At 63.4% G+C, this 56629-nt stretch carries 54 protein-coding genes (1 of these 54 cut by a window edge); 22 read left to right on the top strand and 32 right to left on the bottom strand.

The window, feature by feature from the left end:
• The 4 genes from EBBID32_RS02575 to EBBID32_RS02560 form a co-directional block, all read right to left on the bottom strand.
• Positions 1-376, bottom strand: the 5' portion of a protein-coding gene (locus EBBID32_RS02575) for a GAF domain-containing protein (RefSeq protein WP_006950080.1). Its footprint begins 110 nt before the window's first position; only the first 376 of its 486 coding nucleotides appear in the window; its start codon is at positions 374-376; its stop codon lies beyond the left edge, outside the window.
• Positions 377-422: 46 nt separating this feature from the next.
• A complete protein-coding gene (locus EBBID32_RS02570) occupies positions 423-1646 on the bottom strand; it encodes a glycosyltransferase family 87 protein (protein WP_156022445.1) in 1224 nt (407 codons plus the stop codon).
• Positions 1647-1748: 102 nt separating this feature from the next.
• A complete protein-coding gene (gene arfB / locus EBBID32_RS02565; protein WP_006950075.1) occupies positions 1749-2174 on the bottom strand; it encodes an alternative ribosome rescue aminoacyl-tRNA hydrolase ArfB in 426 nt (141 codons plus the stop codon).
• Between the two features lie 30 nt (positions 2175-2204).
• Positions 2205-2882, bottom strand: coding sequence for an RluA family pseudouridine synthase (locus tag EBBID32_RS02560; protein WP_006950073.1), 678 nt, complete (start codon positions 2880-2882; stop codon positions 2205-2207).
• A 74-nt stretch (positions 2883-2956) separates the two neighbouring features.
• On the opposite strand from EBBID32_RS02560, the gene EBBID32_RS02555 reads away from it, so the two are divergent.
• Positions 2957-3928 (top strand): acyltransferase family protein, encoded by a 972-nt coding sequence (locus EBBID32_RS02555; protein WP_006950071.1) that lies wholly within the window; start codon positions 2957-2959, stop codon positions 3926-3928.
• 2 nt (positions 3929-3930) lie between these two features.
• Here the strand turns inward: EBBID32_RS02555 and aguB are convergent, their stop codons facing one another.
• The 3 genes from aguB to EBBID32_RS02545 are packed head-to-tail and all read right to left on the bottom strand — an operon-like array spanning position 3931 to position 6097.
• Positions 3931-4779 (bottom strand): N-carbamoylputrescine amidase, encoded by an 849-nt coding sequence (gene aguB / locus EBBID32_RS02550; protein WP_006950069.1) that lies wholly within the window; start codon positions 4777-4779, stop codon positions 3931-3933.
• The gene (locus EBBID32_RS23400) at positions 4776-5108 is read right to left on the bottom strand and encodes an energy transducer TonB (RefSeq protein WP_081628014.1); all 333 of its coding nucleotides are present in this window, start codon (positions 5106-5108) and stop codon (positions 4776-4778) included. The genes aguB and EBBID32_RS23400 overlap by 4 nt, the downstream gene beginning before the upstream one ends.
• A complete protein-coding gene (locus tag EBBID32_RS02545; protein WP_006950066.1) occupies positions 5105-6097 on the bottom strand; it encodes an agmatine deiminase family protein in 993 nt (330 codons plus the stop codon). The genes EBBID32_RS23400 and EBBID32_RS02545 overlap by 4 nt, the downstream gene beginning before the upstream one ends.
• A gap of 97 nt (positions 6098-6194) precedes the next feature.
• Here EBBID32_RS02545 and EBBID32_RS02540 point away from each other — a divergent pair, with 97 nt between their 5' ends.
• Positions 6195-6638, top strand: coding sequence for a DUF6265 family protein (locus EBBID32_RS02540; RefSeq protein ID WP_006950064.1), 444 nt, complete (start codon positions 6195-6197; stop codon positions 6636-6638).
• A gap of 99 nt (positions 6639-6737) precedes the next feature.
• Here the strand turns inward: EBBID32_RS02540 and EBBID32_RS02535 are convergent, their stop codons facing one another.
• On the bottom strand, positions 6738-8429 hold the full coding sequence (locus EBBID32_RS02535) for a M28 family peptidase (RefSeq protein ID WP_006950062.1): 1692 nt from the start codon (positions 8427-8429) through the stop codon (positions 6738-6740).
• Positions 8430-8600: 171 nt separating this feature from the next.
• On the opposite strand from EBBID32_RS02535, the gene EBBID32_RS02530 reads away from it, so the two are divergent.
• Complete coding sequence (locus tag EBBID32_RS02530) at positions 8601-10559, top strand: alpha/beta hydrolase family protein (RefSeq protein WP_037488355.1); 1959 nt, start codon at positions 8601-8603, stop codon at positions 10557-10559.
• A 126-nt stretch (positions 10560-10685) separates the two neighbouring features.
• On the opposite strand, the gene wrbA is transcribed toward EBBID32_RS02530, so the two are convergent.
• Both wrbA and EBBID32_RS02520 read right to left on the bottom strand, forming a co-directional pair.
• The gene (gene wrbA / locus EBBID32_RS02525) at positions 10686-11285 is read right to left on the bottom strand and encodes an NAD(P)H:quinone oxidoreductase (RefSeq protein WP_006950058.1); all 600 of its coding nucleotides are present in this window, start codon (positions 11283-11285) and stop codon (positions 10686-10688) included.
• Positions 11286-11395: 110 nt separating this feature from the next.
• On the bottom strand, positions 11396-12115 hold the full coding sequence (locus tag EBBID32_RS02520; RefSeq protein WP_037488352.1) for a pirin family protein: 720 nt from the start codon (positions 12113-12115) through the stop codon (positions 11396-11398).
• Between the two features lie 106 nt (positions 12116-12221).
• Here EBBID32_RS02520 and EBBID32_RS02515 point away from each other — a divergent pair, with 106 nt between their 5' ends.
• The 3 genes from EBBID32_RS02515 to EBBID32_RS02505 all read left to right on the top strand — a co-directional run bounded on the left by EBBID32_RS02515 (position 12222) and on the right by EBBID32_RS02505 (position 15117).
• A complete protein-coding gene (locus tag EBBID32_RS02515) occupies positions 12222-13115 on the top strand; it encodes a LysR family transcriptional regulator (protein ID WP_006950053.1) in 894 nt (297 codons plus the stop codon).
• 208 nt (positions 13116-13323) lie between these two features.
• Positions 13324-14031: a response regulator transcription factor CtrA gene (gene ctrA, locus EBBID32_RS02510; RefSeq protein ID WP_037488316.1), complete on the top strand. Its 708-nt coding sequence runs from the start codon at positions 13324-13326 to the stop codon at positions 14029-14031.
• Positions 14032-14169: 138 nt separating this feature from the next.
• Complete coding sequence (locus EBBID32_RS02505; protein ID WP_006950049.1) at positions 14170-15117, top strand: alpha/beta hydrolase; 948 nt, start codon at positions 14170-14172, stop codon at positions 15115-15117.
• 105 nt (positions 15118-15222) lie between these two features.
• Here the strand turns inward: EBBID32_RS02505 and EBBID32_RS02500 are convergent, their stop codons facing one another.
• Positions 15223-15852 (bottom strand): hypothetical protein, encoded by a 630-nt coding sequence (locus tag EBBID32_RS02500; RefSeq protein WP_006950047.1) that lies wholly within the window; start codon positions 15850-15852, stop codon positions 15223-15225.
• Positions 15853-15952: 100 nt separating this feature from the next.
• Positions 15953-17230, bottom strand: a complete 1278-nt coding sequence (locus EBBID32_RS02495; protein ID WP_006950046.1) for a S8 family serine peptidase — start codon at positions 17228-17230, stop codon at positions 15953-15955.
• A gap of 89 nt (positions 17231-17319) precedes the next feature.
• Here EBBID32_RS02495 and EBBID32_RS02490 point away from each other — a divergent pair, with 89 nt between their 5' ends.
• A complete protein-coding gene (locus EBBID32_RS02490) occupies positions 17320-17808 on the top strand; it encodes a sigma-70 family RNA polymerase sigma factor (protein WP_006950045.1) in 489 nt (162 codons plus the stop codon).
• On the top strand, positions 17805-18494 hold the full coding sequence (locus EBBID32_RS02485) for an anti-sigma factor family protein (protein ID WP_006950044.1): 690 nt from the start codon (positions 17805-17807) through the stop codon (positions 18492-18494). Before EBBID32_RS02490 ends, EBBID32_RS02485 begins: the two co-directional genes overlap by 4 nt.
• 105 nt (positions 18495-18599) lie before the next feature.
• Here the strand turns inward: EBBID32_RS02485 and EBBID32_RS02480 are convergent, their stop codons facing one another.
• The 7 genes from EBBID32_RS02480 to EBBID32_RS02450 form a co-directional block, all read right to left on the bottom strand.
• A complete protein-coding gene (locus EBBID32_RS02480) occupies positions 18600-21743 on the bottom strand; it encodes an amidohydrolase family protein (protein ID WP_006950043.1) in 3144 nt (1047 codons plus the stop codon).
• A gap of 2 nt (positions 21744-21745) precedes the next feature.
• Entirely contained in the window at positions 21746-24502 is a 2757-nt protein-coding gene (locus tag EBBID32_RS02475) for a TonB-dependent receptor plug domain-containing protein (RefSeq protein WP_037488314.1), read from the bottom strand.
• A gap of 263 nt (positions 24503-24765) precedes the next feature.
• Complete coding sequence (locus EBBID32_RS02470) at positions 24766-25536, bottom strand: metallophosphoesterase (RefSeq protein WP_006950041.1); 771 nt, start codon at positions 25534-25536, stop codon at positions 24766-24768.
• Between the two features lie 21 nt (positions 25537-25557).
• On the bottom strand, positions 25558-26112 hold the full coding sequence (gene dcd, locus EBBID32_RS02465; protein ID WP_006950040.1) for a dCTP deaminase: 555 nt from the start codon (positions 26110-26112) through the stop codon (positions 25558-25560).
• A gap of 7 nt (positions 26113-26119) precedes the next feature.
• Entirely contained in the window at positions 26120-26578 is a 459-nt protein-coding gene (locus EBBID32_RS02460) for a cytidine deaminase (RefSeq protein WP_006950039.1), read from the bottom strand.
• A complete protein-coding gene (locus EBBID32_RS02455; protein ID WP_006950037.1) occupies positions 26575-27243 on the bottom strand; it encodes a GH25 family lysozyme in 669 nt (222 codons plus the stop codon). Before EBBID32_RS02455 ends, EBBID32_RS02460 begins: the two co-directional genes overlap by 4 nt.
• Positions 27244-27272: 29 nt before the next feature.
• Positions 27273-27755, bottom strand: a complete 483-nt coding sequence (locus tag EBBID32_RS02450; protein WP_037488349.1) for a UPF0262 family protein — start codon at positions 27753-27755, stop codon at positions 27273-27275.
• A 122-nt stretch (positions 27756-27877) separates the two neighbouring features.
• On the opposite strand from EBBID32_RS02450, the gene EBBID32_RS02445 reads away from it, so the two are divergent.
• Positions 27878-29365, top strand: a complete 1488-nt coding sequence (locus EBBID32_RS02445; protein WP_006950029.1) for a replicative DNA helicase — start codon at positions 27878-27880, stop codon at positions 29363-29365.
• Between the two features lie 130 nt (positions 29366-29495).
• On the opposite strand, the gene EBBID32_RS02440 is transcribed toward EBBID32_RS02445, so the two are convergent.
• The 9 genes from EBBID32_RS02440 to EBBID32_RS02400 all read right to left on the bottom strand — a co-directional run bounded on the left by EBBID32_RS02440 (position 29496) and on the right by EBBID32_RS02400 (position 39518).
• Positions 29496-31295 carry a DUF885 domain-containing protein gene (locus EBBID32_RS02440; RefSeq protein ID WP_006950027.1) on the bottom strand — a complete coding sequence of 600 codons (1800 nt, stop codon included), beginning with the start codon at positions 31293-31295 and terminating at the stop codon, positions 29496-29498.
• Positions 31296-31331: 36 nt separating this feature from the next.
• Positions 31332-32243 (bottom strand): beta-1,6-N-acetylglucosaminyltransferase, encoded by a 912-nt coding sequence (locus tag EBBID32_RS02435; RefSeq protein ID WP_006950024.1) that lies wholly within the window; start codon positions 32241-32243, stop codon positions 31332-31334.
• Positions 32244-32485: 242 nt separating this feature from the next.
• Positions 32486-33271 carry a phosphoadenylyl-sulfate reductase gene (locus EBBID32_RS02430; RefSeq protein WP_006950023.1) on the bottom strand — a complete coding sequence of 262 codons (786 nt, stop codon included), beginning with the start codon at positions 33269-33271 and terminating at the stop codon, positions 32486-32488.
• The gene (locus EBBID32_RS02425; protein WP_006950022.1) at positions 33264-33704 is read right to left on the bottom strand and encodes a DUF934 domain-containing protein; all 441 of its coding nucleotides are present in this window, start codon (positions 33702-33704) and stop codon (positions 33264-33266) included. The genes EBBID32_RS02430 and EBBID32_RS02425 overlap by 8 nt, the downstream gene beginning before the upstream one ends.
• Positions 33697-35328: a nitrite/sulfite reductase gene (locus EBBID32_RS02420; protein WP_006950020.1), complete on the bottom strand. Its 1632-nt coding sequence runs from the start codon at positions 35326-35328 to the stop codon at positions 33697-33699. The genes EBBID32_RS02425 and EBBID32_RS02420 overlap by 8 nt, the downstream gene beginning before the upstream one ends.
• A gap of 3 nt (positions 35329-35331) precedes the next feature.
• A complete protein-coding gene (locus EBBID32_RS02415) occupies positions 35332-35628 on the bottom strand; it encodes a DUF2849 domain-containing protein (protein ID WP_006950018.1) in 297 nt (98 codons plus the stop codon).
• Complete coding sequence (cobA, locus tag EBBID32_RS02410; protein WP_440590953.1) at positions 35625-36437, bottom strand: uroporphyrinogen-III C-methyltransferase; 813 nt, start codon at positions 36435-36437, stop codon at positions 35625-35627. The genes EBBID32_RS02415 and cobA overlap by 4 nt, the downstream gene beginning before the upstream one ends.
• Before the next feature lie 75 nt (positions 36438-36512).
• Positions 36513-37946 (bottom strand): succinylglutamate-semialdehyde dehydrogenase, encoded by a 1434-nt coding sequence (gene astD, locus EBBID32_RS02405; RefSeq protein WP_006950016.1) that lies wholly within the window; start codon positions 37944-37946, stop codon positions 36513-36515.
• Between the two features lie 180 nt (positions 37947-38126).
• Positions 38127-39518: a protein adenylyltransferase SelO family protein gene (locus EBBID32_RS02400; RefSeq protein WP_006950013.1), complete on the bottom strand. Its 1392-nt coding sequence runs from the start codon at positions 39516-39518 to the stop codon at positions 38127-38129.
• A gap of 37 nt (positions 39519-39555) precedes the next feature.
• On the opposite strand from EBBID32_RS02400, the gene EBBID32_RS02395 reads away from it, so the two are divergent.
• The 6 genes from EBBID32_RS02395 to EBBID32_RS24395 all read left to right on the top strand — a co-directional run bounded on the left by EBBID32_RS02395 (position 39556) and on the right by EBBID32_RS24395 (position 44360).
• Positions 39556-40425 carry an alpha/beta fold hydrolase gene (locus EBBID32_RS02395; RefSeq protein ID WP_006950008.1) on the top strand — a complete coding sequence of 290 codons (870 nt, stop codon included), beginning with the start codon at positions 39556-39558 and terminating at the stop codon, positions 40423-40425.
• Positions 40418-41548: a glycosyltransferase gene (locus EBBID32_RS02390; protein ID WP_006950007.1), complete on the top strand. Its 1131-nt coding sequence runs from the start codon at positions 40418-40420 to the stop codon at positions 41546-41548. The genes EBBID32_RS02395 and EBBID32_RS02390 overlap by 8 nt, the downstream gene beginning before the upstream one ends.
• 93 nt (positions 41549-41641) lie before the next feature.
• Positions 41642-43045, top strand: a complete 1404-nt coding sequence (locus tag EBBID32_RS02385; protein WP_006950005.1) for an NAD(P)H-dependent flavin oxidoreductase — start codon at positions 41642-41644, stop codon at positions 43043-43045.
• A complete protein-coding gene (locus EBBID32_RS02380; RefSeq protein WP_006949998.1) occupies positions 43045-43257 on the top strand; it encodes a DUF2093 domain-containing protein in 213 nt (70 codons plus the stop codon). Before EBBID32_RS02385 ends, EBBID32_RS02380 begins: the two co-directional genes overlap by 1 nt.
• Positions 43258-43620: 363 nt before the next feature.
• A complete protein-coding gene (locus tag EBBID32_RS02375; RefSeq protein ID WP_037488343.1) occupies positions 43621-44001 on the top strand; it encodes a VOC family protein in 381 nt (126 codons plus the stop codon).
• Between the two features lie 203 nt (positions 44002-44204).
• Positions 44205-44360 carry a hypothetical protein gene (locus EBBID32_RS24395; protein WP_006949994.1) on the top strand — a complete coding sequence of 52 codons (156 nt, stop codon included), beginning with the start codon at positions 44205-44207 and terminating at the stop codon, positions 44358-44360.
• A 7-nt stretch (positions 44361-44367) separates the two neighbouring features.
• Here EBBID32_RS24395 and astD (EBBID32_RS02370) read toward each other — a convergent pair whose 3' ends face one another.
• Entirely contained in the window at positions 44368-45768 is a 1401-nt protein-coding gene (gene astD / locus EBBID32_RS02370; protein ID WP_006949993.1) for a succinylglutamate-semialdehyde dehydrogenase, read from the bottom strand.
• A gap of 2 nt (positions 45769-45770) precedes the next feature.
• Positions 45771-46787 carry a 2-oxoadipate dioxygenase/decarboxylase family protein gene (locus EBBID32_RS02365; RefSeq protein WP_006949991.1) on the bottom strand — a complete coding sequence of 339 codons (1017 nt, stop codon included), beginning with the start codon at positions 46785-46787 and terminating at the stop codon, positions 45771-45773.
• Positions 46788-46873: 86 nt separating this feature from the next.
• Between EBBID32_RS02365 and EBBID32_RS02360 the strand changes: the two genes are divergently transcribed.
• Complete coding sequence (locus tag EBBID32_RS02360; RefSeq protein ID WP_006949989.1) at positions 46874-47773, top strand: LysR substrate-binding domain-containing protein; 900 nt, start codon at positions 46874-46876, stop codon at positions 47771-47773.
• Between the two features lie 3 nt (positions 47774-47776).
• Here EBBID32_RS02360 and EBBID32_RS02355 read toward each other — a convergent pair whose 3' ends face one another.
• Positions 47777-48802 (bottom strand): SPOR domain-containing protein, encoded by a 1026-nt coding sequence (locus EBBID32_RS02355; protein ID WP_006949986.1) that lies wholly within the window; start codon positions 48800-48802, stop codon positions 47777-47779.
• Between the two features lie 199 nt (positions 48803-49001).
• Here EBBID32_RS02355 and EBBID32_RS02350 point away from each other — a divergent pair, with 199 nt between their 5' ends.
• The 4 genes from EBBID32_RS02350 (at position 49002) to EBBID32_RS02335 (ending at position 52813) form a co-directional block, all read left to right on the top strand.
• Positions 49002-49721 carry a ParA family protein gene (locus tag EBBID32_RS02350; RefSeq protein WP_006949984.1) on the top strand — a complete coding sequence of 240 codons (720 nt, stop codon included), beginning with the start codon at positions 49002-49004 and terminating at the stop codon, positions 49719-49721.
• Between the two features lie 15 nt (positions 49722-49736).
• On the top strand, positions 49737-50252 hold the full coding sequence (locus tag EBBID32_RS02345) for a hypothetical protein (RefSeq protein WP_006949982.1): 516 nt from the start codon (positions 49737-49739) through the stop codon (positions 50250-50252).
• Positions 50253-50271: 19 nt separating this feature from the next.
• Entirely contained in the window at positions 50272-51627 is a 1356-nt protein-coding gene (locus EBBID32_RS02340; protein WP_006949980.1) for an SPOR domain-containing protein, read from the top strand.
• Between the two features lie 154 nt (positions 51628-51781).
• Positions 51782-52813: an NADP-dependent oxidoreductase gene (locus EBBID32_RS02335; RefSeq protein WP_006949978.1), complete on the top strand. Its 1032-nt coding sequence runs from the start codon at positions 51782-51784 to the stop codon at positions 52811-52813.
• Between the two features lie 27 nt (positions 52814-52840).
• Here EBBID32_RS02335 and EBBID32_RS02330 read toward each other — a convergent pair whose 3' ends face one another.
• Positions 52841-54019 (bottom strand): aromatic ring-hydroxylating oxygenase subunit alpha, encoded by a 1179-nt coding sequence (locus EBBID32_RS02330; protein WP_006949977.1) that lies wholly within the window; start codon positions 54017-54019, stop codon positions 52841-52843.
• Between the two features lie 189 nt (positions 54020-54208).
• Between EBBID32_RS02330 and EBBID32_RS02325 the strand changes: the two genes are divergently transcribed.
• Positions 54209-54976: an SDR family NAD(P)-dependent oxidoreductase gene (locus EBBID32_RS02325; RefSeq protein WP_006949975.1), complete on the top strand. Its 768-nt coding sequence runs from the start codon at positions 54209-54211 to the stop codon at positions 54974-54976.
• Positions 54977-55066: 90 nt separating this feature from the next.
• Positions 55067-56485: an aromatic ring-hydroxylating oxygenase subunit alpha gene (locus tag EBBID32_RS02320; RefSeq protein ID WP_006949973.1), complete on the top strand. Its 1419-nt coding sequence runs from the start codon at positions 55067-55069 to the stop codon at positions 56483-56485.
• The last annotated feature ends 144 nt before the right edge of the window (positions 56486-56629 follow it).

The raw sequence follows: 56629 nt of genomic DNA, 5'->3' as shown, positions 1-56629 counted from the left end.
GGCCATCGACAACGACCGGCACGACGATTTCCGACGCGCTGGCGGCGTCACAGGCGATGTGCCCCGGAAAGGCGTGGACGTCGGCAACCAGTTGCGTCTCGCCTGTCTCCGCCGCCGTGCCGCATACCCCGCGTCCAAGTGGGATGCGGATGCAGGCAGGCTTGCCCTGAAATGGCCCCAGCACCAGTTCGCCGCCCACCATGCGATAGAAGCCCGCCCAGTTGAGGTCGGGCAGATATTGCCAGATCAGCGCGGCGATATTGGCCATGTTGGCGACATGATCCGGCTCATCGCGCGTCAGCGCATCGGCGGCAAAGACCATGTCCGCGTAGAGCGTTGCCTTGTCGGCTGTGTTGGTGGGTGCGAAGTCGAACATGGGGCGGATATAGTGATGGGGACCGGGCGGGGCCAGAGGGTGATAGTCAGGTGGATGCATGTCCTCGCCACTTTTGCCAACCGAACATCGGCGGAGTCGCTTCGCCGTTCCGACCTGTCGCGTGGCTTGCCTGGACGAATAGTCCGGCCAGCAGCGACAATGGCCCGATCGGGTTGAACACCATGACCAGCAACGGCGCGGCAAAGGCGAACCAGAGCGCAGCCCTTTCCCAGGTCGTGAGCGTCTCCCACCGCCCGAACAGCAGGATGGCAAAGCCAAGGCTGCATACGGTGAGGTCATAGTTGAAAATATAGGGCATGATCACGGCTGTGGCCGAAGCGCTGACGAACGCCAGATCCTGCGCCCGTGCATCCCGCGCCTTCCAGAACAGGGCCAGCGCGGCGATAGCGAAGCCAGTCTGGGCCATGAAAGCAAGCGAGGCGGGGGCTTCGCGCAGCGCGATATAGGCGGACGGCATCATGAAATAATAGAATTTTGGACCAGGCGCAGTCATGATCCGGGTCTGAAGTGCTGAGGTTTCGACCAACCATGTCCGCCACAGATCGCCGCCGAACATCAGGATGCTAAGGCCAATCAGGCTTAACGCTACTACGCACGCGATCAGGATCGGACGTATCTTTTTGCGAAGCAGCATCGTCAGCGCGATCAGCAGTCCGAGATGGGGCTTGAGCGTCAACAGTCCCGCCACCGCGCCGCTGCGGCCGGGAAAGCGATCCAAATAGTGAAAATAGAGCAGCCACAGGCCGCCAATAAGGAAACCATAATGACCGGCCCAGATATTGACGATCGCGGCAGGGGTCAGGATCGCGTGGGTCAGCGAAAGCGTATCAGGTATATAGGCGCGCGCCGCCCACATGAAAAAGGCTGTGCCCAATAGCGTCCAGATCGCTAACGCCAACGGATAGGGCAGCGTTGCAAACGGCATCGCCAGGAACAGGCTGTGGGGCGGATAGGAATAGTTATACGGGTCGAGCGGCCCGAATATCGACGCCTGCCATGCCATATAGGCCTGATAATCGTAGAGCGTCGCGAGTTGGCCATCCTGTGCAAGGCGTCCGCCGGACCAGACGTTCAGGAAATCCCGACCGACGATCAGGCGGGCCTGCGTCAGACGCACGCCGTCCAGTTGCAACAGGTCGGACAGGATCAGCACGGTCCCAAGGAAGGTCGCGCCCAACCACAATATTAAAAGGTGCGATGATGCCAGGCGAGCGGGCACTATGCTGACGTTCTGCGGCGACTGACCCATATTCAACCGATCCATGACCTGCGCGCGCGGGATGCGACGCTGCATCTAGACAGGGAGATATAGTTAATTCGTAAACGACTTGAGACGATCTATCGCTAACGCCTAATCCACCCGCACCTTGCCGCGCCCCTGCTTGACGGTCGCGCGCTTCACCTTGCCTTCGACCCGGCGTTTTTGCGAGGCTTTGGTGGGTTTGGTCGGGCGGCGTTTTTTGGGGACGATGGTGGCTTCGCGGATCAGGGCGATCAGACGGTCGCGGACATCCTGACGGTTGAGCAGCTGCGACCGGGCGCCTTCGCTGCGCAGGATCAGCACACCCTCGCGCGTCATCCGCGATCCAGCGAGGTCCGCGAGCCGATTTTTCACCGCATCGGGCAGGCCAGGCGAGTTGGCCACGTCGAAGCGCAGCAGCACCGCGCTGTCGGTGGTGTTGACATGCTGCCCGCCCGGTCCCGATGCGCGGGTATAGCTTTCGACAATTTCTTCGCTATCGATGGCGATGGAGCGGGTGATGGCGATGGCGACCATGGCAACAGTGTATCTGTTCGACCGCCAGGGTCAAAGCCCCGCCTGGTCCAGTAGCGCCTGATCGAACCCGGCATCCGCAAAGGTGGCGGGCAGGGGGGCGGTCGCCTCTGCGGCAGGCTTGTCGCCGCGCGGGATGCTGAGGAACCGGCTGTGCAACAGCATCGGCACGCCGCCTGTCCCATAGACCGGATCGCCGACGATGCCGAAACCCAGGCCATGCAAGGCATGGACGCGGATCTGGTGGGTCCGCCCGGTCTGTGGCTTGAAGGCGATCAGCGCGCGGCCGTCCTTCTCCGCGACCTTGCGCCAGTGCGTGACGGCGACCTTGCCCGCCTTGGCCGGGATCATGCGCCAGCCTTCGCTCGCGCTGCTGATCTTGGACAGCGACAGTTCGATGGTGCCGCTCTCTTCGGCCGGAACACCGTCAATGACCGCGACATAGCGTTTGGCAACCGTCCCGGCCTCGAACACGCCCGCGAAGCGCTTGTGCGCCTTGGGATTGCGGGCGAGCAGCAGACAGCCGCTGGTGTCGCGGTCCAGCCGGTGGACCGGCAACGGCCAGCGGGCAAAGCCGAAGGTCAGCGATTGGAGATGATTTTCCAGCGCGATCGACCCGTCGCGCGGCGCATCGACCGGCAGACCGGCAGGCTTGTCGAGAATGATGGCCTCGCCATCGATGAAGAGGACATGGTCGGTAAGCAGGGCCAAGGAAAGGGGTCCGATCGGGAAACAGGGCAGGGGCACATTGACGCGCGCGTCCCGTCCTATAGGGCGTGGAGGCTATGGAGCATAGGGGGGAGAATAGGGAGAAGGGCAACAAGGCTGCGGGCGGCCGGCTCGACTGGGTCGATGTCGCGCGCGGGATTGGCATCGTCGCGGTCGTAGCCGGCCATGTCTGGACGCGTGGGCCGGTGCGCGATGCGCTCTACAGCTTTCACATGCCGCTGTTTTTCCTGCTTTCGGGGATGCTGTCCCGGCCGCAGCCGGTGGGGCGTTTCACCCTGCGGCAGGTCGCTTGCCAGATGCGGCCCTACGCCATTTTCCTGACGCTGCTGATCGCCGCGGACCAGATTATCGAGCCGATGAAAGGCGGGCGACCGATCTTTCGCCAATGGCCCGACGATCTGCTGCCGATCCTGCTGGGCGGCTTCTGGCTGCGCGGGCCTTATACGATTTTCTGGTTCGTGCCGTGCCTGATGTTTGCGCGCATCCTGTTCAACATCGTGCTGAGCCGTTGGCCCGATCCTTTAGATCGGCGCTGGGCGTTGCTGTTGATCCCGGTGACGGGAGGGGCTTATGCGCTGGGCTGGATGACACAGGCGTCGCCGCTGGGCTTGCTCAGCGTTCCCATGGCCTTCGTGCTGCTATGGGTTGGCGCGGCGTGGGCGCGTATCGGCTGGCGCAAGGCCTTGATCGTGCCGCTGGCGCTGCTGGCGCTCGCTGGCCTTGCGGGGTGGTTCCCGACGCTGAATATGAAGGCCGCCGATTATGGCTGGCCGCTGCTGTCGATCGGTTCAGCCATTGCGACATCGCTGCTGATCGTCGCGATCGCCCACCGGATCGCGCCCTATGCCGCGCCGCTGGCGTCGCTGGGCCGGGCGTCGCTGGTCATCATGTATCTGCACGTTGCCTTCATCCACTATCTCACGCCTTATCTGGGCAAGATATGGTTGCTGGCGATCGCGCTGATCGTGCCGTTCATGCTGTGGCGCGCGATAGCGGCCTGTCCGCCCGCGCGCCGCCTGCTGCTGTAGCGTCAGATATCCTGTGCGATCCGCCCATAAAGGTCGGGCCGCCGATCGCGGAAGAAACCCATGCCCGCGCGATGGGTTCGCGCTGCCGTCAGGTCCAGCGTTGCTACCAGCGCGCCCAGATCTTTGGCATCGGCTTCGGCGGCGAAATCGCCCCACTGGTCGCTGATGAAACTATGGCCGTAGAAGGACTGGCCATCCTCCTCACCGATGCGGTTGGCAGCGATGACCGGCATACAGTTGGACACGGCATGGCCGATCATCGCCCGCCGCCACATCCGGCTGGTGTCGAGGTCCGCATCATAGGGTTCGGAGCCGATCGCGGTCGGATAAAACAGCATTTCCGCGCCCATCAGCGCCATCACCCGTGCACATTCGGGATACCATTGGTCCCAGCAGATGCCGACGCCGATCGTGCCATATCTGGTCGGCCAAACCTTGAAGCCGCTATTGCCGGGGCGGAAATAATATTTCTCCTCATAGCCCGGCCCGTCGGGAATATGGCTCTTGCGATAGACGCCCATAATCTCGCCCTGATCGTCGATCATCGCCAGCGAATTATAATGATGCTGCCCGTCGCGCTCGAAGAAGCTGGTCGGGATATAGACGCCCAGATCCTTGGCCAGCTTGCGCATTTCCTGCACGGCGGGATGCTCGTCCACCGGCAGCGCGCGCGCGAACAGGGCTTCATCTTCGACCCGGCAGAAATAGGAACCCTCGAACAACTCCGGCGGCAGGATGATCTTCGCCCCGCGCGCGGCGGCCTTGGTCACATGGGTTGCGACGCGCGCGATATTCTCGGCCATGTCGTCGGAAAAGCTGAGCTGAAGCGCGGCGACGGTTACTTTGGTCATTGCGGAACTCTCCAGACAAAGCGGCTTTCGTAGACATCTTCAACCGGCTCACCTTTGGCGTTCCGGGCTGGTTTAAAATGAGCACGTTTCATAATTATCTTGCAGGCCGCATCGTCTAATTCTTGCGAACCAGAACTCTGTGTGACGGTGCAATCCTTCGCTATGCCTTCAGCGCCTATAGCGACTTTGAAATGCAAACTTGCTTCGCGTTCCTCTCGTAAAGCTAGCTTAGAATAACCTTCGGTGGTGGCTCCACCACCTTGGGAAATGGCGCCGGAGGAGAGGGAACTCAGAATCGCTATAAGTGGAAGGCCGGCTTTCAGTCTCATTGGTCACCCTTTGTGGGCATCTGCTGGCTGCAACAGTGGAAGCTGCCGCCGCCCGACAATATGGCGTCGCTGCCCAGGCCGACAATATCCCGGCCCGGAAAGAAAGGCGCGAGCGTATCGAGCGCCGCCTGATCATTGGGCTGGCCATAGACAGGCACGATGACGGTTGCGTTGCCGATGTAGAAATTCATGTAGCTGGCCGGGATCGGCTCGCCATCCACGATCACCAGGCCGGGCGAGGGGATGTCCACGACGTCCAAGCCATGCGCTCTGGCCCGCGCGCGTGCATCGGCGTAGATCGCCGCGTTAGGATCGTCATCGGTCGTGGCGATCGGCAGCGCCAGCAGGCCTTCGCCCACGAAGCGCGCCAGATTGTCGACATGGCCGTCGGTATGATCGTTCAGCAACCCGTCGCCCAGCCACAGCATGTCGGACAGGCCAAGGCTGCCGGCCAGCAACGTTTCGATCTTCCCCCGGTCGAGGCCGGGATTGCGATTGGGGTTGAGCAGGCATTGCTCGGTGGTCACGAACAGGCCGGTGCCATCGGTGTCGACCGCGCCGCCCTCGAATATCCAATGCTGGGTCGATGTCGGCAGGCCGGTGGTCGCGGCCAGCCGCGCGCCGATATCCTCGTCCCCCGGCATCTGATATTTGCCGCCCCAGCCGTTGAAGCCGAAATCGACCAGTGCCCGCGCTCCCCTGTTCAGCACCGCGATTGGCGCGGTATCGCGCAGCCAGACGTCGCCCAGTCTCTGCTCGACGATCGTGACGCCCGGCGCGACCAGGGCGCGCGCAGCGTCCGCGTCCGCTGCGTTGGCGACAACGAGCCGGACATCTTCGCCCTTGCCCCCGGCGTGGAGCGCGCTGGCGAAGGCAGCGATCTGCGCCCGCGCATCCTCGAACGCGCCGGGCCATTCGGCGGGGTTGGTCGGAAAGCCGATCCAGGTCCAGTCGTGCGGTGCCCATTCAGCGGGCATGCGGAATGTCATCTGTCTGTCCTTACTCGGCGGGCACGGCGATGCGTGATATAGGGGTCGGGGCGCTCCATAGCGTGGTGCGTCCGGTCTGGACAGGGGAGAACAGGGTATGCGCGCACTAATCATGGGCCTCATGCTGGCGATGACGCCTTTGGCGGTGCAGGCGGGCGAACTGCCCGGCTGGATCGCGGGGGCATGGGTGGAACGCAACGGTGAGAACTGGTCAGAGGAATTTTGGTCCGGCCCGCGCGGTGGCATATTGCTGGGCGCGGCGCGCACGGGGAAGGGGACCACGCTGGAATTTTGGGAACAGACCCGCATCCAGATCGACCCCGACGGCAGCATCGCCTTCTACGCATCGCCCAAGGGCGCGCGCGCCGCGCGCTTCGCCATAGAATCGCAGAGCGCGACCGAGATCGTGTTTGCCAACGCTGCCCATGATTATCCCCAGCGCATCCGCTACTGGCGTGAGGAGAAGCTGCTCAAGGCCGAAATCTCGAAGATCGACGGTAGCGAAAAGCAAGGCTGGTCCTACGCGCCGATGGGGGAGTGAAGTCTCCAAATTCCGTTCGTTTCGAGCGAAGTCGAGAAACGCATAGCCGGTGTTTGCGGCTTCTCGACTACGCTCGAAGCGAACGGAGGTAGAGTTAGATTACTTCCCAGCCCGGTCCTTGTCGCGAATGCCCCGGAATTCGTCGCCCTCGACCCAGTTGGGCCAGTCGCTGCCGGTCGCCAGGTCGCGGCCTACAGTGTAATAGAGTTTCAGGTCGGCCAGCACCCCGGTCCAGTCCCAATTGGGATCATATTCATCCTTCGGCCCGTGATAGCGGTTCCTGGTATAATCCTCCGCCGCAGCCATGCCCGCCGTCGTGCCGCCGGTCACCAGATCCTCGCCACCCTCGAAATAGAGCATCGGCAGGCCGTGTTTGGCGAAGCTGAAATGATCCGATCGGTAATAATAACCCTTCTCCGGCGTCGGCTCCAAGGTTGCAACGCGCCCCTGCGCGCCCAGCGCCCGGTCGAGATAGGCGTCGAGCTGCGACTTGCCCTTGCCGATCACCACGACATTCTTGGCAAGACCCGCGACCGAGAGGGCGTCCATATTCACGCCGCCTACGGTCTGCGCGAAGGGGAACACCGGATTGCTGCCATAATAGGCTGATCCCAATAGCCCCGATTCCTCTGCCGTCACCGCCAGAAACACCTGGCTGCGGTCGGTCGGTCCGGCCTTCACATTGGCCTCCGCCAGCGCCACCAGCGCGGCGGTCCCGGTCGCATTGTCGACCGCACCGTTGCAGATGTCGTCACCATCGGGCGCGGCCTGGCAGCGGCCCAGATGGTCCCAATGCGCGCTGTAGAGGACATAGTCGTCAGGCCGCGTCTTGCCGGGCAGCAGCGCCACGACATTCTTCGACATATGTTTGCGCAGGTCGTTGTCGAACGACACCGACGCCTTGACTGCGCCCAGCGGCACTGCCTTGAACCCCGGCTTCTTGGCCGCCGCCATCTGCGCGTTCAGGTCCAGCCCGGCACTGGCGAACAGGGCCGCCGCCTTGTCCTTCTGGATCCAGCCGATCGCGGACGACAGCCCCGCATTGCCGTCCGCGCTGTCGGCGACATGCTGCGCCCCGGTCCAGCTCGACTGCACGACATTCCAGCCATAGGCGGCCGGCACCGTGTCATGGACAATGATCGCGGCGGCTGCCCCCTGACGCGCTGCTTCCTCATATTTATAGGTCCAGCGGCCATAATAGGTCATTGCCCGGCCATTGAACGGCCCGGTCAGCCCCGGCGTCTCATAATCGGGATCATTGACCAGGATGATGACCGTCTTGCCCTTCACATCGACCCCGGCATAGTCGTTCCACCCCTTTTCAGGCGCGTTGATGCCATAGCCCACGAACACCACCGGGCTGTCCTTGACCGCGATCTTGGGCTGGGTGGTGCGATAGGTGCCGACGACCATTTCCGGGCCATAGGTCGCGCTGATCGCGTTCTTGCCGCCGGTGAAGCTGAGCGGCGATACATTCTTCGCATTGATCTCGACCAGCGGGACATCCTGAAACCAGCTGCCCTTGTTGCCGGGTTTGAGGCCCAGCTTGCCGAACTCGGCGGCGAGCAGCGCCAGCGTCTTTTCCTCGCCAGCCGAGCCGGGCGCGCGGCCCTCATAGGCGTCCGACGACAATTCCTTCACCAGCCGCTTCATCGTGTCGATCGACGGTTCGACCGCAGCGGGCCTGGCCGATGCTGAAGCTGGCGGCGCATCCGCGCCATCGGTGGCGCAGGCGGTCAGGATCATGGGCAGGGCAAGGGCGGCGGCAATGGCCAGCAAAGACGTTCGCATCAGGGCATATCCCTCAAAAAATCATTGTTATACGATTGTGATGCCCCGTGATGCCACTGTGCGGGGGGAAGGGCAAGCAAGGCGGTTGCGCCATCTACCTGCTTCGCTTAGCCCCTGAACGCACGGCAAGAAATTGGGGGAAGACGTGGCATGGTCCGTTTCGGCAAGGCAATGATAATGGCGGCTCTGGCAACAGGAACCGCACAGGGGGCGCTCGCCCAAACGTCGCCCGACGCGCTGGCCAAGGCGTTTGGCGCGCGTGAGACGGTGATTTCGGCCAGCATCTCGCCTGATGGATCGAAAATTGCGCTGGTTTCCGCCGGACCGGGACGAAGCAGCCGCGCTTATGTGCTGGAGGCGAAGGAAGGCGCGGAACTGGTTGTCGCGGCGACGACGACTGGCAAGCCGGAATATCTGTCGCGTTGTGATTGGGTCGCCGCTACCCGGCTCGCCTGCCAGATTTATGGCGAGACCCGATACGCCGATGATGTTTACGGGTTCAGCAATGTTTTCGCCGTCGATGCGTCGGGCGGCAATGCCAAGCTACTGAGCCAGCGGCGTGGCCAGAATGCGCTGTCCTACGATTTTCGCGGCGGAGACATCGTCGATTTGTTGCCCGGCGAGGACGGAGCGATACTAATGACGCGTTCTTATGTTCCAGAAGCCAAGATCGGTAGCCTTGTAGAAAAGCGGCTGGATGGCTTGGGCGTCGATCGGATCGATACCCGCAATGGCAGCAGTAAGCGGATTGAAACGCCGACAAAATTGGCGATCGACTATGTCTCCGATGGCGTCGGCACCGTCCGGGTCATGGGTCTGCAAGAGATCAAGGGAACGGGCTATTCCAAGGGGACTTATAAGTTCCTTTATAGGCCGCAGGGCAAGAGCGGCTGGAGCGACCTGTCCACCTATGATGTGCGTGACAATAGCGGTTTCTATCCGCTCGCCGTCGATCCGCAGAAGAACATCGCCTACGGCTTTGAAAAGACCAACGGTCGCGACGCGCTGGTGTCGATCGCGCTTGATCCCGGCCTGGAAAAGAAAGTCGTCTTTGCTCATCCGCAGGTCGATGTCACCGGGTTGATCCGGGTCGGGCGCGACCGGCGGGTTGTGGGGGCAAGCTATGCGCTCGAACATCGCGAGGCGGTCTATTTTGATCCGGCTGCGTCATCGCTGGTCACATCGCTGGGCAAGGCGCTGGGTGGCAAGGCCATCCATATCGGCGACATGAGCAGCGATGGGCAGAAGGTGCTGGTGTGGGCAGGCAGTGATGTCGATCCCGGCCAATATTATCTGTTTGACCGTACGGCGCGCAAATTATCGCCACTGATGCCCGATCGTCCTGAACTGGCCGATCGCCAACTCGCGACGATGAAGCCGGTCAGTTTCAAGGCCGCCGATGGCGTCACCATCCCGGCCTATCTGACACTGCCACCGGGCAAGGAGACGGCCAAAGGGCTGCCAGCGATCGTCCTGCCCCATGGCGGCCCGGAATCGCGCGACGAATGGGGTTTTGACTGGATGGTCCAATATTATGCGGCGCGCGGCTTTGTTGTGATCCAGCCGCAATTTCGCGGATCGGCGGGCTTTGGTGAGCAATGGCTAATGCGCAATGGCTATCGGTCCTGGCGCACGGCGATCAACGATGTGGTCGATGCCGGGCGCTGGCTGGTGGCGCAGGGCATTGCCGATCCGGCCAAGCTGACCATCGCTGGCTGGTCCTATGGCGGCTATGCGGCATTACAGGCGCAGGTGATTGACCCTGACCTGTTCAAGGCGGTCGTTGCAATCGCACCCGTTACTGACTTTGGCGATCGACTGCGACGCGCGCAGTTTGACAGCAGCTATCTGGTGCAACAGCAGCGGATGGGCACCGGGGCGGAAGCCGAGGAAGCTTCCCCCTCCAGCCATGCCGCGCAATTCCGCGCGCCTGTTCTGATGTTCCACGGCACCAATGATGGCAATGTCGACATCACGCAGGCGAAGATAATGCAGGGCAAGCTGGAAGGGGCGGGCAAGCGCAGCCAGTTGGTCATTTATGACGGGCTGACCCACAGTCTGAACGACAGCGATGCGCGCGCCGACATGTTGCAGAAGAGCGCGGACTTTCTTCTTGCGGCGGGGAAATAGGCCATAAAAGAGGAGGCTGGCGCACAGTCCTAACGCGCCAGCCTCCTGCGGCTTGCCTCAACCTTTGGTACGACCCGAAGGCGCGGCAGGCTGCAGTCCATAGACGATGTGGTCAGCCGATAGCCGTCAGCCGTGCAGCTTGATCGCGGTTTCGGCGATCCGGCGGCCCTGATAGCGGGCGCCGTCCAGTTCCTCTGCCGACGGCTGGCGGCTGCCATCGCCATCGGCCAGCGTAGTCGCGCCATAGGGCGATCCGCCGCGCACCTTGTCCACACCCATCTGGCCCTGAAAGCCATAGTCCAGACCCACGATGGTCATGCCGAAATGCAGCAGGTTGGTGATGATCGAGAAGAGCGTGGTTTCCTGTCCGCCATGCTGGCTGGCGGTTGAGGTGAAGGCGCCGCCGACCTTGCCGTTCAGCGCGCCGCGCGCCCACAGGCCGCCAGCCTGGTCGAGGAACGCGGCCATCTGGCTCGACATCCGGCCAAAGCGGGTGCCGGTGCCGATGATGATCGCGTCATAATCGGCCAGTTCTGCGACGGTCGCGACCGGGGCGTCCTGATCCAGCTTGAAATGCGCGTTCTTCGCGACTTCGAGCGGCGCGGTTTCGGGTACGCGCCTTATGTCGACCTGTGCGCCCGCTTCGGCTGCGCCTTCGGCAACGGCCTTGGCCATCATTTCGATGTGACCGTAGGAGGAATAATAAAGGATCAGAACCTTAGCCATGATGTATCTCCTTGAAGGATGGGAAAAAAAGGGATGCCGCCCGCGCAAGGGAGGGGGGAGAGCGCGCGGGCGGCGGCCGACCCGTCCGGGGGAAGGACGGGCCGGTAACTTCAGATGCTGTCGACCAGGACGATTTCGGCGTCCTCGATCGCGGTGATCGTGATGGGCGCGCCGCCGATGATCGCCGCGCCGTCGCGTGCCTCGTACGTCTCGCCGTCGATCGTGATCCGTCCGGTGGCCGGCACCAGATAGAGATGGCGGCCGTCCGCGCTGTCATAGGTCACGCTGTCGCCCGCCTTGATCGTCCCGCCCAGCAGGCGGGCGTCGGCGCGGATGCGCAGCGCTTCTGCGTCCTCGTCATAGCCGCTGGCCAGCACGACCAGCTTGCTTGACCGCTCGCCGCGCGGAAACGGTTTGGCACCCCAGCTTGGACTGCCGCCGCGTGCGCGCGGAATGACCCAGATCTGGAACAGGGTGGTCGTTTCATCCTCCAGATTATATTCGGCGTGACGGATGCCGGTGCCGGCCGACATCACCTGAACATCGCCCGCTTCGGTGCGCCCCTGATTACCCAAACTGTCCTTGTGGGTGATCGCGCCGGTGCGGACATAGGTGATGATTTCCATGTCGGCATGGGGGTGGGGCGGAAAGCCCGAACGCGGGCCGATCTCGTCATCATTCCACACCCGGATTGCGCCCCAGTTCATGCGGTCCTCGTCATGATAATCGGCGAACGAAAAATGGTGCCGTGCGTTCAGCCAGCCATGATCGGCGTGGCCCAGCGACGCGAAGGGGCGGCGCTCGATACGGTTTGCGGTGTGCGTGTTCATATCCTTGCCTTTCCAGATATCGACCGGACATTCCGGCTTGCTTTCCGCCAATTTAGTCCTCAGCATCGTTTCTGAAACAAGCAGCATTGAAACGGATTGTTTCCCTATGCGACTACCTGATTTTGAGGCCTGGGCGATGTTCGCCGCCGTGGTGGAACATCGCAGCTTCACCGATGCGGCCAAGGCGCTGAGCGTGTCCAAGGCGACCGTGTCCAAGGCCGTGACCCGGCTGGAAGAGCATCTCGACACCAGCCTGTTCAACCGCACCAGCCGCCGTCTGGCGCTGACCGAAAGCGGCAAGCGGCTCGCCGACCATGCCCATCGCATCCTGGCGGAGGGGCAGGCGGCGGAGGAAGCTGCGCGGGAAGAAACCGCCGACCTGTCCGGCGTGGTCCGGCTCGGCGCGCCGATGAGCTTTGGCCTGCAACGCATCGCTCCGCTGATCGCCCGCTTCACGCAGGAGCATCCGCTGGTCGACATCGACCTGCATCTGTCCGACGCACATATCGATCTGATCGAGATGGGACTGGACGCCACCATCCGCATCGCCGACATGCCCGACAGTTCGCTGCGCGCGCGCCGTCTGGCCGATGTGAACATCCATGTCGTCGCCTCGCCCGCCTATCTGGCGGCGCGCGGCAGGCCGGTGCATCCGTCCGATCTGAGCGGGCATGACTGCTTCTGCTATTCCAATGTCACCACCCCGGATGTGTGGCGCTTCACCGGGCCGGGACAGCAAAATGTGGTGGTGCAGGTCCGATCGCGCCTGACGGTCAATAGCGGCGACGCGATGCTGCCTGCGCTGCGGGCCGGGGTCGGCATCGCCCGGCTGCCCGATTTCATCGTCGGCGACGCGCTGGCCAGTGGCGAGCTGGAGGAACTGCTGATCGACTGGCGCGCGCCGCCATTTGGCCTACACCTCGTCACGCCACCTTCCCGGCTGCGCCCTGCCCGCGTCGATGCGCTGCTGGATTTCATCACCCGCAATCATGGCTGCTAAGGTTCGTTTCACAGGTGAATCTTTCTTGACTCGCTGGGAATCATTTCGGCTTCAACTCTTTGTAAACAGATTCGTTTTTTGGCGACTCGTGGATTTCTGCGGGTTAGCGAAAAATTAACCTTTTACCTTCAGAAGTTTTTTGGTTAATGAATTGGAGCAGATGCCGTTCTGGTGGGGTGAACGGACCTGCGACGCAAAGGGGCTTCACATGCGCGTGCTGCTGATTGAGGATGAACCGACCACCGCCAAGGCGATTGAGCTTATGCTCACGACCGAAGGTTTCAATGTCTATACGACCGACCTGGGCGAGGAGGGTCTCGATCTCGGCAAGCTGTATGATTACGACATCATCTGCCTGGATCTCAACCTGCCCGACATGCACGGTTACGACGTGCTGAAAAAGCTCCGCGCTGCCAAGGTGCAGACGCCGGTGCTGATCCTGTCGGGCATTGCCGAGATGGACAGCAAGGTCCGCTCCTTCGGCTTTGGTGCCGATGATTATGTGACCAAGCCCTTCCATCGCGAAGAATTGATCGCGCGCATCCATGCCGTGGTGCGCCGGTCGAAGGGCCACTCGCAATCGGTCATCCGCACCGGCAAGCTGGCGGTCAATCTGGACGCCAAGACGGTCGAAGTGGACGGCAATCGCGTTCACCTGACCGGCAAGGAATATGCCATGCTGGAGCTGCTCTCGCTCCGCAAGGGCACGACGCTGACCAAGGAAATGTTCCTCAACCATCTTTACGGCGGGATGGACGAACCGGAACTCAAGATCATCGACGTGTTCATCTGCAAGTTGCGCAAGAAACTGGCGCTGGCGTGCAGCGGCGACAATTATATCGAAACCGTCTGGGGCCGTGGCTATGTGCTGCGCGACCCGGAAGAGGCGCTGGAAGAGCAGGCCAAGGTCGCCTGACGCTTCGCCCCAAACGCGCTTACCAGGGGGGGTGGAAAGGCCGATGATCCGTCAGGATCGTCGGCCTTTTCCGTTGTGGCCCGGCGGTCGCTGGCATAGGATAATGTCCGACAAGGATACAAAGCCGCAGGAGAGGTCATGACGACCCGCCATCTGATCGATCCCGAAGTCACGCCAGTGCTGGATTTTCTGCCGGAACTGCAACTGAGCCATGACATCCTGCCGATCATGCGTCAGGCGATGGCGACGATGGAAACGCCGGGACCAGTGGCAACCCCCGACATCCGCTTGATTCCGGGGCGCGACGGCGCGCCCGATGTGGCGCTTCATATCTTCAATGCCGATCCTGCCCGTCCGCCCCGTCCAGCGATATTGCACATCCATGGTGGCGGTATGGTGCTGGGCACGGCCGATATGGCGAGCCGCTCAATCGGTCCGATAGCCCAAGCGATGGGTTTCGTCGCTGCATCGGTTGACTATCGACTGGCACCCGAAACGGCATTTCCGGGGCCGCAGGAAGATTGCTATGCCGCGCTCGACTGGCTGGTGACGCAGGCCGACGCGCTGGGCATCGACCCGCAGCGGATCGTCGTAATGGGCGAAAGCGCGGGCGGGGGGCTGGCCGCGGGGCTGGCCCTGATGGCACGGGACCGGGGCGACATCGCGCTGGCCGGGCAGATCCTCATCTATCCCATGCTCGATCATCGGACCGGTGGGCCGGACTGCCGTTGGCAATCGTCCAGCACTGGCGAATTTATCTGGACACGCGCCTCCAACCAGTTTGGCTGGGGGGCGTTGCGCGGGGATTATGGGTGCGACGACGCGCGCAAGGGCTGGTTCTCTCCCGCTCTGGCGGATGATCTGGCGGGCCTGCCGTCAACCTATTTGGGGGTGGGGGCGCTCGACCTGTTCCTTGACGAGGATCTCGATTTTGTCAGGCGGCTCGCCGGCGCCGGGGTGCCAGTTGAAACCCATGTTTATCCCGGTGCGATCCACGCCTTCGATATGGTGGCGACCGCGCGTGTCGCGCAGCAATCGCGCAATGACCTGACCAGCGCGATCCGGCGGATGCTCGTCCTCGACTGATGCAAAAAGGGCCGACGATCCGGTCTGGATCGTCGGCCCGGTCAGGCGGCGGGGCGGGATGCGACGGCTTGGAACTTGGCCGTCGCCCCCTTTTCCCCTGCGGGGTCAATCGTCCGCCTGACTTTCAGGAGCGGCATCGGTCGAACCGGCACCTTGTCCACCCCCTGAAACCTGGCCGCTGGCGTCGATCGATGCTGCGCCGTCCACAGCGCCAGTAGCGCTGCCGGCGGCTGAACCAGCCCGATCGCGAACCGCGCCAGCGGCCTGTCCAGCCCGATCCTTCGTTGCACTGACGGCACCGCTGGCCCGATCCCGTACTGCGCCGACGCCGCTTTCTGCACGATCGCGCACATTGCCCACGGCGTTGCGAGCGTCGCTGGTACCCAGCGTGTCGACGGCCAGGCTGCCGCCCGCCGATCCACTGGCGGAACCCGAAGCACTGCCGCTGCGGCTCTTGTCCCTGCGAGTCAGTGAACCGCTGGCATTGCCATCGGCGCGGCCATTGCCCGATCCGCTGGCGCCGACCCGGCCATTGTCGAGGTCGATGCTGCGGTCGAGGCCGATGCCGCCGCTGCCCGATCCGCCGAGCGTGCCGCCCAAACCGCTGCCCAGCCCGCCAACCGATCCACCCAAAAGGCCACCACCGCCGCCGCTGCCACCCAGCAACTGGGCCGAAGCGGGAACTGCCGTCAGCGTCGCGATACAGGCCGCCACGATCATGAACTTGCTCTTCATCGCTCATCTCCTTGTTGATTGTCGATGCAATGCAGGGACAACGGGAGGGCGAAGGTCTTTCATCCCGCAAAGGCAGGAAAAAATGATAACATATTAAAAATCAGTCATTATTTCTGCATTTGGCGCAGATTATGCCCTGGCCGAAGCCCCGCGCCTTGCCCTTTGGTGTTTCCGCTTCAGCCCGCAGCGCAGTCAGGCTGCCCCGCACCAGCAACCGCCCGGCGACCAGCGGCGCGGCGAAGCTGGTGCCGCGTACCGCGCCCTTGCCGCCATCGCTGCGCGCCGCGTTCATGTCTGCCCCAGGCGCGGCGAAATCGACATGGGCCGCGCGCCCGGCTTCCGGCAATAGTCGCCCGCGACCGTCAATCCCTGTGACCGCGACCACCCCGGCATAGGAGGCGGGGTAGGCGGGCGGTGCTGCCGGGCCGTCATTGCCCACGGCCGCGACCACTGTGACGCCCTTGTCGCGCGCCAGCCGGATTGCGCCCGCCAGCAACGGATTGTCCGGCCCGACCAGACTGACCGTCACCACCGGCACCCCACGCGCCGCCATCCATCCCAGCGCTCGCACGATCGCAAAAGCGCCGCCGCCCGCCGGATCGTCGCCATAGACATCGGCGACCAGCAAGGCTGTCCCCGGTGCCGCGCCGCGCACACTGCCGGTTCCGCTGATGAGTGACGCGACCGCTGTGCCATGAGCGCTGGCCCGTGGCGCGCCGCGCGCAAAGCCGCGCTGTTCGACCGGCCCGGTCAGTGCCGGATGCCGCGCGACCCCGCCGTCAATCAGCCCTGCCGCCCCGCGCCCCACCGTGCCGCTGCTCGCCAGTCCGCCTGTCGCCGCGCCATTGGCCGATCCGCCGGGGAAATAGAGATTGTCCGCACTCGCCTGCGCCATGGGGGCGATCCGCCGCACATCCCTGAGCGCTCGCGCCAGACTGCGACCCTGTGGAACTTGGAGCCGCGCGACGCTGAGGTCCAGCCCCTCGATCGCCTCGCTCTCCACGCCAAAACCTGCGGCACGCAGCGCCTCCAGACTGGCTGCATCTGCCCCGGTCAGCAATATCACGCCGCGCCGCGCGGGTTCGCGCCGGTCGTCCAGTTCGACCGCCTCACCATGTTGCCGCAGCAGGGCGCCGATCCGCGATGCCCGCGCCGCCACCAGCCTATCGGCCAGCCGCGCCGGGGACAGGCGTTCCAGCCCGCTGCGCTCGACCACGCCGCCGACCCGGTCCAGCACATCGGGCACGACCTGACCTACCGGGCCGCCCAGCAACTGCGCCTGCGCGCCCGGCGCGATCAGGATCAGCCCGGCGATCATCCATGGGCACGTCAGTTTCATGTCTTTGTCACCGGTCCTTTCGGCATCATAATGATCCATTGCACAATTATTTCCGTTTTTTCTCAGGTCGTGGGATGAAACGACCGGGCAGGCCCGTTTCATCCCCGGAACATGTGATTGGAGGCCCGATGTCGTTCGAGCATGATTTGCTGGCGATCCTGCCCAGGCTGCGGCGTTTTGCCGCCAGCCTGTCGCGGGATCGTGCCGATGGCGACGACCTGTGTCAGGCCGCGCTGGAGCGGGCGCTCAAGGCGCGCGACCAGTGGCAGCCGGGCACGCGCCTCGACAGTTGGATATACCGGATCATGCGCAACCTGTGGATCGACGAAGCCCGCGCCCGCCAGCGCGCAGCGAAAACCTTTGCCCCGGCAGAAGCGGGCGAGCATGTCGGCCATGCCGGAGACCGGGATATTGAGGCGCATGTCCACTTGTCCGACGTCGACCGGGCGATGCAGGCGCTGCCCGACGAACAGCGCGAAGCCATTGCGCTCGTGCTGGTGGAGGGGCTGTCTTACAAGGAAGCGGCCGCTGTGCTGGGGGTGCCGATGGGGACGCTGACATCGCGGCTGGTGCGCGGGCGCGGGGCGCTGATCGAACTGATGGGGGAAGCGGCATGACCGATATTGACGAAGCCATGCTGATCGCGCTGGTCGATGGCGAACTGGACGAAGTGACCCGCCGCCGGGTCGATCGCGCCGTGGCGGATGATCCGGCGCTGGCGGAGCGACTGGCGATGCACCGCCGGTTGCGCGAGCGGCTGGCCGGCCATTATGCGCCGATTGCGCAGGAACCGCTGCCGGACGCGATGCGCGCGCTGCTGGAGGAGAGCGCGAAGGTCACGCCACTGGTCCGCTCGACGCCGCGCTGGCGCGGTTGGGCTGTGGGCGGGGCGATTGCCGCCAGTCTCGTTATGGGCCTCGGCCTTGGTCGTTTGACGGGCGGGGAGGGCGGTCCGATCGGCTTGCACGATGGCGTTATGGTCGCGCAGGGCGATCTGGCGCAGGCGCTCGACACCCAACTGGCGTCGGCACAGGGCGATGCCGCGATCCGCATCGGCCTGACCTTCCAGCGCAAGGGCGGCGGCTGGTGCCGCAGCTTCGACGGCGCAGTCGCAGGCGTCGCCTGCCGCGAGGGGGAGGGCTGGCAGGTGCAGCAGGCGCTGCCGGGCGCGGGGCAGGGCAGTGCCTATCGTCAGGCGTCGTCATCCGACGCACGGGTCATGGCGACGGTTGACGCGCTGATCGACGGTGCGCCGGTGGACGCGGCGGGCGAGGGCGCGGCGCGGGCGAAGGGGTGGCGTTGACACCCACAACCCGTTCGCCCTGAGCCTGTCGAAGGGCTGTTCTTCTTTGAACGAAGTACTGGGCTTCGACAGGCTCAGCCCGAACGGAGATTCAGCCCTTCCCGTCTAGACATGCGCCACCGCATGCCCCGCGCAACAGGCGGCGCGGCTCGCCTCCACATAGTCGGCATCATGCCACCAGATATGCTGGTGCGCGTCGGCCAGCATCGGCAGCACCGGGGTCACGTCCGCCTGTGGCTTCGCCCCCACGAACGGGGCCATCAACGCATCGGGCGTATGGACCTCGCCGTTGGCCACCACCTGCCGCACATTGGCGACGGCGCTGACATCCATGAGCGGATCGCCCTCCACCAGGATGAGGTCCGCGAGCATCCCGCGCTCGATCCGGCCGATCGGCTCGCCCAGAAATTCGCCGGACCAGCGCGTCGTCATCATCAGGGCGTCCAGCGCGGACACGCCATATTTCACCATGCCGCGCAGGTTGAGGTGCAGGCTGATCGCGGTCAGGTCGATCGGGGCGTCGGTGCCCGATAGCGGGCGCCATCCCGCCGCCAGCATCTGCTTGATCTGCGCCACCTGCCGCTCCAGCGAGGCCAGCATTATCGCGCCGCCTTCGCCCGACATCGCCTTCACCCGCCCGGCCAGCTTGGCCAATTCCCAGTCGGGATAGAGGGTGGTGATCCGGGGATCGCGGGTGAAGCTGTCATCCTGTCCCAGCAGCGCGGTCGCGGCGAACAGGGTTGGCGTCCGCCCCGCTTTGGCGGCGGAGAACAGGTCATTGACGTCATGATAGCCGCCGCCCAGCGCGGTGATGGTGCGCGAATAGCCGTAGCGATTGGTCGCGCCGGTATGTTCCATGCAATCCATGCCGCTGTGGAGCGCTGGATAATGATAATGGGACGACAGGTGCATCCCCATGCGGTGAGAGGCGTCGACGACTTCCTTCTGCGTGTCGTAGCGCAGGCGGACATAGGTTTTGACCATGTCATAATCGAGCAGCCGCGCGCGCTCCAGTTCCAGCGCCATCTGCCCCGGCTCGGTCACGGGACGCATGAAATTGTAGAAGATGCGCCCGCCGTCAATCGCTTCGCCGGTCGCATAATGGCGCGCGGCGATGCGCTTGCCGCTCTGGATCGCCTCACGGTCCTCGACCATATGATAGGCGGGGCAACCGGGGGATCGGGTCGCGGTGATGCCCATCGCCAGCCACAGCCGCCCCATCCGGTCGCCATAGCCATAGCCCGCCATCTGCCGGTGGGTGTGCATGTCGATGAGGCCCGGCATCAGCGTCAGGTCCGGCGCGTCTATGAAGCGGGCGTTGGCATCGGACGGCGCGGCCCCACCGTGCGGCGTGACCGCCGTGATGACGTTGCCGTCGATCACAACGTCCACGCCGCTCTTGTAGGTCGGGGACAGGGCGTCCCAGACCTTGCCAGCCCTAATGACGGTGCGACCCGAAGGCTTGGCATTGGCCCATGTCAGGCGGCAAGGCACGGTCTGCGGCTTGCCGCCCGTGACCGGCACCAGCCGCAATTTGCCGCCGCTCAGATAGAGGAGCGTGCGCGAATCCCCGCTCCAGCTTGGCGCATCGGCCAGTTCCGTGCTGACCTGCCGTGGCGCGCCGGTGAAACTGCCATCGGGCGAGACCGGCGCTACCCATAGGGTGCTGGCGAATATGAACGCCATCGCCTTGCCATCGGGCGACCAGACCGGCCCGTCATGGCCGCGAGTCCCCAGCGACTTGCCATCGAACACCGGGCGATAGCTGCCCTTGCCGGTGGCCAGATCGACCGACAATATCTGGCTCGATCCCTCGCGATAGCGGCCCGTTACCGGCTTGAACGCGGCATAGGCGATGGTCTGGCCATCCGGGCCAAAGCTTGGCCGCCCCGGCTCCCAGATCGCATCGAAGCGCTTGCGCACGGTGCCGGTCGCGACTTCGACCGTGTGCAGCGCGCCTTCCTGATCGAGGAAGGCGATCAGCGTCCCGTCCTGCGACCAACTGCCCCAGGCCACGGCCTTGTCGGGGATGTTGGTCAGTTGCCGTTCCTTGCCGGTGCTGACGTCATGCAGCCACAGGTCCAGCGTCCCGCCCCGGTCGCAACTATAGGCGATCATGCGGCCATCGGGCGACCAGGCCGGATCGCATTTGTGGAAGGCATCGCCCACCATGATGCGCGGCGCGCCGCCGACGGGCATCAGATAAAGGTCGTTGAGCGCGGCAAAGACGATCTGCTTGCCATCGGGCGAGAGCATTGGCGCGGCAATGCCGACCACGGGCTTTGGCGTGCTGGAGGTGAAATCGCGTGCCTTTTTGCGGTAATCGGGCGTCGTCACCGGCACCTGCGTCGTGAACGGCACCACATTTGCCTTGCCATCGCGCCACCGGCGCAGCTTGCCGCCGGAGCCGTAGAGGATCGCGCCGTCCGCTGTGAACGCAGGGCGGAAGGGATAGAGATCTTCGCCCGCGATCACATCTTTTCCGTCCACTACCAGCGTCACAGAACCCGGCTGGACGCGGGTATAGGCGATGCGACCGTCCGGTGCGAAGGCGGGTGCCATGATCGCCGATGGATTGAAGCGGTCGGGGGAGGGCTGCACCGATGCCACGTCGCTGATTGCTCCGGTCGCGACATCGGCCATAACCAGCTTCGTGCCCCCCGCGACATAGGCGACGCGCTGGCCATCGGGCGACCAGCAGGGTTCGCTGTCATTGGTCGTGCCTTTGGACAACGGCGTCACCCGCCCCGATGCGACATCCAGCAGGTAGATGGCATAGCGCCCGTCCGCCCGGTCGCTGGAAAAGGCGATGCTTTTGCCATCGGGCGACCAGCGCGGTTCGCGATCGTCGAGCAGCCCGTCTGTATGCTGGCGCATGTCGCCGCCATCGGCCGCGACCGACCAGATGTGGAAATTGCCGCTGCGATAGGATTGAAAGGCGATCCTTGTGCCGTCAGGGGACCAGTCGGGCTGGGCCAGATCGTCAAAATCCCCCGTCAGCCGTTTCAGCGGTCCGCCAGCGACCGGCATCGTCCATAATATGCCGAGCAGGTCGAAGGCGATCCGGCTGCCATCGGGCGACAGGGTGAGCGCGACATTCGTGGCGTCCTCGACGCTCACCATCGTCTCCTTGCCTGCCGTCGGCGCACCGCCCGGTTGCGCCACCGACGCAGCGCTCCCTGCCGCCAGCAAGCCGATCCCGCCCGCCGCGATCGCCTCGCGGCGGCTGACGCCCGATCTGATCGTCATGCTCAGAACTCCAGGTTCAGGCGGCCGTAATAAAAGCCCCCGCTGATGCCGTAGGGCGCATAGGTGTTATAGAGGAAACCGACGAACTGGTTTACCGGCTTCAGCTTGTTGGGATAGGTGTTGAGCAGGTTGTTCGCACCGACCGACAGCTTGACCCCCTTGGTCAATTTATAACCGATTTCGAGATCGACGATGATCTTGGGCTTCAGCTTTTCATCGACATAGTCGCGAAAGCAGACGTCGCTCACGACATTGACGGCACAGGGCGTGTATTCGGCGGTGTGGAACGCCGTCGCGTTCGCGCGCTGGACGATCTTGCCAAAGCGTGTCGCGCGCAGGTTCATGTTGAAATCGTCCTTTTCCCAAAGGACGTTGGCGATGAACTTGTTGCGTGGCGTGCCTTCGGTCAGGTCTCCCTGTTTGGTGCGGCCGATCAGTGCCAGGCCCGATGCGGCGATCGGTCCGGGGACGGGATCGATATGGGTGAAGATGGTCTTGTTGAAGTTTGCCGAAAGGCTGATCGTCGCCAGACCCATATCGCCCAGCCCCGCACGATAGGTGCCGACAATGTCGAGACCGCGTGTCCGGGTGTCGGCGGCGTTGGAGAAGAGCAGACCGCCCGCGATCCCATAAATGCCCGCTGCTTCCAGCGCGTTGATGACGACCGGACCGCTCAGCGTCTCGCTCAGCAGGATGCGGTCCTTGATCTTGACCTGATAGGCATCGACCGTGATGTTGAGGTTCGGTGCAGGTGTCAGCACGATACCGGCCGAAAAGTTGACGGACTTTTCAGGCTTGAGCGGCACGGCACCCAGTGCCTTGGCTGCCGCCCCCTCGACCGGCAGCGCCTGCACCGGCAAGAGGACGCTGACGCCGTTCTGGACCACGCCGATGGTCGATGATGACGCATAATGTTGTTGTTGCAGGGTCGGGGCGCGAAAGCCGGTGCTGGCGGTGCCGCGGATCGCGAAGCCGCGCATCGGTTCGATGCGGAGCGACGCCTTGCCGGTGTCCGTTGTGCCGAAATCGGTATAATCCTCATGCCGCCCGGCAAGGCCGAATTCCAGCCCCTCGACAATCTTGCCTTCCAGGTTGAGATAGGCGCTCCAGTTGCTGCGGCTCCAGCTTCCCGCGCCTTCGGGGACGAAACCGGTCACGCCTTGCGCGCCGACACCGGTGCGCTGTCGCCCGGCTAGCCAAGCACCAGGCGGCGAGACATACTGGCCGTCAATATAGGATTCAGGGTCGCCCGCCCCGATCATGAACTTGTTCTTCTTATATTCGGCGCCCACCGCGACCGATAGCGGTTCGGCCAGGCCGACCTCGAATTCCTTGCTGAAATCGAGATTGTTGGTCCATTCGTCGAACCGGATTTTGCCCAGATAGAAGTTGGTCGGGCTGGCCGTACCCATGGAGGGGTTCAGCGATGTCGTCTGCTTATATTTGACCTCGTCCTGCGAATAGGTGGAACTAAGGTCGAAACGCACGCCGCCGCCGAGTTCGCCACGCAGGCCGAGCGCATATTGGAAATCCTCGTCATAGACATGGATGCGTGGGATATAGCCTTCGGGATAGATTTCGATGATATTGTTAAGCGCGGCAGGCGTGCGATAGGTCAGCCAGCCTGCGGCGTGGCGCTTGGAATAGGTGCCAAAGCTATAGGCCTCCAGGCTGCCGCCCACCGGCAGCATGGCGTCGTAGCTGATATTGCCGCCGATGACCTCCGGCTGGCCTGCCTTGCCGCGGTAACGATCCAGATTGGGATCGTCGTTCCGTGGATCGCCCGTGGGATAATAAGCACCAGCGATCGGCGATCCTTTGACCAGCGTTCCGGCCTGCAACACGCCGTCCGCCGCGACATGGATATAGCCGCCGTCCGGGCCGATCGAAAAGCCGTTGTCGATCTGCCACCGGCCCTGTTCGCCGCCATTGTCCGCCGTGCTGCCCAGCGTCAGCGCCGCGCCGCCGGCCGTGTCGTTCTTCAGGATGATGTTGACCACCCCGGCAATCGCGTCGGAGCCATATTGCGCCGAAGCGCCGTCGCGCAGCACTTCGATCCGCTGGATCGCATTGCCGGGGATGAGGTCAAGGTCCGGCGGCGACTGGCCGTTCTGGACCGATCCGTTGATGAACAAAGTGGCCGAATTATGCCGCCGCTTGCCGTTGACCAGCACCAGCAGCTGGTCGCCGCCCAGGCCGCGTAGCGACAGGGTGCGCACGGCCCAGCTTGCGCCCGCGCCGTTGTTCGACACGTTGATCGAGGGCACCAGCGTGCCGAGCAGGTCGCGGACCGACTGCTTGCCGCTCGATTCCAGATCCTTGACACCCAACACGTCGATCGGCGCTAGGCTTTCGGCGACGGTGCGGTTGGTCGTGCGCGTGCCGGTGACGATGATCGGCGTTGAATCCTCGATCGGTTCGGGGGCGGGAGCAAGGGCCGCCGGGGCGGCTCCGCCTGCGACGCTCGCTTGCGCGAACTGGAGTGAGAGCGGGCTGCGCCGCGCCACGCTGCGATTGGTAGGCGCGGCCAGCGCGATCACGCCGACACCGGCCTGTTCCATCTTCAGGTTCGTACCCGCCAGCAACCGTGCCAGCGCATCCTGCGTCGACAGCCAGCCCTGAATCCGGCGGCTGCGGATCGCCGCCACCTCATCATAGGGGAACAGGATGCGCACGCCAGACTGGGTCGAAAGCTGGCGCAGCGCGCCGCTGAGCGGCTGGACATGAATGTCGAACTTGTGGCGCTGGCTCAGCGCCAAATCCTGTTTTGCAGCTGCGAAGGCTTGAGAAGAAGGCACAAGGCAAGACGCCAGGCAAAGCCCGGTTAACGCATGAATAGCACGCATGATCTGTTCCCCTGGATGGCAGCATCTGGACCGCTCTATCCCTGTGAAACGAAGCAAAGGTAGCAATCCGCTATGCTTTTTTTCGGGATCATAGCCATGGAATGTTTCTCAACAGCTTATGACTGTGCAGTGACTATTTGATGATGCTGCAATGCAAAAGATAAAGCAAAATCATCTCAGTCGTTGGTCTGTAGAAACCAGCGGTCCGTGCCTTGCAGGCCAATGGCAGTCAGTCGCCCGGAATAATAGGCACCCGTGTCAATGCCGATCCGGTTGGGTTGGAGATCGACATCGTCAGTGATGCTATGGCCATGCACGATCATCTTTGGATGCGCGCCGCCATGATCCAGAAATTCGCGCCTGATCCATCGCAGGTCCGCGCCGCTTTGGTCCTCGATCGGCACTCCCGGCCTGATACCGGCATGGACGAACAGATAATTGTCCATTTCGACCTGATCGGGCAGGGCGTCGAGAAAATCGACATGGTCGCGCGGCACATGGTTCAGCATCCACGCCACAATCTCGTCATCGGTCATCACCTGGAACAACATCGGGTCCAGTCCGTAACTGGCCAGCGTGGATGCACCTTCCATCCGCCGAAAGACCGGCACTGCCCGTACTTCGCCCCGCGCCGCGAGGACGAATATTTCCTCATGATTGCCTTTAAGGCAGCGCACATCGCCGCCCGACGCAACCATGGCCATCACCCGGTCGATCACCTGTCGCGATGATGGACCGCGATCGACCAGATCGCCCAGCAGGATGATGTGCGGGGGCATTGCGCCCCGTTCGGCATCGTCGCGCGCGATCAGTATGAGCAGGGCGTCGAGCAGGTTGGCACGGCCATGCACATCGCCAATCGCATAGACGCGGCGGTCACCCACGCTCGGCGGAGGCAATGCCTCAATGGGCGTCCCGCGTGCCAGCCATGTCCGCAACCATTTCATGGGTCACAGTCTGGCACGTCGTCACAGGCGCGGCAACGTCACGCCCTGCTGCCCCATATATTTACCCGCCCGGTCGGCATAGCTGACCTCGCACGGCTCATTGCCTTTCAGGAACAGGAACTGGCACGCCCCTTCATTGGCGTAGATTTTGGCGGGCAGGGGGGTCGTGTTGGAAAATTCCAGCGTCACATGCCCCTCCCAGCCCGGCTCCAGCGGCGTGACGTTCACGATGATGCCGCAACGCGCATAGGTGGATTTGCCAAGGCATATGACCAGCACGTCGCGCGGCACCCGGAAATATTCGACCGTCCGCGCCAGCGCGAAGCTGTTGGGCGGGATGATGCAGCAGTCGGTCTTGCGATCGACGAAGCTGTTGGTGTCGAAATTCTTGGGATCGACGATGGTGCTGTCGATATTGGTGAAGATCTTGAACTCGTCCGCCACCCGAGCGTCATAGCCATAGGAGGACAGGCCATAGCTGATGCAATTGTCGCGCTTCTGGCTCTCCACGAACGGCTCTATCATGGCGTTTGTCAGCGCCTGTTCGCGAATCCACTTATCTGACAATATCGACATGGGGTGTTCAACTCTTCCTGACAGGAGTGATGCCAAGGTCGGCGGGACCAAAGGCATGGGGCAGCAGCACCGCGACGCTGTGCTCGACAATCTGCACGCCATCGGGCGTGGCGCAATAGATGGCCAGGGGCCGTCCGGCCATCTGCTCGGCTTCGTTCATGACCTGGCGGCACCGGCCGCAGGGGGTGACGATGGCGTCACCCGCGCCGTCCATCGCGCCACCGACCACCGCAATCGCGGCGACATCGGCCAGTCGCCCCTGCGCATTGACGGTCGCCAGCGCAACCGTCTCGGCACACAGCGACAGGCCATAGCTCGCATTCTCGAAATTGCAGCCGGTCACGACGCTGCCGTCGGTCAGCCGCACCGCTGCGCCCACGGCAAAGCGGCTATAGGGCGCATGGGCATGTGCCATCGCCCCGCGCGCCGCCGCCACCAATTCCGCAATCTCTGCTTCGCGCGTCATGGCGCCACCACATCCCATCTGACCGGACCGTCAATCCCGTCGATATGCCGCATGTCGCTGGCTGTCCACATCACCCAGCGGCGCGTGGCATAGTCGGGCGGAAAGAAATTGCCGTCCAGCCACAGCGTGCGGTTGATGCCGGAACCGATGTCATACCGCTTGTCGAAATCCTCGGCCACGTTGAGCAACACCGTCTTGCCCGCATGGCCTTCGACCAGATTGACCAGCGTGTTCAGCTCCGACAGTAACAGGTCGCGCCCCGGCCGCGCGGTGCAGGCCGGGTCGAAGGCCAGCCGGATGACGGGAGGCAGGGCGGCATTGTCGCGCGGCACCGTCGTCATGAAGCGGGTCGCCTGATCGCTGGCCAATCGGCACAGGCTGAATTCCAGCATCGCGCCATAACGCATCCCGGCGGTGCGCGCGCCGCGCCAGTTGGCGGCAAAATCGGGGTCGCGCCAGTCGGCGCCCTTGGCCGCGCGGATATAGGCGAAGTCCGCCCCCTGCGCCGCCAGCGTACCCCAGTCGACCGGGCCATTGTCGGAACTGACGCTCAACCCCTGCACCGGATAATCCTCCCGGTTCGGTGCCCAGTTGCGGGCATAGAGGAACAGCGCCAGCGCCAGCGCCGCCATCAGCGCCAGCCCCAGCCCAATACGAACCAGCAATCCCCCCAGAGTCAGCCGCCCGATTGTCCTTACCCCTTGATGTGCAATACGCAGATCAGCGTGAACAGGCGGCGGGCGGTGTCGAAATCGACCGCGATCTTGCCCTCCAGTCGCTCGCGCAGCATTTCCGCCGCGTCATTGTGGATGCCGCGCCGGGCCATGTCGACCGTCTCGATCTGTGCGGGCGAGGCATTGCTGATCGCCTGATAATAGCTGTCGCAAATGGCGAAATATTCGCGGATCGGTCTGCGAAACCGGCCCAGCCCCAGAATGATGGCTTCAAGCGCGCTGTCATCCTCGCGGTTGATCTCTATCACCAGCCGTCCGTCCTCGACCCGCAGCACGACCTTGTACGGCCCGGCATAGCCGTCGGCATGAACGCGCTGCGGCGCGAACATATTATCCTCCAGCAGGTCGAAGATCGCGATGCGCCGTTCCTGTTCGACGTCGGCATTGCGCCACAGGATCGTCCGCTCGTCGAGCTTGATGTCTATGATGCGCGGGTCGGCCATATTGCGATCAGCCTCAGTGCGGCGGCAGCCCGCGAAATGCAAGCAGGACTTATCCACATTCTCGGTGCGTCGTTTCGACCTTGCCCCTTGCGCGCGGGCGACGGTCGGAGGAATAGGGAGCCATGGTCGAATTGGTAAAAATGAATAATGCCGCCGAAACGGGCGCGCCTGAACTCCCTCGCAATGTGGAGGCGGAAGCGGCGCTGCTCGGCGCGCTGATGATCGACAACCGGCTGGCGGAGGATGTCCAGCTCAAGATCAAGGCGGAGCATTTTTTCGAGCCGATGCACGGCCGCATCTATGACGCGATCATGAAGCTGCTGGATCGCGACATGGTCGCCAATCCGGTGACGCTCAAGCCGATGCTGGATCAGGACCCGGCGCTCAAGGAACTGGGCGGGGCGGGCTATCTGGCGCAACTGACCGGTAATGGCGCGGCGCTGATCGGCGCGCGCGACTTCGCGTCGCAGATTTACGACCTCGCCCTGTTACGGCAGCTTGTCAGTGTTGGCCGAGAACTTGTTGAAAATGCAATGGATACTAGCGAGGATGTCAATCCCCGCGAACAGATAGAAGCGGCCGAAGTCGCGCTTTACAAGGTCTCCGAAGGGGAGGGGGAAAGCGGATCGGTCAAGAGCTTCCTCGCCGCCTCCACCGCCGCCGTGCAAGTGGCCGAACGCGCGCTCAACAGCGGCGGCCATGTGTCGGGGATCACCACCGGGATCAACAGCCTGAACGCCAAGATCGGTGGTCTGCACAATTCCGATCTCATGATCCTGGCGGGCCGTCCCGGCATGGGCAAGACCTCGCTCGCCACCAATATCGCCTATAACGCCGCCTCGCGCTGGTTGCGCGACAATGCCGACGGGATTCCGCCGGAAAAAAATATGGGGGCCAAGACCGCCTTCTTCTCCCTCGAAATGTCCGCGGATCAGTTGGCGACCCGCGTGTTGGCCGAACAGTCAGGGATCAGCGGCGAAGCACTGCGCATGGGCAAGATCAGCCGCGCCGATTTCCAGAACCTTTCCCGCGCCGCGCGCGAGTTGCAGGAACTGCCCTTGTTCATCGACGATACGCCGGGCCTGACCATCGCGGCGCTGCGCACCCGCGCCCGCCGGTTGAAGCGTCGCCATGATGTCGGCTTCATCGTCGTCGATTATCTCCAGTTGCTCCAGGGCACCGGGCGCGGCAACGAAAATCGCGTCAACGAGATTTCGGAAATTTCGCGTGGTCTCAAGACCTTGGCGAAGGAATTGCATGTGCCGGTGCTGGCCCTGTCGCAGCTCAGCCGTGCGGTCGAGCAACGAGAGGACAAGCGACCCCAGCTGTCCGACCTGCGCGAATCCGGCTCGATCGAGCAGGACGCGGACATGGTCTGGTTCGTGTTTCGCGAGGATTATTACGAAGCGGCCAAGGAACCCAAGGTCGAGGATGAATCGGCCTATGCCATCTGGCGCGAAAATATGGACCGCATCTACGGCCTGGCCGAAGTCATCGTCGCCAAGCAGCGCCACGGCTCCACCGGGCGCATCCGCATGAAGTTCGACGCACGGATTACGCGCTTCTCCGATGTGGCGGACGATAGCTATCAGGATCTGGATTACGAGTAAGAAATTCCTCCCCTGCAAGGGGAGGGGGACCGTTTGCGGAGCAAATGGTGGAGGGGTGTCGCCCTCACGATAGGGTGACACCTCTCCGTCAGGGCTGCGCCCTGCCACCTCCCCCACAGGGGAAGGATTGCTAAACGCCCATCTTCGCCCGCGCTGCGACCCGCGCTTCCAGCATGGACAGCGGCATCGCGCCTTCCTCAAGAATGGCGTGGAACTGCTTGATATCGAAGCGGTTACCCATTGCCGCCTGCGCGGCGGCGCGCGCCTTGCTCCATACGCCATGCCCGACCTTGTAGCTGGTCGCCTGTCCCGGCTGGGTACAGTAACGCTCGACCTCTCGCTGACAACGTGCCTGGGTGAACCCTGTCTTTTCAACCATATAGGTGGTGGCCTCCTCACGGCTCCATTGCTTGCTATGAATGCCGGTATCGACCACCAGCCGCGCCGCGCGGAACAGGAAGGACTGGAGGTATCCCGCCCGGTCGAGCGGGGTCGCATAGGCTTTCAGTTCGTCCGACAACTGCTCGGCATAGAGCGCCCAGCCTTCGCTATAGGCGCTCATGAACGCGGTCTTGCGCAGCATGGGAATATCACCTGCCGTCTGGGCGGTCGAAATCTGGAGGTGATGTCCCGGTACGCCCTCATGATAGTTCAATGCGGGCAGCGTATATTTTGGCCAGTCGCCTATCGCCTTCAAATTGATGAAAAAGATCGCCGGGCGCGATCCGTCCAGCGCCGCGCGATTATAATAGCCGTTGGATGCGCCATCCTGAATCTCGACCGGCACGGCGCGGATTTCCAGCGGCGTGTCGGGAATGGTCGCAAAGGCCTGCGGCAATTTCGCCTGCATCAGCTTCGCTTCGGCATTGAGCGCGGCGATCAGGTCGCTGCGACCCTGCGCCGTGTCGGGATAGACTTGCGATGGATCGGCATTCAGCGCCGCCAGCCGTTCGCCGATCGTTCCCTTGGTATAACCCGCGCCTTGCAGGATCGTGTCAAGCTGCGCGCTGATGTCGGCAACCTGCTCCACCCCCATGGCGTGGATGTCCGCCGCCGACAGGTCGGTCGTGGTCGCGCTCTTGAGCGCGGCGGCATAGATTTCCTCGCCACGCGGAGTGCGCCACACGCCATCGCCCGCTGCCGTTTTGGCGCGCAGCCCCTCGATCATCGCGATTTGCGTGTCGAGCGCGGGATAGATGCTCTTCTCCACTATGGCCGCTGCCGGAGCCTGCCAGTCGCCCGCTATCCCCTTGGCCGCTGCCCGCTTGACCAGCGACTGGACCAGGCTGCTGCTTGCGGCCGGCTGATCGCGCAGCTTCTTCATCTGCCCCAGCGTCAGGTCGAGCGACCAGCCCGGCGCCAGATAGCCGCGCGCCGCCTCGTCCCGTTGCATCGCGCTGTCGGTGCGCAGGTTGCGGGCGAAGGCCTCCAGCCGCGCCAGATAGGCGTCGCCATCGGCGGCGACGTTGATGGTATGGGCGGTGTTCAGGAAATCGGGCGTCGAAAAATAGCTGCCGCCCTGCTGGAAGATGCGATAGGGTCGCACCGCGCTGTTGAGGCCAAATGTCGCCGGCGCCACCGTCTGCTGCCCCAGCGCATAGAGGATGACGTCAAGGTTCAGCCGCTGCGGGTCGGACAGGCTGGCGGACTTGAATCCCTCCAGTTCCTTGATCGCCGCCTGCGTCGCGGCCAGCCGCTTCATCATCGCCGACTTGCTATTGTCGTCCAGCAGGCTCTTGGCCCCGGCGCGCGCGCCCTTGTCCAGCCCCAGGCTGGTGACGAAGCTGGGCGACAGGTCCAGTTGCCGCTCGAAAATGGCGGTGAACGCGGCCGACAAGCGCGCATCGTCGCTGCCCTGAGCGAAAGCGCGGGGGGCAGCGATGGCGATGGCAACGGCACCAGAGGACAGCAGAAAATCGCGACGGTCCATGAAATGGTCTCCCTTATCCTTGAATGAGGGAGACTCTTAAGCCGCTGATGCGATCCGTCCAGAGGCTTGTAATATTGTTGCGTGCGGTTCGGCCTGCTTGGGCAGCGTTATGGCGGCAGCCATCAGCAAATGCGCCTCCAGCAGATCGAGGATATGGCTATCCTCCTGCGCATCGAATTTGCGCGCGAACAGATCCGGGCTGAGCGTGAGTCGCAGCGCGTCACGGGTCACGAACGTTCGGGGGCGCAACTTGATGTCACCATCGGGAATCCAGTCGATCGTGCGCAGATCGTCATTGACCTGTTTAGCGGGCGCAAAGGCGTTCATCATCACCGTCTGAAAAAAGCCCTCATCGGCAATCAGGGTACGGCGATAGAAATTCTTGAATCGCAGCGCGGCGGGATCGCGACAGACAAAAGCGCAGAAATCGCGAGTAACCGCCTTCCACTGGGTGCCAATATAGGGGGTGATCCCGGCCATGCGACGTCGCGGGATGCCAGTGCGCACGATCCGGTTGAACGCTTCGACGAAATAATGGCTCAGCCGGTTCATCGTGTCCGGGCGGACCGCCTGTTGCGGCACGGCGCGGATGAATTCGGTCCCGTCATGCTGCGCCAGATAGTCGGCGATATAGGCCTGCGACTTCAAGGGGAAATCCTGCCCACTCAAGTTGATGAAGTAACGCCAGTCCGTGCCCATCTCCAGCAGCTTGGCCATGCCGCGCAGTTCGGCATCAACCAGGCTGTATCCGCCCCACAACATCTTGCGAGACGGCAGCATCGCGGCATTGGCATAGGGTTTCAGGAAGGCGGCGACATCCGCCTGCATCGCTGCCCCTGATCGATGATCGACATGGATCAGATAATGATTGCCCGGCACATATATGGCGCGGAACATCCGCTTAAACTGTTCAGGGAAACGGTGGACAAGGATGAGATAGGCAATCATGCAGGGCACACTCCATCAGACGCGCATCGATCGAGTGACCCATGCGGTGCAGGTGTTTCCAGCCTTTTGGAAAATCATCGAAACGGGATGTTCGACCGGCATAGGGGGTTCAGGTCGAAGCGAGGCCGCCCCGGCCATATGCCGAAAACGGCATATAGGAATGATCCACCGCGATTCTTAGGGGTGCGCGCAAATGAGGGGGAGAGCGTCGCCGCGTCTGGCGGTAATCGCTCTCCTGCCGATCAGAATACCGGCATGTTCGCCGGATCTTCCGGGTCGATCACGGGGATCGGCGTGACCGGTGAATGGATGCCGCATTCCACCTTGTCCCAGCCGCGCCAGCGGCCAGCGCGCGGGTCTTCGCCCGGCAGCACCTTAGACGTGCAGGGTTCGCAGCCGATCGAGAGATAGCCCTGCGCTTCGAGCGGATGGCGGGGCAGGTCGTGATCAGCGAAATAGGCCTCCAGATCATCCTTGGTCCAGTCACCCAGCGGGTTGATCTTGAGCCGTCCATCCTCGACCTCGAAACGGGGCAGGTTCTGCCGCGTTACCGACTGGAACGCCTTGCGACCGGAAATCCAGGCGTCCAGCCCATCCTTGGCGCGCTTCAACGGTTCGACCTTGCGAATTTCGCAGCAGCCATCGGGATCATAGGACCAGCGCAGGCCAGTCTCGTCCTTCCTTGCGATCACATCGGCAATTGGCGTCACGGTGCGGCTGTCGGTGAAACCGAAGCTGTCGATCAGCGTGTCGCGATAGGTCAAGGTTTCGGCGAACATCTTGAGCGTATCGACGAAGATCACCGGCACGGTCGGGTCCGCCTGCGCCACCAGATGCAGGAGCACCGCACTTTCGGTCCCGAACGAGGAGACGACAGCGACGTTGCCCGCCAGCCCTTCGGCAAAGACCGTCTTGAGCATATCCAGCGTGCCCACATCCTCAAACCGCGCGTTGAGCGCGTCCGCATCGCCTTGGGTAAAGGCGGGACGGGCATCGATGATGTCGAGCGTGCGGGCGGCTTCAGCCATTCTGTGTCTCCGGGTGCCGCTTGGCCCAAATAGGCACGCGGCCGTCGATCGCCTTTTGATAGACGTCATCATAGCGGTTGAGTGCGCGATCGACGGCAGCATCATCCAGCGCCTTGGCGGGATGGAAGCTGTCAAAGCCGCAGCGGCGCATGGCGACGATCTGATCGACCAGCACATCGCCCACCGCGCGCAATTCGCCGGTATAGCCCGCTTCGCGCACGATCCGCGCAGCCGAATAGCCGCGCCCGTCGCCAAAACCTGGGAAATTCACCTCGATCAGCGAGATGCGATCCAGATGGGGCAGCAATTCGCGGGCATCTTCGCCCGGTTCGATGCGAACGGCGGTGGCGTTGGACTGGCCGGTGAAGGATTCGACCGTCACGGCGGGTTCCTGCGCGGATTCGCCGTCGCGGAAGGAGAGAAATTCAACCATAGATCGCCTCCTTGAAGGGCTTCATGCCGATGCGGCGATAGGTGTCGAGGAAGCGTTCGCCGTTCTCCCGCTCGGCGAGATAAATGTCGGTGACCTTTTCGATCGCATCGACCACGCCATCTTCGGAAAAGCCGGGGCCAGTGATCTGGCCCAGCGACGCATCTTCCGCGCCCGATCCGCCCAGCAGCAGCTGGAAATTCTCCACGCCCTTCCGGTCCACGCCCAATATGCCGATATGCCCGGCATGATGATGGCCGCAGGCATTGATGCAGCCGGAAATCTTGAGCTTCAATTCGCCCAGATCCGCCTGCCGCTCCGCATCGGCAAAGCGCGCCGCGATCTTCTGGGCCAGGGGAATCGACCGCGCATTGGCGAGCGCGCAATAGTCGAGGCCAGGGCAGGCGATGATGTCGGTGATCAGGTCCAGATTGGCCTCCGCCAGTCCCGCCGCGACCAGCTTTTGCCAGATAGTGTACAGGTCCGCCTTCTTCACATGCGGCAGCACCAGATTTTGCGCATGGGTGACGCGCAGTTCGTCGAACGAATAGGCTTCGGCCAGATCCGCCGCCAGCGCGATCTGCTCGGCCGACGCATCGCCGGGGATGCCATCGATCGGCTTCAGGCTGATATTGACGATCGCATAGCCGGGCACCTTGTGCGCCGCGACCTGCCGGTCGACCCACAAGGCGAAGGCCGGGTTGCTGCGGTCGATCTCGTCGCTCAGGCCGCTTTCATAAGCAGGCGCGGCGAAGAAGGTGCGGATGCGGGCGAGTTCCTGGGTTGGCGGGTTGAGGCCCAGTTCGCGCATATGCGCAAACTCTTCCTCGACCTGCCGCCTATATTCCTCGACGCCGATCTCGTGGACCAGGATCTTGATCCGCGCCTTGTACTTATTGTCGCGGCGGCCATAGCGATTATAAACGCGCAGGCAGGCTTCCAGATAAGAGATGATCTCATCTTCGGCCACAAAGTCCCTGATAAGCGGCGCAACCATCGGCGTGCGTCCCATGCCACCACCGGCATAGACTTCCGCGCCAACCACACCGTCGGGCTCGACCAGTTTCAGCCCGATGTCATGCAGCCGCATCGCCGCGCGATCATCGTCGCTGGCGATCACCGCAATCTTGAACTTGCGCGGCAGATAGGTGAATTCCGGGTGGAAGCTCGACCATTGGCGCAGCAATTCGGCCCAGGGGCGGGGGTCCGCCACTTCGTCGGCGCTGACACCGGCATATTGGTCGGACGAGATATTGCGGATGCAATTGCCCGACGTCTGGATCGCGTGCATTTCCACCGTCGCCAGTTCGGCGAGGATGTCGGGCGCGTCGGCCAGCTTGATCCAGTTATATTGCAGGTTCTGGCGCGTGGTGAAGTGGCCATAGCCCTTGTCATATTTGCCCGCAATCTCGCCCAGCTTGCGCATCTGCTTGGCTGACAGCGTGCCGTAGGGGATGGCGACGCGCAGCATATAGGCGTGTAGCTGAAGGTAGAGGCCGTTCATCAGCCTCAGCGGCTTGAACTGGTCCTCGGTCAGCGCACCGCTCAGGCGGCGCTGGGTCTGGTCGCGAAATTCCTCGACGCGGGCGTCGACGATGGCCTGGTCGTAGCTGTCATAACGATACATGGTTCAGATCACCCACTTGCCGATGTCGGCTTCGGTTGGTTGTTCGACAAGGTCGGGGCGCACGGTCGGGCCGAACGCGCGGATACGGTCCTTGATATGCGCCGGGCGGACGCCGTCCTCGTCAAGGGTCGCGTCGATCACATAGGCACCCACGACCCGCAGCGCGGCTTCCTCCGCGCGGGCCAGTTCGTCGCCATGCGTGCCGACATCGGCCGCATCGCTCACCTGCCGCGACCAGCCATCACCCGCCCACCAGATGACGTCGCCCGATGCCAGATCATTACCCGTCAAAATCTTCACGAACGCATCTCCGCCCCAATATCCTGTCTTTGCGCCCATCCCGCCAGCACATCGCGTGCCAGCGCATAGCGCGCCACTTCACCTACGATGATCAGCGCCGGGCTGACCACCGCCTCCCGTTCCACCATGTCGCCAAGGTCGGCAAGCAAGGTGCGCAGCGTCCGCATATCCGCCCGTGTGCCATTTTCCAGCACCGCGACCGGGAGGGCGGGCGACACGCCATCGGCGATCAGCTTGTCGGCAATCTGCGCCGCCGTCGCCACGCCCATATAGATGACCAGCGTGCGCCCGTGGCCCGCAAGCCCCGACCAGTCCTGTTCGGTCAGCCCCTTGCACTGGCCCGCCACGAAAGTCACCGCGCTCGATGCGTCGCGATGGGTCAGCGGCAATTGTGCCTGCGCCGCGCTGCCGATCGCCGCGCTGACGCCGGGTACGATCTCCACCGGCACGCCCGCCGCGCGGCACGCTTCCATTTCCTCGCCGCCACGCCCGAAAATGAACGGATCGCCGCCCTTCAGCCGCACCACCGACTCGCCCGCCAGTGCAAAACGCACCAGCAGCGCGTTGATTGCGTCCTGCGGCATCGAGTGGCGGCTGCGCTGCTTGGCAACGCTGATCAGTTCCGCTTGCGGCGATGCCAGCGCGAGAATTTCGTCCGACACCAGCCCGTCATGCACGATCAGCCGCGCGTCACGGATCAGGCGCACCGCCTTGATCGTCAGCAATTCCGGGTCGCCCGGACCCGCGCCCACCAGATGTACGGTAGCGGGTTGAACGGGATCAGATACAGGGTCAGCCATGCTTGCCATGTGGACAAGGTGCAGGCGAAGTTCAATTCAGAATGGGTATGCAGGGGGTTAGGAAATCTTGTCCGGTGCGGGGCTTCACTCGCCCATGGCGCTGACATCAATGTCCTTCAAGCCCACGCCGATCGATGCGCGCGGTTGCTCGATTTCCGCCGATACCACCGGATAGGCGCAATAGTCCGCGGCATAATAGGCGCTTGGCCGGTGATTGCCTGAAATGCCGACCCCCCCGAACGGCGCGGAGGATGATGCGCCGTTGGTCGGCCGGTTCCAGTTGATGACGCCTGCGCGCACATTGGCCCAGAACTGGTTATACTGGTCGGGCGTACCCCCGATCAGCGAGGCGGACAGGCCGTAGCGGCTATTATTGGCCTCCGCGATCGCATCGCCAAATTCAGCGACGCGGATCACCTGCAGCAATGGCCCGAACAACTCGACATCGGGCCGCTCGGCCATGGCGGTGACGTCGATGATCGCGGGACTGACGAAGGGCAGGCCTTTTTTGGGCCGCACCATATGCTTGATCGGCTTGCCGCCATTGCTCATCAGCCACAGGAAACTCTCGGTCAGCCCGTCAGCGGTCGGATTGTCAATCACCGGACCCATATAGGGGGTCGGGTCGGCATGGGGGTGATCGACAATCAGCCGGTCGGCCAGTTTCTTGACCTCCGCAATGAAGGCGTCGGCGATGCTGTCTTTCACGATCAGGCGGCTGGCGGCCGTGCAGCGCTGACCGCTCGACAGGAAGGCCGATTGCACCACCAGCACGGCGGCGGCGTTGATTTCCGGCGTATCCCACACGACGATGGGGTTGTTGCCGCCCATCTCCAGCGCCAATATCTTGGATGGCTGCGCGGCGAATTGCCGGTTGATCGCGATGCCGGTCTGCGCGGACCCTGTGAATAATATGCCGCCGACATCGGGATGCGCCGCCAGCGCCTTGCCCGCGTCCGGCCCGCCCAGCAACAGCCGCATCGCCTCGATCGGCACGCCGGCCTCATGATAGAGATTGACCAGCATTTCGCCTACCGCCGGGGTTTTTTCCGACGGTTTGAACACCACCGCATTGCCCGCCAGCAGCGCGGGAACGATATGCCCGTTGGGCAGATGGGCGGGGAAATTATACGGGCCCAGCACCGCCATCACGCCATGGGGCTTGTGCCGCACCGACTGTCGCGCACCCAGTGCCGCCTCCAGCCGCCTCTGCCCCGTCCGTTCGGAATAGGCCGCGACCGAAATATCCACCTTGGCCATCACGCCTGCCACTTCGGCGCGCGCATCCCATAGCGGCTTGCCGGTTTCGCGCGCGATAAGATCGGCCAGCGCATCCTCGTTCCGTCGCACGACATTGACGAAGCGCCGCAGCGTCTCGATCCGGTAGGTGATCGGTTGCGCCGCCCAGCGCGGCCACGCCGCCCGCGCCCGCGCAACCTCCGCCGCCACATCCCCCGCCTCGCCCTGCCAGAGCAGGACGCCGGTGGCGGGTTCATGGGATGTAAGCGGTGCGACCATTTGGCGTGATCTATGGCAGAAATTGGTTAAGGAAACAGCTATCAATCAATATCATGCTGTTCGACGCCGTCAGGCCGCAGTCGGCTCGCTACATAATCCGCCAGGCGTCCCAGGGCGATAGCGAGCAAGCCGGTACCGACGATCAAGCCGATGATCCAGCAATCGACCGTCTTTTTCTGCCTAGGCTGTCGCGTCGCCATACGCCGCCCCCATCCGCCGCACCGCCGCGACCTTCGCGTGCAGCGGTCCCCAATCATCCATCTCCGCAATCGCACCCCAGATCGCCTCGACCTCGTCAATATACATCGAGCAGGGCACTTCGTCCGTCCAATAGTCATGATCCCGCGCGCCTGGCACAGGGGCAAACCCTGCCACAGTCTCACGAAATGCCCCCCAGGCCGCGTCGCTATAATCCGCGCCTTCGCGCATCATCCCGCCACGCCAGTCATGGAAAAAGCGGTCGATCCCGGTTCCGGTCGTCACCATGCCCCGCACCGCCGCCTCGACCATCGCGTTGACGCCGTCCCCCGGCACGACCCCCAGCCGCCAGCAGAAGCGCCGCGCCATGGTCTCGCCATAAAGCGCCGGAAACCGCTCCAGTTGCGCGATCAGCGGTTCCGCCTCCACCAGCGCGCGCAGCGATACCGCGAGTTGCGCCACGTCCCAGTGGATCGCCTCGGCCTGTCGCCCGAACGCATACAGCCCCTGATGGTCGAAATAGGCGGCGGTAAAGCCTGCGTCCCACAGGGGCGTAAAGCGCCACGGCCCATAGTCGAAACTCTCGCCGGTCACGTTGATATTGTCGCTGTTCAGCACCCCATGCACGAACCCCGCGACCATATAGCTCGCCGCCAGATCTGCCGTCCGCTCAACCACCCGGCCCAGCAGTTGCGCGGGTGGATTGTCGCCCGGTTCTGCGTCATAAAGATGCGTCAGCGCATAGTCGGTCAGCCGCTCCAGCAACGCCCTATCCTCAAGAAAGGCCGCCCGCTGGAAGCTACCGATGCGGATATGCGAATGGGACAGGCGCACCATCGCCGCGCCGCGCGTGGGTGACGGCTCGTCATTGCGCTCCAGCGCCTCGCCGGTCTCGATGATGGAAAAGGTGCGCGATGTCGGCACGCCCAGCGCCTCCAGCATCTCGGTCGCCAATATCTCGCGCATCCCGCCCTTCAGCGTCAGTCGTCCGTCGCCAAAACGGCTATAGGGTGTCTGGCCCGATCCCTTGGTGCCCAGGTCCATCAGGCGCCCCGTATCATCGCGCAGTTGCGCAAACAGGAAGCCGCGCCCGTCGCCAATATCGGGATTATAATGGCGGAACTGGTGGCCATGATATTTCAACGCCAGCGGCCGGGGCAGCGATCCCTCCAGCGGCGCGAACCGCCCGAAATGTGCGATCCATTGTTCATCACTCAGCCCGTCCAGTCCGACGCTCGCCGCCGCCCGGTCGTTACGGAAGCGCAGGATCGTCTGCGGAAAGTTCGCTGCGCTGACCGGATCGGCGATATCGGGCATCAGCGCGTCGATTTGACGGGCGGGGCGAAATTTGGCGGCTTGCGGGATATGGTCCATATGGCGATATGGGGGAGCGACACCCGAAGGATCAAGCTTGGTCGACTATAGCGACGGATATTGGTGGTCCCCCGATGGGCTGCGGCTGCATTATAGGGATTATGCCGGCGGGCATGATGGCCGTCCGCCCTTGCTGTGCCTGCCGGGCCTGACCCGCAACGCCCGCGATTTCGAGCCGATGGCCGCGCGGCTGGCGGGCGAGTGGCGGCTGATCTGCCCGGACATGCGGGGCCGCGCCGAAAGTGCGCAGGCCAAAGACCCGATGACCTATGTGCCGCTTACCTATTTGCAGGATATCAGTCGGTTACTGGCCGATCTTGCCATCACCCGTTTCGTCGCGGTGGGCACATCGCTGGGCGGGGTCATCACCATGCTGGTCGCGGCGACCCATCGAGAATGGCTGGCGGGCGCGCTGCTTAACGATGTCGGCCCGGTGCTGGACGAAGCGGGGCTGGCGCGCATCCGCAGCTATGTCGGCGTCAATCAGTCGCACCCCAGCTGGGTTCACGCCGCCCGCGCGCTGGAGGAGGCCAATCGTGACGTCTATCCCGCCTATGATCTCGAACAATGGCTGGCCATGGCCAAGCGCCTCTATCGCCTGAACAGCGCGGGCCGGATCGTGCTGGACTATGACATGCGCATCGCCGAACCGATCCGCGCCATGGGGAGCGAAGCGGGCGTCGATATGTGGCCGGTCATGGCTGCGTTCCGCGATATTCCCACCCTGCTGCTGCGCGGCGAACGATCCGACCTGCTGAGCGCACAGACGGCGCAGCACATGGTGGCCGACATCGGTGCAAAGGCGGAACTGGTAACCGTGCCCGGTGTGGGCCATGCCCCCGCGCTGGACGAGCCGGAAAGCATCGTCGCGATCGACCGGTTGCTGACCCGCGTCCTGCATGGCTGAACCGCCACACATCCTCCACGTCCATGGCAGCTTCACCCTGGGCGGGAAGGAAGCGCGCGCCATCCGCCTGATGAACATATGGGGTGACAAGGCGCGGCATAGCATTGTCAGCGCGGATCGGGACGCGCTGGGCGCCCGCACTGCGATCGACCCGGCGGTCAGGGTGGACTTTCCCGCGTCCCCGCCATTCGCCGGAAGGCCGGGGGTAGGGCGATTTCGCGACATAGCTAACTTTTTGAAAAAACATGATTTAATTCTTACCTACAATTGGGGCGCGATGGACGCCGCGATGGCGCACAGATTGTCCAGCTCAGTGTCGGCCATGCCTCCGCTCATCCATCATGAAGATGGTTTCAATGCCGATGAAGCCACTGGTCTCAAGCCCCAGCGCAACATCTACCGCCGCCTGGCCCTTGGCCGCGCCAGCGCGCTGGTCGTCCCCTCGGTCCGGCTGGAGAGCATCGCCCTGCAGGTCTGGAAACAGCCCGCTGCCAAGGTCCATCTGATCCGCAACGGCATCGACACCGCCCGTTATGCCGACCCGCCTGCGTCCGACGCCATTCCCGGTCTGCGCCGGTCGCCCGGCAAGCTGCTGGTCGGCACGCTGGCGGGATTGCGCCCGGTCAAGAATATCCCACGCCTGGTCCGCGCCGTCGCGGCGCACCGTGGCCGGTTGCAATTGGTGGTGGTAGGGGAGGGGCCGGAACGCGATGCCATCCTGGCGGAAGCTGCCGCCCATGGCCTCGACGATCTCCATATGGCGGGCTTCATGGACCGGCCCTGGCGCTTCGTCGGCCTGTTCGACATTTTCGCGCTTTCGTCCGACAGCGAACAGTTCCCGATCTCGCTGGTCGAGGCGATGGCGGCGGGCGTTCCGGTCGCATCGATGGATGTGGGCGACGTCATCAATATGGTCGCGCCGGAGAATCGCGCCTTCGTCATGTCCGATGAAGCGGGCCTTGCAGCCGCGCTCGGCATACTCGCCGCCGACCCGGACCTGCGCGCCCGGTTGGGGGCCGCCAATCGCCACCGCGCCGTCCGCGACTATGCCGAACAGGTGATGGTCGACGCTTATGCCAAGCTGTACGGGGAGGCACTGGCCAGCCCCGACATTTTGCGCTAAGGCGCGCGGAAATTCGTCAATCACTGCAAAGGCTGCTATAAGAGTGGCCTTTGCCCGGTCGGGTCCGGTGTCGCTTTTTCGCGGGAGATGTCGTTGTTCAAGGGGTTGAAGCCTATCGTCTATGGTGGCCGTGAAGTCTGGCCGCTGGTCGAGGGCGGCAAGGGCGTTGCGGTGTCCAACCATGCCAGTTCGGGCGCCTGGGCGGCGGCTGGTGGCATTGGTACGGTGTCGGCAGTCAATGCCGACAGCTATGACAGTTTCGGCAATGTCATCCCCCAAATCTATCACGGCCGCACCCGCCGCGACCGCCATGAAGAACTGGTCGCCTACGCCATTGACGGCGCGGTCGAACAGGTGAAGCGCGCCTATGAAATTGCCGGGGGCAAGGGCGCCATCAACATCAACGTCCTGTGGGAAATGGGCGGCGCACAGCGCGTGCTTCACGGCGTCCTTGAAAGGACCAAAGGCATGGTCGCTGGCGTCACCTGTGGCGCGGGTATGCCCTATAAGCTGTCCGAGATTGCGGCGTCCTACAATGTCAGCTATCTGCCCATCGTATCCTCCGGCCGCGCCTTTCGCGCGCTATGGAAGCGGGCCTATTCCAAGGCGGCGGAATGGCTGGCGGCGGTGGTCTATGAAGATCCCTGGCTGGCGGGCGGCCATAACGGCCTGTCCAACGCCGAAGACCCCAAAATGCCACAAGATCCTTACCCCCGCGTTCGCGACCTGCGCGCGACCATGCGCGAAGGCGGCATTTCGGATGATGTGCCGATCGTCATGGCTGGCGGTGTCTGGGCGCTCAAGGACTGGAACGACTGGATCGACAATCCCGAACTGGGGGCCATCGCTTTCCAGTTCGGCACCCGTCCACTGCTGACGCAGGAAAGCCCGATCCCGCAGGCGTGGAAGGAGTTGCTGACCCAGCTCAACCCCGGCGACATTCTGCTCCACCGTTTTTCGCCCACCGGTTTCTACAGCTCGGCGGTCCGTAACCCGTTCCTGCGGAGCCTGGAAGCGCGCTCGGAACGGCAAATCGCGTTCAGCACCGAACAGGCGGGCGACCATACCCATCAGCTCGACGTGGGCGTGAAGGGCAAGCATTTCTGGGTGACGCTGGGCGACCTTAACCGCGCCCGCGAATGGTTTGGGCAGGGCTTCACTTCGGCGCTCAAGACGCCTGACAATACGCTGGTGTTCGTTGGTGACGAGGAACGCGCGGTCATCCGCAAGGATCAGACCGACTGCATGGGCTGCCTGAGCCAATGCGCTTTCTCCAGCTGGATGGATAGCGAAACCAACTCGACCGGCCGTTTGGCCGATCCGCGCAGCTTCTGCATCCAGAAGGCATTGCAGGAAGCCGTCCATGGCGGTGACCTGGACGATAATCTGGTGTTTGCAGGCCATGGCGCCTACAAATTCAAGCAGGACCCCTTCTACTCCAATGGCTTCGTCCCGACCGTCAAGCAACTGGTCGACCGGATACTGACGGGCGATTGATGGCGGATATTCAGGGGCTGGCGGTACTGCATTATGACACGCCGCATTTCGATGTCGTGCGGCCGGGGCAGTTTGTCCTGTGCGCCGTGTCCGGCGCGCGAATCGATCTGGACGACCTCAAATATTGGAGCGCCGAATTTCAGGAAGCCTATCGCGGGCCACAGGAGGCAACCGATTCTTTCCTTCGCCATCGTGGCCCGGCATTTCGCTAATCCCGGCAAAGGGGTGACTGAAACAGCCGTTCAACAGCCGCGAAATGCGGTCCATCGCGGTCATGAGCGGCTTCATCGCAATTTTGCTGTTTCCGCACGGTAAAAACTGATGTAATCTTTCCTTCGAGGCGACGAAGATCGCCCTTGGTGGAAGGATGTTCTCGATGTCTCGTATTGACGTCTTTGGTGATCGTATCTGCATCGTGTCGAGCCTGCTGATCGTCGGCTGGTTCCTCTACAGCACGATCTTCTGACTCCAGGATATTGGAGTGGTGCGGGCCGGGCTGGCGTGACTGGCTCTTTCCGTGTGTCCGGCGCATGGCGATAGTCGGCTCATCGCTGATCTCACCCAAAGGTATTTTCATGTTCAGCCACGTCATGGTCGGTGCCGACGATATTGATCGCGCCAAGGTGTTTTACGACGCGCTGTTTCAGGCGATCGGTGGCAAACCATCCTTCACCGATGATCGGGGGCGCCTGATATACATGCACGATGGCGCGCTATTCATGGTGACCAGGCCGATTGATGGCCAGTCGGCCAGTTGCGCCAATGGCGGAACGATTGGCTTTACTATGGCCTCGCCCGAACAGACCGACGCCTGGCACGCCGCGGGTGTCGCGGCAGGCGGCACGCCCTGCGAAGATCCGCCGGGCATCCGCGAAGCGAGCTTTGGCAAACTTTATCTTGCCTATCTGCGCGATCCCTATGGCAACAAGCTCTGCGCCCTGCATCGCTTCGGTTGATCGGGCGAAGGCCAAAGCCAGCGCCCTATATCCCCCAAGCAAAGCTATTTCGACATTCCCAACTCAATCGCTAGATAAAATGGCAAGCATCATGCTTCGCGGCTTTTGAAGGATCAGCTTGCTCCGCGTCACCAACGGCTAAAGCGCACGGTGCCAAAGCGTCAACGCCCGGTTTCGTGTTCCCTTGATGCAAGGAGAAAACGATGACCAGTAAAACCGCCCGTCCCCGCCAGTCGCGCCCCACGGAAACGGTGCCGCGCGTGACCATTCCCCATAGCAGCTGGTCGCGGCATGACCGGTCGCGTGACGACAGCGCCCTGATCGCGCCGGATGACTTCTGGGCGCGGTTAGGGTTATGACGGCGCTTCAGCCCAGCCCGTTGACCGGGACGGCCTGCACAGCGTCCGCCTCGAAACTGGCGATCGGATAGGCGCAATAATCGGCGGCGTAATAGGCGCTAGGCCGGTGATTCCCTGATGCGCCAAGGCCGCCAAAGGGCATGTTGCCCGCCGCGCCAGTGGTTGGCCGGTTGCGGTTGACTACGCCTGCGCGGCTTTCCTCCACCATCTGGTCCCACTGTGCTGCGTCCTGCGAGATCAGCCCGGCGGACAGGCCAAAGGCGGTGGCGTTGGCGGCGTGAATCGCGGCATCGAAATCCGGCACCCGGATCACCGACAGCAAGGGAGCGAAAATTTCCGCATCGGGGCTGTCGATGCCGGTCATGTCAATGAGGCCGGGGGTGACGAAGGCGGCGCTGCGGCCTTCAAGGCCCCTGAAGGGCCGGATCACCCGCGCCCCGCGCGCGATCAGATCGCTGACAGCGCGATGCGCGGTCGCGGCGGCCTGATCCGACACCAGCGGTCCCATGAAGGCGTCTCCCGACTCGTTCCACGCTGCGATCGGCAGCCGCGCCGCCAGCGCCTCGACGGCCTCGACGATCTGGTCGCCCACTGCACCCATTGGCACGATCAGCCGCCGCGCGCAGGAACAGCGCTGGCCGGTGGTGATGAAGGCGGAATTGATGATGATCGATGCGGCTTGATCCGGGCTGTCCCAGGCGATCAGCGGATTATTGCCGCCCAGTTCCAGCGCCATGATGACATGAGGCCGGTCCACCAGCGCGCGCCGCAAGGCCGCGCCAGCGCCGGCCGAGCCGGTAAATAACAGCCCGTCAACATTGCCCGCGACCAGTGCTTCGCCGGTTGCCCGGCCACCCTGCACGACGCCCAGCAAGCCGTCGGGCAATCCCGCCGCCGCCCATGCATCGGCCATCGCCGCGCCAGTGGCAGGCGCAATCTCCGACGGCTTGAACACCACCGCATTGCCCGCGATCAGGGCCGGGACGATATGGCCGTTGGGCAAATGGCCGGGGAAATTATACGGACCCAGCACCGCCATCACGCCATGGCCGCGATGGCGCAGCACCGCCCGGCCAAAATTCATGGCGGTGGCCCGTTCCCCGGTACGTTCGGCATGGGCGGCGATCGACACATCGACCTTGGCGATCATCGACCCGATTTCGGCGTCGCTTTCCCAGAGCAATTTGCCCGTCTCGCGCGAAATAAGCTCGGACAGCGCCGCTCGTCGTTCGCCCAGCACCAGCGCATAGCGCCGCGCGATCGCGACCCGATCCTCCACCGCCAGCGCCCGCCAGCCGGGCAGGGCGGCGCGCGCCGCGGCAATCGCCCGGTTGCACGCGGTGGCATCAGCGACCGGTCCTTCCCAGACTAGTTCGCGCGAGGCAGGATCGAAGGATTGCAACACCATGTTCATGCTCCCGCGCTTGTCATGGCGAAAATGCCGGTCGCGTTGCCGGTGTCGAACGCCAGGTCCAGCCTGCCCGTCGCCGGATCGATGTCCCGGCTGATAAATTCGTAGAAGGAGCCGGGCACGTCGCGCAATTCGCCATCGCCGAACAGTCGCTCCACACTATCGGCGCGGAAAGCGGTCTGGCGCACGCGGCCGGTCGCGGAAATCTCCAGCCGCTCCTTGATCGGCTGGCCGTCCGCCCTCAGTCGCTCCGCCAGCGCGGCGACATCGGCCACCCGGTCGGTCGCATGGTTGAAGGCATTACCCTCGGTCGCGATCCAGGCGGCCTCGTTGGATCGGGACAGCAGCAATTGATAATCGGCAAAGCTTGGCATCTCATGCTGCCGGTCGAAGGCGGCGACAATCCCCGGCAATGCCGCGACAGCGGCGTCCAGCGTCACTGCCTCGCCCGCGCCATAGTGCGCCAGCACCGCTTGTTCTGCGTCACCCAGCGGGTCGCGCGATGTGCCGAATATTCGCGCGGCGACCGCACCAAATTCAGCATCGAACCGGTCGACATGCAGTTCGGACAGGAAGAATTGCGGGATCACGTCCGGCCTGTCGACATGGGCATAGGCGCGCCCGGTCATGCGCAGCCGGTCGAGCGGATAGATAGCCGCCATTGCGTAGCCCAGTGGCAGCAGGATGCGGGTGAAGGCGTCCTGCCCGCCGGGCAATGCGCCGGTCGGCCCATCCGGCAAGCGGATGGCCCGCAAAGCGCCATGGTCGAACATTACCCGATCGCCTCGTGCGCCCTTGTCGGCAACATAGGCCGCACCGGTCGCTACCCGCTTCAGCAGGTCATCGAACAGGGCGACGTTCATCGCCATCGCAAAGGCCGCGCGCGACACCGTGGTGCCACGCTCTGCCAACAGAACAGGGTCAATCGCGAGTGCGTCCAGCGTGCGGCGTCCTGCCGCTTCCCCCAGCGTAGCCAGTGTCAGCGCAACGACATGACCATCATTCTCATTCGACATAGGTGGCTCCTGGTGACAGCGCCGTTATCTCATCTTATGCTGCGCCTTCAAAATGGCGAGCTGTCATCTATTGATGCGAGAATGGAATGGATGAGGATCGCAAATGGCTGCCGTCCATGACCGCGCTGACCAGTTTCGAGGCGGCGGTGCGCCATGGCGGTTTCTCTCGCGCGGGGGAGGCGATCGGGCTGACCCAGAGCGCGGTCAGCCGCCAGATCGCGCAACTGGAGGCGTGGTTGCAAACCCCGCTGTTCGACCGGGTCGGGCGACGGGTGCGGCTCAATGATGCGGGTCAAGCCTATGCCGATGAGTTGCTGCCTGCGCTCGATCGCATTCGCCGAGCGACCTCGCGCATGGCAACGCGACGATCGCCGACGGCGCTGCGGATCGCGACCCTGCCCAGTTTCGGGATGCGCTGGCTCGCGCCGCGCCTGCCGCATCTGAGCGCGTTGCACCCCCAGCTTGTGGTCGATTTCGCCGCCCGATCACAGCCGTTCGATTTCGCGCAGGAGGAATTTGACGCTGCCATCCATTTCGGCACGCCCGACGAATGGCCCGGCGCGACGATGGATTTTCTATTTCGCGAAGAAGCCGTGCCGGTCTGCGCGCCCGGCTGGCTGGCCACACATCCGCTGCGGCAGCCCGCCGATCTGCTGGCGGCCCCCTTGTTCAGCCAGAGTTCGCGGCGTGACGCCTGGTCACGCTGGTTCGCGGCGGCAGGGGTGGAGGCAGGGACGCTTCCGCCCGCTCCCGCTTTTGAACATTTTCTGATGCTGGCGCAGGCCGCGGCGGCGGGTGCAGGGGTGGCGCTGATCCCCAGCTTCCTGATCCGGCCGGAACTGGAGTCGGGGAGCCTCGTCATTCCGTTCGCCCGGCCATTGTCGAGCGACCAGGCCTATTATCTCGCCCGCCCGGTGGACGCACAGGAGCATCCGGCGCTCAGCCAGTTTCGCGACTGGATAGTGGATCAGGCCAAGGCGGCCTGATCGTCACATCTTCTTGGGAATACAGTCCGCGCCCGCCGCCTTGATCCGGCTGCACAGACGGCTGGCATCGTCGCTGCTGGCAACCGGTCCGGCCTGCAAGCGCGTCACCGCGCCTGCCTTGACCAGATAGGGCTGATAGGCAGACAGGCCGCTCACCTTGCCAGTCAACTGGCCCCACAGACCGCGAGCGCGGCCTTCCTCGCCAAATGCGCCCAACTGTACGCGCCATCCCCCCGATGCGGCGGGCGCTGGCACGCTGCTGGCGGGGCGGGGCGCTGGTGGTGTCGGCTTGGGCTTGGCCGCCGCAACCTGCGGCGCTGGCTTGGGCTTGACCGGAACCGGCTTGGGCGCGGGTGGCGCGGCCACCGGTTGAGCGATGGTCGATGGCGGCAGTTCTGTCGTCCGCACGCTGGACGGCGTAGAACGGACAGGCGCGGGACTGGCCGATGCCAGCGCGCCGCCCTTTTCCGACTGTTCCAGTGTCGCTGCCAGCGCCAGACCCTGCTTGCGCTGATCTTCGGGGATATATTTGTCCATCTGCTCCAGGCTGGTGGTCGCCTGCGCGAGGCCTGATGTGGAGGCGCGGGTCATCAGCGCATAGGCGCGCACCCAGTCCTTGCCGATCAAGTCGCCGTTGAACAGCGCCGTGCCGACAATATATTGCGCGCGCGGTTCGCCCCGCACGGACGCGCGCTGGAGATAGGGCATCGCCCCCGCCCGGTCGCCCTGCTGGAACATCAACAGCCCCAGATTATCCTCCGCGCGCAAATGCCCTTGCGCCGCAGCCTTGCGATACCAGTCCATCGCGGCGTTCAGGTCCGGCTGGACGCCCCGGCCCAGCTTATAGGCCTGCCCCAGATTGAATTGCGCGTCTGGATCGCCGCTTTGCGCCAGCGGCCGCCATTCGCCGATCGCCTTGGCATAATCGCCCTGCTGCCAAGCATCCACGCCGGTCTTTACGTCGGCCACTGCTGGCGCCGCGATGCCCATCATGGCGCCGACAGCCACAGCTCCCCAGATACGCTTCATATGCACATGCTCCTGCGCCAATAGATTTGCAGCGGCTATGATGAAACAAGGTTAATGTCTGATTATCACGAGCACATCATGCTTGAAATGGACTTAACCCTGTTGACCTTTCGTCAATCAAACTTCCCCGCCCATTAACTGAATTTTAGGCGCGGTCGTGGCAATCCCAGACGGAACTGGATTTTCTGGGGGGATTTGCGTGCGGATTTTGGCTTTGGCATCGCAGAAGGGCGGATCGGGCAAGACCACCTTGTCGGGCCATCTGGCCGTGCAGGCGCAGATCGCCGGTGCCGGCCCGGTCGTGCTGATCGACATCGATCCGCAGGGGTCGCTGGCCGACTGGTGGAATGAGCGGGAGGCGGAACTGCCTGCATTCGCCCAGACCACTGTGGCGCGGCTCGCCGCCGATCTCGAAATATTGCGGCAGCAGGGCTTCAAGCTGGCCGTCATCGACACCCCGCCTGCCATCACCATGGCGATTCAGAGCGTCATTTCCGTCGCCGAACTCATCGTCGTGCCGACCCGCCCAAGCCCGCATGACCTGCGCGCTGTGGGCGCGACCGTCGATCTGTGTGAGCGCGCCGGCAAGCCGCTGATCTTCGTCGTCAACGGCGCAACGCCCAAGGCGCGGATCACGTCGGAAGCCGCCGTTGCCCTGTCACAGCATGGCACGGTCGCCCCGATCACGCTGCACCACCGCACCGATTTCGCAGCCTCCATGATCGATGGGCGTACCGTGATGGAGGTCGATCCAAAGGGGCGTTCGGCAGCGGAGGTCGTGGCGCTATGGTCTTACATCTCCGACCGGCTCGAAAAAAATTTCCGCCGCACGGTCTTTTCCGTGCCGCAGGGCAGCGTCGGCACCGTTGCAACCCGTCCGGTCGGCGGGGGCTTCGGCCGCCGCGTGATCGGCCAGTAAGGGGGAGGACGCATCATGGCAGAACCCAAACCCCTCGCTTCACTCACGTCCGGCCTGCTCGCCCGCAAGGGCGCGGCCCAGCCCGCCATGCGCCGCCCCATGCTCGGCTTTGGCCGAGTTGCTGGCGCTGCCGTGCAGCAGGATGATCTGGGCTGGAACGACATGGGCTTCGACGTTGAACCCGCGCCGTTGCCGATGGATGAGCAGCCGGTCGCGATCGGCCTGACCCCGATGCCGACAACGCTTCCCGTCGCAGCGCCAGTGCCGCCGGTTGTTATCGAGCGGGAGGAACTGGCCGAACGCATGGCTGGCAAGCCCGCCCCCCGCAAGGCGAAAGCCACGGCCGGCCGCAAGGCTGCCTTCACGTTGCGGATCGATGCCGATCGCCATCTCAAGCTGCGTCTGGCTTGCGCGATCACCGGTCGTTCGGCGCAGCAGATCGTCACGGAATCTCTCGACAATTTTCTCAACAGCCTGCCGGAAATTGACCGGCTGACACAGCAGTTGCCGCACATGCGCGGCAACCAGTGAATGAAGGGTGGGTAGGACTATGAAGCGCAACACATTCGGAAAGGCGGCGATTTCCTCGCTGCTCGTCGCCACGACGATGGTTGGCTGCACCGGGGCGGCCTTTCGTCCCTCCGCATCGGCTGTCCAGCAAAAGGGCAACCCGACCAAGCTCGCCATCGCCGCTGAAAAGGCGCTGGCCGACCGTGATGGTGACAAGGCGGTTCAGGCCGCGGAGGCAGCGGTGCTGCTCGCGCCGCAGAACGCCGCCTATCGCCAGATATTGGGCCGGGCCTATGTGCTGGCCGGTCGTTTCGCATCGGCGCAAGCCGCGCTGGCCGACGCCATGACGTTGGGCAATAATGACGCGCGCACGATCGTCAGCCTGGCGCTGGTGCATGTGGCGCAGGGTCGTGCGGACACTGCCCGCAGTCTGCTGCTGGCCCATGCCGATACCGTTCCCGCCGGGGATTATGGCCTGGCGATGGCGATGGCCGGTGATGCGCCGGAAGGCGTGCGCATCCTGTCCCAAGCGATCCATGATCCATCCGCCACCGCTCGCACGCGCCAAAATCTGGCCTATGCCTATGCGCTCGCCGGTCGCTGGAAGGACGCGCGCATGATCGTGGGCATGGATCTCGATCCGCTGGCCGCCAACAAGCGCATTTCCGACTGGGCGCAGATCGCCGAACCCTCCGCCGCGCCACAGCGCGTCGCTGCGCTGATGGGCGTGACGATTGATGCAGGCGATGCGGGCCAGCCGGTCGCTCTGGCGCTGGCACCTGCTGCCACGGCACCGGTCGAAATGGCCGCCGCGTCGCCCGATCTCGCTCCATTGCCAGAAGCCCAGCCCGAAGCCCCGGTGCAGGTCGCGATGGTCGAACCGGCTGCGGCACCTGTCATCGAACCCGCGCCAATCGCCCGGCCCATGCCGACTCGCGTCGCTGCCCGCGACTTCATTATCGAGGATCACAGGGCGAAGCCTGTCGCGGCGAAAGCGCGTGCCAAGGCGCAGATCGCTGTCGCATCGCCATCCGCGCCGGTCGCGGGGATGCAGCAGGCGGCATTCATCAAGCCGGTCGGCACCGGTGCCAGCAACTGGGTTGTCCAGCTTGGCGCCTATGACACCGCCGCCATTGCCAAGGAAAAATGGATGAGCATGGCGGGCCGCAACGGCGCGCTCGCTGCCTTCCCGGTCCTCACCAGCCAGGCAACGGTCAAGGGCAAGCCCTATCACCGCCTCGCCATCAGCGGTTTTGCCAGCCGCACCGACGCGATGACCGCGTGCCGCACCATCCAGTCGCAGCGCGGCCAGTGCTTCGTGCGCGAAGGCGCGCCGGGCGCGACGCCGCAGCGCTGGGCCATTGCGACCAAGGGCCGCCAGTTCGCTTCGCGCTGAAATTTCCCTCCCATAGCGCGACCTTGAAGCGCGCGAGGCCACAGGCTTCGCGCGCTTTTTCTTGGGAAGTCCGCGCCAAGCTGTACCTTTCACCAGTGTCAGGGGGCAACCTGGCCGGGCATAGCGGGCGGCGTAGCCCATGGGGAGAAACGCCGTGATCAACCGCCAGATAGTTCTTGCCTCGCGTCCCCACGGTGTACCTGTTCCAGAGAATTTCGCGCTGGTCGAAAATCCTTTGCGGGCGCTGGAGGAGGGCGAAATCCTGATCCAGAATGATGTTTTCGCCATCGACCCCGCCGTGCGCGGAATGCTGGATGCCAATGATGACAGCTATCTGCCCGCCGTGGCGATCGGCGGCCTGATCCCGACCATGGTGCTGGGTCGTGTCGTCCAGTCGCGCAATCCGGCTTTCAAGGAGGGCGATTATGGTCGCGGCTTTGTCGGGTGGGAGGAATATTCGATCCTCAACCCCGCCAACTTCGCGATCGAAAATGTCCATGTCGATCCAGCCGTGCCGCTGACCGCCTATATGGGCGCGCTCGGCTGGTCGGGGATTACTGCCTATGTTGGCCTCAAGCGCATCGGCGAGATGCAGGCCGGGGACACGGTGGTGATGAGCGCGGCGGCAGGTGCGGTCGGCAGCGTGGGCTGCCAGATCGCCAAATTGTCCGGTTGCCGCTCGGTCGGCATCGTCGGTTCGACGCACAAGGCGGCGCTTGTCACCGGCACGTTCGGCATCGATGCGGCGATCGACTATCGCGCAGCGCCGGATCTGGACGCAGCGATCAAGGCGGCCTGTCCCGACGGGGTCGGCGTCTATTTCGACAATGTCGGCGGCCACATCCTCGACGCGATGCTGCCCAATATGGCGGCGTTCGGGCGGATCGTGACCTGCGGCATGATGGCCAATTACAATAACCACAATGATCCTTACCCGATCCGCAACCTGTGGCAGATATTGGTGAACCGCGTCACCATGCGCGGTTTCCTGGCCTATGAGCATCTCGACATGCTGGCGGAAGCGGAGGCGCAACTGGGTGGCTGGATCAAGTCGGGTGCCTTGATCGCGCAGGAAAATGTCACCACCGGCATCGAAAATGCCCCGGCCGCTTTCATCAATCTTATGTCAGGCAAGACGACCGGCAAGACGGTGGTGCGGCTGAACGAGGGTGTGACGACGTTGTAACAGCAGATCGTTCACATAAGCTCCGCCTCACAACTCAGGCGGCGCTTCATTCGGGTCAGCGCGCTGGAGATAGTCCACATATTTGTGGAAATACTGGTTCCCGCGCTCGTTGCGGCCAAAGATCACCGAAGGAATCGCACCGGACTCCAGCCCCTTCTGCACCTGTAGGCCGACGGCATAATCCTCGTCATTCACGACGTCGCGCAGCCAGTCCATCATCGCTTCTATGCCTGCCGCATCCGCCTCGTCCCTTGGCGGCTGGCGGCGGATGAACATCAGGTTGGTGGTGTTGCTGCCGGGCGTGTCGCCGGGAATGAGTTGCGCGACCTGGGTGATTTCGGGCGCGAAGAAGATGCTGATATTGGGGAAGATGGTGCGGACGAAATCATAGCCTTCATTTTCATGCTCGCCCCAGTCGGCACGCGGGATTGCACCCAATGCTTCCTTGATCCGCACCTGCGGATATCCCACGCGCATATGCGGACCAAAGGCGGTGAAGTGCATGATATTGCTGAAACTGCGCGGGTGGATGGTGGTCGGGTGGGCAGCGGCGAAATGATAGCCCTCCAGATAGCCGTCATAGGCGATCTTCCAGTTGGGTCCGTAAATCCGCCGCGACCCGCAAAAATGCCAGCTGCCCAGATCATAGGCGTTTAGGTCGTCCAGCATCCCGCCCAGATGCGCGGTAATGTCGAACTCCAGCCCTGGTGTCAGGCACACCCATATCACCCCGCCCGCTTCGGCCACCGGCAATTGCGTCAGGCCACGTTCTTCCTTGCAAACGGGGCCGAATTTTTGCGGTTCGGCCACGCCGATCAGCTTGCCGTCATTGGCGTAGGTCCAGGCATGATAAGGGCAGGAAAAGCGTTTGGCATTGCCATGGCCTTCGGGTTTCAGGATCATGCCACGATGGGAGCAGACGTTCAGCATGGCGGCGACCGTTCCGTCGCTCTTGCGGGTGATGAGGACCGGTTTGCCCATCAGGTCCATCGCCTTGTAATCGCCCGGATGGGGCATTTCGGCGGTCAGCGCGGCCAGCAGCGGCATCTTCATGAAGATTTCCGCCTTCTCCCGCGCGCAATAGGCAGGATCGGTATAGGCGGATGCGGGGACTTCCATCGTGTCGGTCGCGCTGTCGGTCGTGCCGGTCTCGACGAATTCCAGCATCTTTTCGGCTTCCTGGCGGATGACGTCATGATAGCCCATCCCATACCCTCTCTATGCCAAGCCGCTATGGCTTTGGCCGCAGCATAGCGCGCGCGCGACCGTGCCGGAACTCGATAAGGTCATAGGTAGCGCGCGTCGGAACGTCGGGGACTCTGACTAGCGCTAGTTGCACCGCGCCGCACAGGCGTCACTCTGCGATGCAAATTATCGGATGAGGATTTCTGGCGCATGATGATCGACCTTAGGGGCAAGGTAGCTGTAGTGACGGGGGCGGCGTCGGCGAACGGACTGGGCTTTGCCGCGGCGCTCAAAATGGCGGGGCAGGGGGCCAGCCTGTACCTCACGGATCTGGACAGTGCTGCCGTCGCCACCCGTGCCGAAGAATTGCGCGCGCAAGGGGTTCCTGCCCAATCCATGGCGCAGGACGTCACCGACGAAGCAGGCTGGGCGGCGCTGATCGACGCGGTGGTCGCGGCGTTCGGCAAGATCGATATCCTTGTCAACAATGCGGGTATCGCGGTGCTGCGCGCGATGAGCGATATGACCTCGGCCGACTGGCATAAACAGATTTCGGTCAATCTGGACAGCGTCTATCTGGGCACCAAAGTCGCGGTTGACCAGATGCGGGCGCAGGGTCATGGCGGGTCGATCGTCAACCTCTCCTCCATCGCCGGGTTGGTCGGGGTGCAGGGGACTGCTGCCTATGCCGCCAGTAAGGGCGGCGTGCGGCTTTTTTCCAAATCGGTCGCGCTGGAAACGGCGCGCGACAATATCCGCGTCAATACTGTGCATCCCGGCATGATCTGGACCGACATGCAAAAGGTCGCGATCGCGGACAATAAGGACGTGTTCGACCAGATCGTCGCCGCCATACCAATGGGCCGGATGGGCGAACCATCCGACATCGGGTCGATGGTCGCATTTCTGGCGTCCGATGATGCGCGCTACATCACCGGCTGCGAATTTGTCGTCGACGGGGGGATGGTCGCGCAATGATCGCGACGCTATATTTGAACGAACGACCAAGGTTTCGGTGCGCGGCTAGGCCCGCGCAGCAGAGCAGGCGGAATGGCAGGAGAGAAACTAATGGCTGAAAGCGACCCCCGGATCAAAGGCGCGCCCTTGCCGCGCTGCCCCGGCACCAGCGTTCGCGACCTGATGCTCGCGGACACCAACATAGTGCCGGAATTTCTCTATACCGACGAATATGAGAATCTGGGGTCGGAGCCGATCCCCGCCAGCCGCTATACGGCACCTGAATTTTTCGACGCGGAAAATCGCAAAATGTGGCCGCGCACCTGGCAGTTCGCCGCGCGCGAAGAGGAGTTGCCCGAGGCTGGCGACCATGTCGTCTATGAAAATGTTGGCAAATCCTTCCTGCTTATCCGACAGGAGGACGGGACGGTTCGGGCCTTCGCCAATGTCTGCTTGCATCGTGGGCGCAAGCTCAAGACCGGGGATGGCTGGTCGGCCGAACTGCAATGCCCCTTCCATGGGTTCACCTGGAATAATGATGGATCGATCAAGAAAATCCCCTGCCGCTGGGATTTCTCCCACCTCAAGGAAGAGGAGATGGCGCTGCCGGAAATCAGCGTAGGGCGCTGGGGCGGCTATATTTTCATCCGCGAAGCCGCTGACGGCCCGACGCTGGAGGAATTTCTCGCGCCCATGCCGGAGCATTTTCAGCGCTGGCGGCATGAGGAATGCGCGACCGCCATGTGGGTGGGCAAGGTCGTTCCCGCCAACTGGAAGGTGGTGATGGAGGCCTTCATGGAAAGCTGGCACACCGTCGTCACCCATCCGCAATTGCTGCCCTTCACCGGCGACGCCAATTCGATGTACAATATCTATGGTGACTATGTGAACCTGACGGTCACGCCTTTCGGCACCATGTCCCCCCATGTCGATCCGGCGGGCAAGGCGGAACAGTGGATCGTCGACGAATTCGTCAAATATAATGGCCGATCGTCCGATAATTATGATGACAAGGAAGCCGCGGCTGGCGGTTACAACGTCAAGGTGCCCGAAGGCGTGACGGCGCGCGCGGCATTGGGCGCGTCCCTGCGCGATACGACCAGCGCGATGTTCGGCCATGACGTTAGCTTCGCGTCCGACGCGGAAATGATGGACGCGCTGCTTTATAATGTCTTTCCCAATTTCAGCCCCTGGGCCGGGTTCCAGCCCAATATCGTCTATCGCTGGCGGCCCTGGCACGATGTCGACCATTGCCTGATGGAAGTGCGTGTCCTGACGCGCGTGCCGCCGGGACAGGCGCACCCCAAGGCACCGCCGATGAAGTTTCTGTCGGTCGACCAGAAATGGACCGAAGCGCCGGAGTTGGGCATATTGGGCGACGTGTTCGAGCAGGATATGGAAAACCTCCCCTATGTCCAGACGGGCCTCAAAGCCTCGCTCAACGGCAAGGTGCAACTGGCCAATTATCAGGAAATCCAGATCCGCCAGTTCCAGAACACGATCATGAAATATCTGAACGACGAACTTTGATTGGGGGTTTGTGGGAAGGCAAAAGGGCGTCGGAGCGGTGGCTCCGGCGCCCATTTCCTCGCGATTTTCTGATCGTAGAAGATTTCAAAATCCTCCCCTTTAAGGGGAGGGGGACCGCCAGCTTGCTGGTGGTGGAGGGGTGTC

This window comes from Sphingobium indicum BiD32, assembly GCF_000382885.1.
In the GTDB taxonomy this organism is placed as follows: domain Bacteria; phylum Pseudomonadota; class Alphaproteobacteria; order Sphingomonadales; family Sphingomonadaceae; genus Sphingobium; species Sphingobium japonicum_C.
This window is presented reverse-complemented; position numbering and strand designations above follow the sequence as displayed.

Coding starts and splice junctions, on each gene's coding strand:
- EBBID32_RS02500 (WP_006950047.1), bottom strand. CDS start 15,852: ATGAAGAGCAAGTTCATGATCGTGGCGGCCTGTATCGCGACGCTGACG.
- EBBID32_RS02555 (WP_006950071.1), top strand. CDS start 2,957: ATGGAGCATAGGGGGGAGAATAGGGAGAAGGGCAACAAGGCTGCGGGC.
- EBBID32_RS02445 (WP_006950029.1), top strand. CDS start 27,878: ATGGTCGAATTGGTAAAAATGAATAATGCCGCCGAAACGGGCGCGCCT.
- EBBID32_RS02360 (WP_006949989.1), top strand. CDS start 46,874: ATGGATGAGGATCGCAAATGGCTGCCGTCCATGACCGCGCTGACCAGT.
- EBBID32_RS02355 (WP_006949986.1), bottom strand. CDS start 48,802: ATGAAGCGTATCTGGGGAGCTGTGGCTGTCGGCGCCATGATGGGCATC.
- EBBID32_RS02470 (WP_006950041.1), bottom strand. CDS start 25,536: ATGAAATGGTTGCGGACATGGCTGGCACGCGGGACGCCCATTGAGGCA.
- EBBID32_RS02530 (WP_037488355.1), top strand. CDS start 8,601: ATGATAATGGCGGCTCTGGCAACAGGAACCGCACAGGGGGCGCTCGCC.
- EBBID32_RS02340 (WP_006949980.1), top strand. CDS start 50,272: ATGAAGCGCAACACATTCGGAAAGGCGGCGATTTCCTCGCTGCTCGTC.
- EBBID32_RS23400 (WP_081628014.1), bottom strand. CDS start 5,108: ATGAGACTGAAAGCCGGCCTTCCACTTATAGCGATTCTGAGTTCCCTC.
- dcd (WP_006950040.1), bottom strand. CDS start 26,112: ATGTCGATATTGTCAGATAAGTGGATTCGCGAACAGGCGCTGACAAAC.
- EBBID32_RS02570 (WP_156022445.1), bottom strand. CDS start 1,646: ATGGGTCAGTCGCCGCAGAACGTCAGCATAGTGCCCGCTCGCCTGGCA.
- EBBID32_RS02435 (WP_006950024.1), bottom strand. CDS start 32,243: ATGATTGCCTATCTCATCCTTGTCCACCGTTTCCCTGAACAGTTTAAG.
- cobA (WP_440590953.1), bottom strand. CDS start 36,437: ATGGCAAGCATGGCTGACCCTGTATCTGATCCCGTTCAACCCGCTACC.
- EBBID32_RS02345 (WP_006949982.1), top strand. CDS start 49,737: ATGGCAGAACCCAAACCCCTCGCTTCACTCACGTCCGGCCTGCTCGCC.
- EBBID32_RS24395 (WP_006949994.1), top strand. CDS start 44,205: ATGACCAGTAAAACCGCCCGTCCCCGCCAGTCGCGCCCCACGGAAACG.
- astD (WP_006949993.1), bottom strand. CDS start 45,768: ATGGTGTTGCAATCCTTCGATCCTGCCTCGCGCGAACTAGTCTGGGAA.
- EBBID32_RS02540 (WP_006950064.1), top strand. CDS start 6,195: ATGCGCGCACTAATCATGGGCCTCATGCTGGCGATGACGCCTTTGGCG.
- EBBID32_RS02440 (WP_006950027.1), bottom strand. CDS start 31,295: ATGGACCGTCGCGATTTTCTGCTGTCCTCTGGTGCCGTTGCCATCGCC.
- EBBID32_RS02480 (WP_006950043.1), bottom strand. CDS start 21,743: ATGACGATCAGATCGGGCGTCAGCCGCCGCGAGGCGATCGCGGCGGGC.
- EBBID32_RS02380 (WP_006949998.1), top strand. CDS start 43,045: ATGGCGGATATTCAGGGGCTGGCGGTACTGCATTATGACACGCCGCAT.
- EBBID32_RS02425 (WP_006950022.1), bottom strand. CDS start 33,704: ATGGTTGAATTTCTCTCCTTCCGCGACGGCGAATCCGCGCAGGAACCC.
- EBBID32_RS02460 (WP_006950039.1), bottom strand. CDS start 26,578: ATGACGCGCGAAGCAGAGATTGCGGAATTGGTGGCGGCGGCGCGCGGG.
- astD (WP_006950016.1), bottom strand. CDS start 37,946: ATGGTCGCACCGCTTACATCCCATGAACCCGCCACCGGCGTCCTGCTC.
- aguB (WP_006950069.1), bottom strand. CDS start 4,779: ATGACCAAAGTAACCGTCGCCGCGCTTCAGCTCAGCTTTTCCGACGAC.
- EBBID32_RS02400 (WP_006950013.1), bottom strand. CDS start 39,518: ATGGACCATATCCCGCAAGCCGCCAAATTTCGCCCCGCCCGTCAAATC.
- EBBID32_RS02375 (WP_037488343.1), top strand. CDS start 43,621: ATGTTCAGCCACGTCATGGTCGGTGCCGACGATATTGATCGCGCCAAG.
- EBBID32_RS02450 (WP_037488349.1), bottom strand. CDS start 27,755: ATGGCCGACCCGCGCATCATAGACATCAAGCTCGACGAGCGGACGATC.
- EBBID32_RS02505 (WP_006950049.1), top strand. CDS start 14,170: ATGACGACCCGCCATCTGATCGATCCCGAAGTCACGCCAGTGCTGGAT.
- wrbA (WP_006950058.1), bottom strand. CDS start 11,285: ATGGCTAAGGTTCTGATCCTTTATTATTCCTCCTACGGTCACATCGAA.
- EBBID32_RS02325 (WP_006949975.1), top strand. CDS start 54,209: ATGATGATCGACCTTAGGGGCAAGGTAGCTGTAGTGACGGGGGCGGCG.
- EBBID32_RS02485 (WP_006950044.1), top strand. CDS start 17,805: ATGACCGATATTGACGAAGCCATGCTGATCGCGCTGGTCGATGGCGAA.
- EBBID32_RS02495 (WP_006950046.1), bottom strand. CDS start 17,230: ATGGATCATTATGATGCCGAAAGGACCGGTGACAAAGACATGAAACTG.
- ctrA (WP_037488316.1), top strand. CDS start 13,324: ATGCGCGTGCTGCTGATTGAGGATGAACCGACCACCGCCAAGGCGATT.
- EBBID32_RS02365 (WP_006949991.1), bottom strand. CDS start 46,787: ATGTCGAATGAGAATGATGGTCATGTCGTTGCGCTGACACTGGCTACG.
- EBBID32_RS02430 (WP_006950023.1), bottom strand. CDS start 33,271: ATGGCTGAAGCCGCCCGCACGCTCGACATCATCGATGCCCGTCCCGCC.
- EBBID32_RS02390 (WP_006950007.1), top strand. CDS start 40,418: ATGGCTGAACCGCCACACATCCTCCACGTCCATGGCAGCTTCACCCTG.
- EBBID32_RS02490 (WP_006950045.1), top strand. CDS start 17,320: ATGTCGTTCGAGCATGATTTGCTGGCGATCCTGCCCAGGCTGCGGCGT.
- EBBID32_RS02515 (WP_006950053.1), top strand. CDS start 12,222: ATGCGACTACCTGATTTTGAGGCCTGGGCGATGTTCGCCGCCGTGGTG.
- EBBID32_RS02545 (WP_006950066.1), bottom strand. CDS start 6,097: ATGACATTCCGCATGCCCGCTGAATGGGCACCGCACGACTGGACCTGG.
- EBBID32_RS02520 (WP_037488352.1), bottom strand. CDS start 12,115: ATGAACACGCACACCGCAAACCGTATCGAGCGCCGCCCCTTCGCGTCG.
- EBBID32_RS02330 (WP_006949977.1), bottom strand. CDS start 54,019: ATGGGCTATCATGACGTCATCCGCCAGGAAGCCGAAAAGATGCTGGAA.
- EBBID32_RS02420 (WP_006950020.1), bottom strand. CDS start 35,328: ATGTATCGTTATGACAGCTACGACCAGGCCATCGTCGACGCCCGCGTC.
- EBBID32_RS02320 (WP_006949973.1), top strand. CDS start 55,067: ATGGCTGAAAGCGACCCCCGGATCAAAGGCGCGCCCTTGCCGCGCTGC.
- EBBID32_RS02535 (WP_006950062.1), bottom strand. CDS start 8,429: ATGCGAACGTCTTTGCTGGCCATTGCCGCCGCCCTTGCCCTGCCCATG.
- arfB (WP_006950075.1), bottom strand. CDS start 2,174: ATGGTCGCCATCGCCATCACCCGCTCCATCGCCATCGATAGCGAAGAA.